45 protein-coding genes and 1 rRNA gene (1 of these 46 running past the window's edge) are annotated in these 57,671 nt (G+C 62.9%); 34 read left to right on the top strand and 12 right to left on the bottom strand.

All coding sequences use genetic code 11. The features are described from left to right. Positions 1-9 precede the first annotated feature (9 nt). A 5S ribosomal RNA gene (gene rrf, locus AB4Y44_RS33200) occupies positions 10-123 on the top strand. Between the two features lie 131 nt (positions 124-254). On the opposite strand, the gene AB4Y44_RS33205 is transcribed toward rrf, so the two are convergent. Next, complete coding sequence (locus tag AB4Y44_RS33205; protein ID WP_342924436.1) at positions 255-1,448, bottom strand: M20 aminoacylase family protein; 1,194 nt, start codon at positions 1,446-1,448, stop codon at positions 255-257. Between the two features lie 179 nt (positions 1,449-1,627). Between AB4Y44_RS33205 and AB4Y44_RS33210 the strand changes: the two genes are divergently transcribed. Beyond that, the gene (locus AB4Y44_RS33210) at positions 1,628-3,706 is read left to right on the top strand and encodes a molybdopterin-dependent oxidoreductase (RefSeq protein ID WP_368701914.1); all 2,079 of its coding nucleotides are present in this window, start codon (positions 1,628-1,630) and stop codon (positions 3,704-3,706) included. 148 nt (positions 3,707-3,854) lie between these two features. Continuing rightward, on the top strand, positions 3,855-5,528 hold the full coding sequence (locus AB4Y44_RS33215; protein WP_368701915.1) for a long-chain fatty acid--CoA ligase: 1,674 nt from the start codon (positions 3,855-3,857) through the stop codon (positions 5,526-5,528). 163 nt (positions 5,529-5,691) lie between these two features. Here AB4Y44_RS33215 and AB4Y44_RS33220 read toward each other — a convergent pair whose 3' ends face one another. Further along, a complete protein-coding gene (locus AB4Y44_RS33220) occupies positions 5,692-6,876 on the bottom strand; it encodes a porin (RefSeq protein WP_368701916.1) in 1,185 nt (394 codons plus the stop codon). Positions 6,877-7,185: 309 nt separating this feature from the next. Here AB4Y44_RS33220 and coq7 point away from each other — a divergent pair, with 309 nt between their 5' ends. The 18 genes from coq7 (at position 7,186) to lpxC (ending at position 27,661) form a co-directional block, all read left to right on the top strand. Then, on the top strand, positions 7,186-7,848 hold the full coding sequence (coq7, locus tag AB4Y44_RS33225) for a 2-polyprenyl-3-methyl-6-methoxy-1,4-benzoquinone monooxygenase (protein ID WP_133183005.1): 663 nt from the start codon (positions 7,186-7,188) through the stop codon (positions 7,846-7,848). Positions 7,849-8,245: 397 nt separating this feature from the next. Beyond that, positions 8,246-8,674: a division/cell wall cluster transcriptional repressor MraZ gene (gene mraZ / locus AB4Y44_RS33230; protein ID WP_028207782.1), complete on the top strand. Its 429-nt coding sequence runs from the start codon at positions 8,246-8,248 to the stop codon at positions 8,672-8,674. 17 nt (positions 8,675-8,691) lie between these two features. Further along, on the top strand, positions 8,692-9,645 hold the full coding sequence (gene rsmH / locus AB4Y44_RS33235; protein ID WP_342924440.1) for a 16S rRNA (cytosine(1402)-N(4))-methyltransferase RsmH: 954 nt from the start codon (positions 8,692-8,694) through the stop codon (positions 9,643-9,645). Next, on the top strand, positions 9,642-9,998 hold the full coding sequence (gene ftsL, locus AB4Y44_RS33240; RefSeq protein ID WP_342924441.1) for a cell division protein FtsL: 357 nt from the start codon (positions 9,642-9,644) through the stop codon (positions 9,996-9,998). Before rsmH ends, ftsL begins: the two co-directional genes overlap by 4 nt. Further along, entirely contained in the window at positions 9,995-11,887 is a 1,893-nt protein-coding gene (locus tag AB4Y44_RS33245) for a penicillin-binding protein 2 (protein ID WP_342924442.1), read from the top strand. The genes ftsL and AB4Y44_RS33245 overlap by 4 nt, the downstream gene beginning before the upstream one ends. Continuing rightward, on the top strand, positions 11,884-13,434 hold the full coding sequence (locus AB4Y44_RS33250; protein ID WP_368701917.1) for a UDP-N-acetylmuramoyl-L-alanyl-D-glutamate--2,6-diaminopimelate ligase: 1,551 nt from the start codon (positions 11,884-11,886) through the stop codon (positions 13,432-13,434). Before AB4Y44_RS33245 ends, AB4Y44_RS33250 begins: the two co-directional genes overlap by 4 nt. Continuing rightward, positions 13,431-14,855 (top strand): UDP-N-acetylmuramoyl-tripeptide--D-alanyl-D-alanine ligase, encoded by a 1,425-nt coding sequence (murF, locus tag AB4Y44_RS33255; protein WP_342948378.1) that lies wholly within the window; start codon positions 13,431-13,433, stop codon positions 14,853-14,855. Before AB4Y44_RS33250 ends, murF begins: the two co-directional genes overlap by 4 nt. Positions 14,856-14,875: 20 nt before the next feature. After that, positions 14,876-16,045, top strand: coding sequence for a phospho-N-acetylmuramoyl-pentapeptide-transferase (gene mraY, locus AB4Y44_RS33260; protein ID WP_028207787.1), 1,170 nt, complete (start codon positions 14,876-14,878; stop codon positions 16,043-16,045). 28 nt (positions 16,046-16,073) lie between these two features. After that, positions 16,074-17,591 carry a UDP-N-acetylmuramoyl-L-alanine--D-glutamate ligase gene (murD, locus tag AB4Y44_RS33265; protein ID WP_368701918.1) on the top strand — a complete coding sequence of 506 codons (1,518 nt, stop codon included), beginning with the start codon at positions 16,074-16,076 and terminating at the stop codon, positions 17,589-17,591. Then, on the top strand, positions 17,588-18,853 hold the full coding sequence (gene ftsW / locus AB4Y44_RS33270) for a putative lipid II flippase FtsW (protein ID WP_342924446.1): 1,266 nt from the start codon (positions 17,588-17,590) through the stop codon (positions 18,851-18,853). The genes murD and ftsW overlap by 4 nt, the downstream gene beginning before the upstream one ends. Next, positions 18,850-19,953 (top strand): undecaprenyldiphospho-muramoylpentapeptide beta-N-acetylglucosaminyltransferase, encoded by a 1,104-nt coding sequence (gene murG / locus AB4Y44_RS33275; RefSeq protein WP_368701919.1) that lies wholly within the window; start codon positions 18,850-18,852, stop codon positions 19,951-19,953. Before ftsW ends, murG begins: the two co-directional genes overlap by 4 nt. Next, positions 19,950-21,344, top strand: coding sequence for a UDP-N-acetylmuramate--L-alanine ligase (gene murC / locus AB4Y44_RS33280; RefSeq protein ID WP_133182997.1), 1,395 nt, complete (start codon positions 19,950-19,952; stop codon positions 21,342-21,344). The genes murG and murC overlap by 4 nt, the downstream gene beginning before the upstream one ends. Before the next feature lie 5 nt (positions 21,345-21,349). Further along, positions 21,350-22,291: a D-alanine--D-alanine ligase gene (locus AB4Y44_RS33285; protein WP_368701920.1), complete on the top strand. Its 942-nt coding sequence runs from the start codon at positions 21,350-21,352 to the stop codon at positions 22,289-22,291. A 60-nt stretch (positions 22,292-22,351) separates the two neighbouring features. Next, positions 22,352-23,107: a cell division protein FtsQ/DivIB gene (locus tag AB4Y44_RS33290; protein ID WP_368701921.1), complete on the top strand. Its 756-nt coding sequence runs from the start codon at positions 22,352-22,354 to the stop codon at positions 23,105-23,107. A 27-nt stretch (positions 23,108-23,134) separates the two neighbouring features. Next, on the top strand, positions 23,135-24,367 hold the full coding sequence (gene ftsA, locus AB4Y44_RS33295; protein WP_042270315.1) for a cell division protein FtsA: 1,233 nt from the start codon (positions 23,135-23,137) through the stop codon (positions 24,365-24,367). 141 nt (positions 24,368-24,508) lie between these two features. After that, positions 24,509-25,711, top strand: coding sequence for a cell division protein FtsZ (ftsZ, locus tag AB4Y44_RS33300; RefSeq protein WP_028207795.1), 1,203 nt, complete (start codon positions 24,509-24,511; stop codon positions 25,709-25,711). 263 nt (positions 25,712-25,974) lie between these two features. Further along, complete coding sequence (locus AB4Y44_RS33305) at positions 25,975-26,484, top strand: peroxiredoxin (RefSeq protein WP_028207796.1); 510 nt, start codon at positions 25,975-25,977, stop codon at positions 26,482-26,484. Positions 26,485-26,743: 259 nt separating this feature from the next. Next, positions 26,744-27,661 (top strand): UDP-3-O-acyl-N-acetylglucosamine deacetylase, encoded by a 918-nt coding sequence (lpxC, locus tag AB4Y44_RS33310; protein ID WP_133183019.1) that lies wholly within the window; start codon positions 26,744-26,746, stop codon positions 27,659-27,661. Between the two features lie 88 nt (positions 27,662-27,749). Here the strand turns inward: lpxC and AB4Y44_RS33315 are convergent, their stop codons facing one another. Beyond that, positions 27,750-28,223, bottom strand: a complete 474-nt coding sequence (locus tag AB4Y44_RS33315; protein WP_321930823.1) for a DciA family protein — start codon at positions 28,221-28,223, stop codon at positions 27,750-27,752. 342 nt (positions 28,224-28,565) lie between these two features. Between AB4Y44_RS33315 and secA the strand changes: the two genes are divergently transcribed. The 4 genes from secA to mutT all read left to right on the top strand — a co-directional run bounded on the left by secA (position 28,566) and on the right by mutT (position 34,052). Next, on the top strand, positions 28,566-31,370 hold the full coding sequence (gene secA / locus AB4Y44_RS33320; RefSeq protein ID WP_342924452.1) for a preprotein translocase subunit SecA: 2,805 nt from the start codon (positions 28,566-28,568) through the stop codon (positions 31,368-31,370). A 120-nt stretch (positions 31,371-31,490) separates the two neighbouring features. Then, the gene (gene argJ, locus AB4Y44_RS33325) at positions 31,491-32,732 is read left to right on the top strand and encodes a bifunctional glutamate N-acetyltransferase/amino-acid acetyltransferase ArgJ (RefSeq protein ID WP_368701922.1); all 1,242 of its coding nucleotides are present in this window, start codon (positions 31,491-31,493) and stop codon (positions 32,730-32,732) included. 19 nt (positions 32,733-32,751) lie between these two features. Beyond that, positions 32,752-33,624, top strand: coding sequence for an ATP-binding protein (locus AB4Y44_RS33330; protein WP_368701923.1), 873 nt, complete (start codon positions 32,752-32,754; stop codon positions 33,622-33,624). Continuing rightward, positions 33,621-34,052 carry an 8-oxo-dGTP diphosphatase MutT gene (gene mutT / locus AB4Y44_RS33335; RefSeq protein ID WP_342924455.1) on the top strand — a complete coding sequence of 144 codons (432 nt, stop codon included), beginning with the start codon at positions 33,621-33,623 and terminating at the stop codon, positions 34,050-34,052. The genes AB4Y44_RS33330 and mutT overlap by 4 nt, the downstream gene beginning before the upstream one ends. Positions 34,053-34,142: 90 nt before the next feature. Here mutT and AB4Y44_RS33340 read toward each other — a convergent pair whose 3' ends face one another. The 7 genes from AB4Y44_RS33340 to AB4Y44_RS33370 all read right to left on the bottom strand — a co-directional run bounded on the left by AB4Y44_RS33340 (position 34,143) and on the right by AB4Y44_RS33370 (position 40,749). Next, positions 34,143-34,337 carry a DNA gyrase inhibitor YacG gene (locus AB4Y44_RS33340; protein ID WP_028207803.1) on the bottom strand — a complete coding sequence of 65 codons (195 nt, stop codon included), beginning with the start codon at positions 34,335-34,337 and terminating at the stop codon, positions 34,143-34,145. Positions 34,338-34,386: 49 nt separating this feature from the next. Beyond that, positions 34,387-35,142 carry a cell division protein ZapD gene (zapD, locus tag AB4Y44_RS33345; RefSeq protein ID WP_254356868.1) on the bottom strand — a complete coding sequence of 252 codons (756 nt, stop codon included), beginning with the start codon at positions 35,140-35,142 and terminating at the stop codon, positions 34,387-34,389. 128 nt (positions 35,143-35,270) lie between these two features. Next, a complete protein-coding gene (gene coaE, locus AB4Y44_RS33350) occupies positions 35,271-35,891 on the bottom strand; it encodes a dephospho-CoA kinase (RefSeq protein ID WP_342924456.1) in 621 nt (206 codons plus the stop codon). Between the two features lie 4 nt (positions 35,892-35,895). After that, positions 35,896-36,813, bottom strand: coding sequence for an A24 family peptidase (locus tag AB4Y44_RS33355; RefSeq protein WP_368701924.1), 918 nt, complete (start codon positions 36,811-36,813; stop codon positions 35,896-35,898). A gap of 28 nt (positions 36,814-36,841) precedes the next feature. After that, positions 36,842-38,062, bottom strand: coding sequence for a type II secretion system F family protein (locus AB4Y44_RS33360; RefSeq protein ID WP_368701925.1), 1,221 nt, complete (start codon positions 38,060-38,062; stop codon positions 36,842-36,844). Beyond that, positions 38,059-39,273, bottom strand: a complete 1,215-nt coding sequence (locus tag AB4Y44_RS33365; RefSeq protein ID WP_368701926.1) for a GspE/PulE family protein — start codon at positions 39,271-39,273, stop codon at positions 38,059-38,061. The genes AB4Y44_RS33360 and AB4Y44_RS33365 overlap by 4 nt, the downstream gene beginning before the upstream one ends. 156 nt (positions 39,274-39,429) lie before the next feature. Then, on the bottom strand, positions 39,430-40,749 hold the full coding sequence (locus AB4Y44_RS33370) for an HlyC/CorC family transporter (protein WP_368701927.1): 1,320 nt from the start codon (positions 40,747-40,749) through the stop codon (positions 39,430-39,432). Between the two features lie 529 nt (positions 40,750-41,278). Here AB4Y44_RS33370 and AB4Y44_RS33375 point away from each other — a divergent pair. The 5 genes from AB4Y44_RS33375 (at position 41,279) to AB4Y44_RS33395 (ending at position 49,658) form a co-directional block, all read left to right on the top strand. Further along, positions 41,279-41,692: a helix-turn-helix transcriptional regulator gene (locus AB4Y44_RS33375; protein ID WP_368701928.1), complete on the top strand. Its 414-nt coding sequence runs from the start codon at positions 41,279-41,281 to the stop codon at positions 41,690-41,692. 231 nt (positions 41,693-41,923) lie between these two features. Further along, a complete protein-coding gene (locus AB4Y44_RS33380) occupies positions 41,924-42,226 on the top strand; it encodes a hypothetical protein (protein ID WP_368701929.1) in 303 nt (100 codons plus the stop codon). 24 nt (positions 42,227-42,250) lie between these two features. Next, entirely contained in the window at positions 42,251-44,044 is a 1,794-nt protein-coding gene (locus AB4Y44_RS33385) for an N-6 DNA methylase (protein ID WP_368701930.1), read from the top strand. 65 nt (positions 44,045-44,109) lie between these two features. Next, on the top strand, positions 44,110-46,269 hold the full coding sequence (locus AB4Y44_RS33390; protein WP_368701931.1) for an N-6 DNA methylase: 2,160 nt from the start codon (positions 44,110-44,112) through the stop codon (positions 46,267-46,269). After that, a complete protein-coding gene (locus AB4Y44_RS33395; RefSeq protein ID WP_368701932.1) occupies positions 46,269-49,658 on the top strand; it encodes a DEAD/DEAH box helicase family protein in 3,390 nt (1,129 codons plus the stop codon). The genes AB4Y44_RS33390 and AB4Y44_RS33395 overlap by 1 nt, the downstream gene beginning before the upstream one ends. A gap of 376 nt (positions 49,659-50,034) precedes the next feature. Here the strand turns inward: AB4Y44_RS33395 and AB4Y44_RS33400 are convergent, their stop codons facing one another. Together AB4Y44_RS33400 and AB4Y44_RS33405 are read right to left on the bottom strand one after the other, a co-directional pair. Continuing rightward, positions 50,035-50,211: a hypothetical protein gene (locus tag AB4Y44_RS33400; RefSeq protein ID WP_368701933.1), complete on the bottom strand. Its 177-nt coding sequence runs from the start codon at positions 50,209-50,211 to the stop codon at positions 50,035-50,037. 665 nt (positions 50,212-50,876) lie between these two features. Continuing rightward, complete coding sequence (locus AB4Y44_RS33405) at positions 50,877-53,654, bottom strand: P-loop NTPase fold protein (RefSeq protein WP_368701934.1); 2,778 nt, start codon at positions 53,652-53,654, stop codon at positions 50,877-50,879. Between the two features lie 229 nt (positions 53,655-53,883). Between AB4Y44_RS33405 and AB4Y44_RS33410 the strand changes: the two genes are divergently transcribed. From AB4Y44_RS33410 to AB4Y44_RS33425, 4 genes are all read left to right on the top strand, one after another. Further along, complete coding sequence (locus AB4Y44_RS33410) at positions 53,884-55,545, top strand: recombinase family protein (RefSeq protein WP_368701935.1); 1,662 nt, start codon at positions 53,884-53,886, stop codon at positions 55,543-55,545. Positions 55,546-55,975: 430 nt separating this feature from the next. Continuing rightward, on the top strand, positions 55,976-56,473 hold the full coding sequence (locus AB4Y44_RS33415; protein WP_368701936.1) for an HAD domain-containing protein: 498 nt from the start codon (positions 55,976-55,978) through the stop codon (positions 56,471-56,473). A 341-nt stretch (positions 56,474-56,814) separates the two neighbouring features. After that, positions 56,815-57,045: a BPSL0761 family protein gene (locus tag AB4Y44_RS33420; protein WP_368701939.1), complete on the top strand. Its 231-nt coding sequence runs from the start codon at positions 56,815-56,817 to the stop codon at positions 57,043-57,045. A gap of 625 nt (positions 57,046-57,670) precedes the next feature. Continuing rightward, position 57,671, top strand: a 1-nt sliver of a protein-coding gene (locus AB4Y44_RS33425) for a hypothetical protein (RefSeq protein ID WP_368701937.1). The gene runs 359 nt beyond the window's last position; just 1 of its 360 coding nucleotides falls inside the window; only part of the start codon is in view: it crosses the right edge, with 1 base visible at position 57,671; its stop codon lies beyond the right edge, outside the window.

Below are 57,671 nucleotides of genomic sequence, written 5' to 3' on the forward strand. Positions count from 1 at the left end.
CCCGTCATGCCTGATGACCATAGCGAGCTGGTCCCACCCCTTCCCATCCCGAACAGGACCGTGAAACAGCTCCACGCCGATGATAGTGCGGATTGCCCGTGTGAAAGTAGGTAATCGTCAGGCTCCTTATGCTGTAACGTCCAGAACCCCGGTGTCTCCGAAAGAGCACCGGGGTTCTGGCGTTTACGCTTCTTCCGATGCAGGAAAACAAAAAAAGCCGTCCAATGGACGGCTTTTTGCATTGGTGCCTCGAATTACTGCTGCGCCAGAAATTTCGTCGCCAGATGCACCCAAAACGACGATCCGACCGGCAGCAGTTGATCGTTGAAGTCATAGCTCGCGTTGTGCAGCATGCAAGGGCCCGCACCGTGTCCTGCATCCCGGTGACCACCTTCGCCGTTGCCGAGAAACGCGTAGCAACCGGGCTTCTCCAGCAGCATGAACGAGAAGTCTTCGGCGCCCATGGTCGGCTCGACGTTCGCATCGACGTGATCGGCGCCGACCACCTCACGCATGACCTCCGCGGCGAACTGCGCCTCCGCGCTGCTGTTCACCGTCGGCGGATAGTTGCGATGGAAGGTGATGTCGACCGAGCAGTCGTACGCTTCAGCCGTGCTCTCGGCGATCTTGCGCAGTCGCGATTCGATCAGATCCAGCGTTTCCGTCGTGAAGGTACGCACCGTTCCCGCGATCCAGGCCGTATTCGGCACCACGTTGACCGCATCGCCCGCATGGATCTGTGTGATCGAGAGCACCGCCGTATCGAGCGGCTTTTTGTTGCGCGTGATGATGCTCTGCAGCCCGTTCGCGATCTGCACCGCCGTGAAGACCGGATCGCGGCCATTGTGCGGCAACGCCGCGTGCGAACCTACGCCCTTGATTTCAATGCGGAATTCGTTGCTCGAGGCCATAATCGGCCCCTCGGTCACGCCGAAGTGGCCAGCCGGCATGCCCGGCCAGTTGTGAATGCCGAATACGGCGTCCACCGGAAACTGCTTGAAGAGGCCATCTTCGATCATGGCTTTCGCGCCGGCGCCGCCTTCTTCGGCAGGCTGGAAAATGAAGACGATCGTGCCGTCGAACTGACCGTGTCGCGCGAGATATTGCGCAGCGCCAAGCAGCATCGCCGTATGGCCGTCGTGGCCGCACGCGTGCATCTTGCCTTCGTTGCGCGAGCGATGGTCGAACGTGTTGAGTTCCTGGATCGGCAACGCGTCCATATCGGCGCGCAATCCGACCATCCGCTTGCCGGTGCCACGTTTGAGCACGCCGACGACGCCGGTCTGCCCCATGCCGCGATGCACTTCGATGCCCCATTCTGTGAGTTTTGCCGCGACAAGGTCGGAGGTCTGGGTTTCTTCGTAGCGCAGTTCAGGATGCGCGTGGATCGTTCGTCGGAGGCCCTGAATTTCGCCTTGGGCGGCCTGGATTTCCGGAATCAGTTTCATGGCGGATGGTGCTCAAAAAGTGGGCGCCCGGCTTTTGTCTCCAAAATAAGCCGGGTCTAGACGGACCATTCTACGCCGAACCTTTTTTTTCGCGCCAACCCACAGGGTGCGTACAGGGCGCGCACCCCGAACATAATAAAATCGCTCTTACGACAAAACGCCTCACCCACGGATTTCCGATGAACGCCCCAGCCGAGTTTGCCCGTGCAGTTTGCCCGCACGATTGTCCCGATACTTGCGCGATGCGCGTGACCGTCGAAAACGGCCGGGCGATCAAGGTGAGCGGCGACCCCGACCACCCGCCCACGCAAGGCGTGCTGTGCACGAAGGTGACCCGCTATGCCGAGCGTGTCCATCATCCGAAGCGTTTGACGCAGCCGATGAAGCGTGTGGGGCGCAAGGGCGAAGGGCGTTTCGAGCCGATCAGCTGGGACGAAGCCTGTCGCCTTGCCGCCGCCCGCCTCGGCGAAATCGCGCGGCGCACGCCCGAAGCGATCCTGCCGTACAGCTATGCCGGCACGATGGGACTCGTCCAGGGCGATAGCATCGCGCAGCGCTTCTTTCACAAGCTTGGCGCGTCACGTCTCGATCGCGCTATCTGCGCGGCGGCGGGCGCCGCCGGCCTGCGTTATACGTTCGGCTCGAGCCTCGGCATGCTCACCGAATATTTCGCGGAAAGCGAGGTGATCCTGATCTGGGGCGCCAACCCGATCGCGTCGAACCTGCATTTCTGGACCCGCGCGCAGGAAGCGAAACGCAACGGCGCGAAGCTGATCGCGATCGACCCCTATCGCTCGCTGACGGCCGAGAAATGCCATCAGCACATTGCACTCAAGCCAGGCACGGACGGCGCACTCGCGCTCGGCATGATGCACGTGCTGATCACCGAGGACCGCCTCGATCACGATTACATTGCGGCGCACACGCACGGCTTCGACGCGCTGAAGGCGCGTGCGCTGACCTACACGCCCGCACGTGTCGCCGCGATCTGCGGCATCGAGGAACAGGTCGTCGTCGATCTCGCGCGCCTCTACGCCTCGACGCGCAAGGCGGCAATTCGCATGAACTATGGCCTGCAGCGCGTGCGCGGCGGCGGCAACGCCGTGCGTGCCATCGCCTGCCTGCCCGCATTGACCGGTGCATGGCGCGAGCGCGCGGGCGGCGTGCTGCTTTCGTCGTCGGGCTGGGCCCCTGTCGATGCGAACGCGCTCCAGCGTCCGGATCTGATCCCGGGCTGGCCGCAGCATCAGCCGCGTATCGTCAACATGAACCAGATCGGCGACGCGCTCACGCACGCAGGCGACGCCGCATTCGGGCCGAAAGTCGAAGCGCTCGTCGTCTACAACTCGAATCCGGTTGCGGTTGCGCCCGAGTCGGCGAAGGTCGCGGCCGGCTTCGCACGCGAAGACCTCTTTACGATCGTCCTCGAGCAGTTCCAGACCGACACCGCCGATTACGCCGACCTGCTGCTGCCGGCCACAACCCAGCTCGAACATCTCGACGTCCACAAGTCCTACGGCCACACGCACGTCATGGCGAACTTGCCCGCCATCGCACCCGTTGGCGAGGCGCGGCCGAATACCGAGATCTTCCGCTCCATTGCGCGCGCGATGGGCCTGACCGAGCCGGCGCTGTTCGAAAGCGACGAAGACGTGGCGGCCCACGCATTCGACTGGAGCGATCCCGCACTGGGCGGCGCCGACTGGGCGGCGCTCAAGCGCGAAGGCTGGCTGAAGCTGAACATCGCCGAAGCGCCGTTCGCGCACGGCGGTTTTCGCACGCCCACGGGCAAGTGCGAGTTCCATAGCGAAGCGCTTGCGAAGGCCGGCCTCGATCCGCTGCCCGACTACCTGCCGCCGCACGAGTCGGCGGACGGCGCGCCCGAACTCGCCGCGCGCTATCCGCTCGCGATGATCTCGCCGCCCGCCCGTAACTTCCTGAACAGCACCTTCGTGAACGTGGAAAGCCTGCGCGCGACCGAAGGGGAGCCGCACGTCGACCTCCATCCGGCCGACGCCGCCCGCCGCGAGATTGCCGACGGCGACGAGGTTCGCGTGTTCAACGACCGCGGCTCGATGCGCGCGCGGGCGCGTGTGACCGATCGGGCGCGCAGCGGTCTCGTGGTGGGCCTGTCGATCTGGTGGAAGAAGCTTGCGCCGGACGGCCGCAATGCCAACGAGGTGACGAGCCAGGCGCTCACCGATCTTGGCGGCTCAGCGACCTTCTACGATTGCCTCGTCGAGGTCGAGCGCGCCTGAAAGCGCCTCAAGCTACCGCTAGCCGCCCCGCAACGCGCGTTCGAGGGGCCTTTCTAACTGGCTGATTTGCTGACATAAAAGCTGGATCGCCATGCTACGATCCAATTTTTTAGCACGATCATTCGAAAAATCAAGGAGGAGACGCTGCATGGAAAAAGTCTGGCTGAAATCGTACCCGCCCGGCGTTCCCGCTGAAATCGACGCAAGCCGTTACGCGTCCATCACTGCGCTGCTCGAGGAGAGCTTCAGCGAATTCCGTGCAAAGCCCGCTTTCGCCTGCATGGGCAAGACGATCACCTACGGCGAGCTGGACCAGCTCTCCCAGTGTCTGGCCGCCTGGTTCCAGTCGCGCGGCATCGCACGTGGCGCACGCATCGCGCTCATGATGCCCAACGTGCTCCAGTATCCGGTCGCGCTCGCCGCAGTGCTGCGCGCGGGATACGTCGTCGTGAACGTGAACCCGCTCTACACGCCGCGCGAACTCGAACACCAGTTGAAGGACAGCGGCGCCGAGGCGATCGTCGTCCTCGAGAATTTCGCCGGAACCGTGAGCGCGGTCGTCGCCAATACGCGCGTGAAGCACGTGCTGGTCGCGGCGATGGGCGACCTCCTTGGTGCAAAGGGCTTCATCGTCAACTTCGTCGTGCGAAGCGTGAAGAAGATGGTGCCCGCCTGGGACCTGCCCGGCCACGTGCGCTTCAACGACGCGCTCGCCGAAGGTGGGCGCACGGGCTTCAAGCGCGTCGAGCAGACGCCGGAGGACGTCGCCTTCCTGCAGTACACGGGCGGCACGACCGGCGTTGCCAAGGGGGCGACGCTGCTGCATCGCAACCTGATCGCCAACGTGCTGCAGTCGGCGGCATGGACCGAGCCCGCGCTTGCGAAATTGCCGTCTGGTACGCAACCGGTGACGGTCGCGGCGCTGCCGCTGTACCACGTGTTCGCGTTGACCGTTTGCGGGCTGCTGACGCTGCGCACCGGCGGTCTCGCGATCCTGATTCCGAATCCTCGCGATATCGCCGGCATGATCAAGGAGCTGCGCGGCTACTCGATCACGTGTTTCCCTGCGGTGAACACGCTCTACAACGCGATGCTCAACCATCCGGAATTCGGCAACCTGGACTTTTCGCATCTGCTCGTTGCAAACGGCGGCGGCATGGCGGTGCAGGAAGCGGTGGCCAAGCGCTGGTACGAGCGCACGCATACGCCGATCGTCGAAGGCTATGGCCTCTCGGAAACCTCGCCCAGCGTGACCTGCAATCCGGTCACGGCGACGGAATACACCGGCACGATCGGCTTGCCCCTGCCTTCCACCGATATCTCGATTCGCGACGACGCCGGCAACGAACTGCCGATCGGTGAGGCGGGCGAGATCTGCATCCGCGGGCCGCAAGTGATGGCGGGCTACTGGCAGCGGCCGGAAGAAACGGCGAAGGTCATGACGCCGGACGGGTACTTCAAGTCGGGCGACATCGGTCTTATCAACGCGCGCGGCTACATCAAGCTCGTCGACCGCAAGAAGGACATGATTCTGGTCTCGGGCTTCAATGTGTATCCGAACGAAGTCGAGGACGTCGTGGCCAAGCTGCCGGGCGTGTTCGAAGTGGCGGCGGTGGGCGTGCCGGACCAGAATTCGGGCGAGGCGGTGAAGCTCTATATCGTCAAGAAGGACCCGGCGCTCACCGACAAGGACGTGTTCGAGTACTGCAAGACGCAGCTCACCGGCTACAAGCGGCCGAAGATCATCGAGTTCCGCAACGATCTGCCCAAGAGCAACGTCGGCAAGATCCTGCGCCGCGAGTTGCGCGACGGTCGCGCCTGAAAACGCAAGAGCGAAGCGAAAGGCCAGCGAGTCAAAGGCGAAGAGCGGCCTGCCCGTTGAGGGCAGGCCGCTTTTTTGTCGTGCGCACTGTGGCGAAACGACAAAACGCACCAAAGAAAAAAGGCGCCCGGAGGCGCCTTCGAGATTACAGCGACTGTTCTTCTTAGAACTTGTGGCGGATACCAACGCGAGCCGTGAACACGTTGTTCGTGCTCGACGGCGTCAGGCCGTTGATCGACGCGACAGCGGTGTTGCCCGTCGAGTCGGAGCCCGTAGCGTGCTGGTACACGCCGATCAGGTAGACGTCCGTGCGCTTCGACAGGAAGTAGTCCGTGCCCAGTGCGTACTGGAAGTACTTCGCGCCGCTTTCGCTCGTGCCGTTCGCACGCGTGACGCTGCTGCCGTCCGTGAAGTCGAACGCGAAGCCTGCCAGCAGGGCCGGCGTGAACTGGTACTTGATGTTCGCTTCGACGTTGTTGAAGTTGGCATTCGTGCCGCGTTCGAACAGCGAGGTCGACGTCTGGCCGAGGTTGCGGAAGCTGACGTTCGAGTACGTCAGGCCGAACGTTGCTGCGCCGAACGTGTATGCGCCGCCTGCGCCGATGACCTGGTACGTGTTAGCCGATGCGAAGCCGCCGTACACCGGGTTGCCAGCAGCCGTCAGCGCTGCCGAAGCGCCAGCCGAGCCGCCGTTGTTGAACAGGCCGCCGGTAGCGTTCGGCGTGCGTGCGTTCAGGTAACCCACGCCGAGGACGAGGGGACCGTTGTTGTAGCCAGCGCCCAACGACCAGATCTGGTTCGCCGTGAAGTTGCCTGCCTGGCCGCCGAAGCTGTACGTGCCGCCGAAGGTCAGGCCAGCGTAGTTGGCGCTGGTGAACTTGACCGTGTTGTTCGTACGGTAGGCGTTGTTGAAGTTGTCCAGATCCTGCGGGTGAGCAGCGATGTAGCCGCCCCACTGGTCGCCTGCTTCGAGCGGGCCGACGTAGTCGACGACGGAGTCGTACTGGCGACCCAGCGTGACCGTGCCGAACTGTGCGCTCGAGAGGCCGACATAAGCCTGACGACCGAACATCAGGCCGCCCTGGCCGAGCTTGCCGGTGTTCACGTCAAAACCATTTTCCAACACGAAAACTGCCTTCAGGCCGCCGCCGAGGTCTTCAGCGCCGCGCAGGCCGAAACGGCTGCCTTGCATCACGCCGCTCGACAGGTTGTACAGGTGCTTGCCACCCGAATTCGTGTTGATGTTGAAACCTTCGTCGATGATGCCGTACAGCGTGACGCTGCTCTGAGCGTGAGCAACGCCCGCGAACGCGCCCAGCGCAGCCAGCGCGAGAAGCGACTTCTTCATTGAATGATCTCCAGTGTTTGCGAATCTTTTGCGTCTTTTAACGGGACCAGTTTTTTATCTTGCGTAGGGTCCTGTCCTTCCAACTTCGCGAGAAGTTGCCACGTAATGTAACAAAAGGGTTAATAGTCACAAAGGAAAAGCCAGGGCCTCGCTAAGTACCTGTTTCGTTTACACAACATGGTCTAGAATATGCAGCTATCTATCGGCTCTGCCCCGGATTGACGGATGTCCGTGAGTTTGTGTAGTGGTGAAAGGGCAGTCCGGGCGAGCGACCAATCTGGCTCGCCAACGAAATGAAAGGGAGGCTGGATGACGCTAGATGACTTGATTACCGAATTCGACCGGGGCCTGCGCTCGCTCACCGGCGTGTCGCGCATGACGCGTCCGATGCCGCAGCCTTCCCCCGTTACCATCGAAGTGACGCCCGAGGGCGATGCCGTGCCAGCTGGCAGTGAACTCACGCCTGCCGAGCGCACGCACGCCGCCGGCCTCATGCGCGTCAATCACGTCGGCGAAGTGTGCGCACAGGCGCTGTATCAGGCGCAGAAAATCTCGGCGCGCTCACCCTCGCTCAGGGCAGCCTTCGAGCAGGCCGCGCGCGAGGAAGAGGATCACCTTGCGTGGACCTCGCGCCGGCTGCAGGCGCTCGACTCGCGTCCGAGCCTGCTCAATCCGCTGTGGTACGCCGGCGCGCTCGCGATCGGCTTCGCCGCCGGCCGCCTCGGCGACAAGGTGAGCCTCGGCTTCATGGCCGAAACCGAGCGCCAGGTCGAGCATCATCTCGACAGCCACCTCGACAGCCTGCCGCCCGCCGATCTCGAGTCGCGCGCGGTCGTCGAGCAAATGCGCGCCGACGAAATCTCGCACGCAAAATCGGCCACCGATCTGGGCGGCGTCGAATTGCCTTTGCCGGTGCGTTCGCTAATGCGAGTAGCATCGAAAGTCATGACGCGAACCGCCTACTACATCTGATTAATGGCGTGGGCCGGCAATCGCCGTCGGCCCAAACCCGGATTAATCTTTCAGAGCTTTCAGCCCCCGGTTTTAATCCCCGCAGCCCCCCGCTCGATCCCGCCGTAGGCCGTTTATCGCCGCACTTTTCACGTATCACCTTCACAACCTGCGTTAGCTCATTCATTCATAACGGTTTTTGGCTTTTGTCCCGACTTCAACAAGTGCCGCTAAGTCCTTGTTCTAGCGGATAAATTTCGTCAAAAAACGTCCGGTCTCCCTTGACCCTCGTTGGGCGTTCCTCTAAAGTGGGAGACAGTGTGAGAAAGTGTATTTTTGTGTGATTTCAGGCGCGTATTCAGGTAGATTTTCCGGGATTTAGGCGGGCGGCGAAAAGCGCCGCATTAGGGGGAGCAAATTGTTCCAGGGGGCGTCGGCGCTGACACTCGATGCGAAAGGACGGATGTCGATTCCGTCGCGCTATCGGGAAGCGCTGCAACAACAGGCAGAAGGACGGGTGACGATCACCAAGCACCCGGACGGCTGCCTGTTGCTATTTCCGCGCCCCGAATGGGAAGTGTTCCGCTCGAAGGTCGCCGCCTTGCCGATGGACGCGCACTGGTGGCGCCGTATTTTTCTGGGCAATGCGTCCGACGTCGATGTCGACAGTGCGGGCCGCGTGCTCGTCTCACCTGAATTGCGTCTGGCGGCAGGAATGGAAAAGGAAGTCATGCTGCTCGGCATGGGTAGTCATTTTGAGTTGTGGGATGCGCAGACCTACGCCGCCAAGGAACAGGCGGCGATGGCACAGGGCATGCCCGACGCCTTGAAAAATTTCACGTTCTGATCGCGGTTCAAAAAGCTATGGCATCTGCGATGGGACAGGGACTGCAGCATCGCACGGTGCTGCTAGACGAAGCGGTGAACGCGCTGGTCACGCGCGCGGACGGCGTCTATGTGGACGGCACGTTCGGTCGCGGCGGGCACAGTCGCGCGATCCTCGGGCGTCTCGGCGAGGCCGGGCGCCTGATCGCGTTCGACAAGGACCCGCTGGCGATCGCGACGGCGCAAACCGTGAACGACGCGCGGTTTTCGATCGTGCATGAGAGTTTTGCTTCGCTGCGCGACGAGCTCGCGTCGCGCGGGGTAGGGCGTGTGTCGGGAATATTGCTGGACCTTGGCGTGTCGTCGCCGCAGTTCGACGATCCGCAGCGCGGTTTCAGTTTCCGCGCGGATGGCCCGCTCGACATGCGGATGGACCCGACGCGCGGCGAGTCCGCCGCTGACTGGCTCGCTCGGGCCACGTTGCAGGAACTGACGGAGGTAATTCGGGATTATGGGGAAGAACGGTTTGCTTTTCAGATTGCAAAGGCGCTTGTTGCTCGCCGGGCAGAGTCCGACCGTCTCGGGCCTCTCGACAGCACGGGCGAGCTTGCCCAAATCGTGGCTAACGTCGTCAAAACCCGTGAGAAGGGTAAGGACCCGGCAACCCGCACCTTTCAAGCTATACGGATTCACGTCAATCAAGAGCTTGCGGAGCTGCAGATCGTTCTAGAAGCAGCACTGTCGTTGCTGGAACAGGGGGGGCGGCTGGTGGTCATCAGCTTTCATTCGCTCGAAGACCGGATCGTCAAGCGGTTCATGCAGGCGCACGCGAGCGCGCCGGCGGTTGATCGCCGCCTGCCGATCCGCGCCGTCGACCTGCCGAGCCCGCCGCTCAAGCTGCTCGGCCGCGTATTCGCGAGCGACGAAGAAGTCGCCGCGAATCCGCGTGCCCGCTCGGCCGTGATGCGCACCGCGGAGCGCGTCACGCCATGAATCGTCTGAACATCTTCCTGCTGATCGTCGTCATGGGGTGCGCGCTTTCCGTCGTGAACGCCACCAATCAGCAGCGCCAGATCTTCATCCAGTTGCAACGTGCGCAGTCGCAGGAGCATCAGCTCCAGCAGGACTACGCACAGCTTCAATATCAGCAGAGCGCGCTGTCGAGAACGTCGCGCATCGAACAGATCGCCACCGACTCGCTCAAGATGCAGCCTGTCACGACCGGACGCACGCAATATCTGACGCTCGCGCCCGGCAGCGCCACCGCCGTCGACGCCCCCGTGCCGACCTCGGCGCCCCTGCAGGGCGCCGCGCCCACGCCTGCCCGTCGCGGAGGCACGCGATGAAAAAGGACAATCGCCGCAAGAGCGTCGCCTTCAGCGCCAACCCCATTCTCTCCGTGCGCCTGCCGATGTGGCGCTCGAAGCTCGTCGTGTTCCTGCTCTTCATGGCGTTCGTCGCGCTCGCTGCGCGCGCGTTCTGGATTCAGGGGCCCGGCAACGCGTTCTATCAGAAGCAGGGCGAAAGCCGCTACCAGCGCACGATCGAGCTGCCGGCCACGCGCGGCAAGATTCTCGACCGTAACGGCCTCGTGCTCGCCACGAGTCTGCCCGTGCGCGCGATCTGGGCGATTCCCGAAGCTGTGCCCGACGATCTCGGCGCCGACAAGCTCAACCAGCTCGGCGCGCTGCTCGGCATGAACACGAAAGAGCTGCGTGCGAAGCTCTCCGAAGACAAGACGTTCGTCTACGTGAAGCGTCAGGTGCCGCTCGACGTCGCACAGAAAGTGACGGCGCTCGACATTCCGGGCGTTTACCAGCGCAACGAATACAAGCGGTTCTATCCGGAAGGCGACGTCACCGCACACCTGATCGGCTTCACCAACGTCGAGGACGAGGGGCAGGAAGGCGTCGAGCTGTCGGACCAGAAAGTGCTCGCGGGCGTGCCGGGCATTCGCCACGTCATCAAGGACCGCATGGGCCACATCGTCGAGGACGTCGACGAAACGGTCGTGCCCCACGATGGCAAGGACGTCGAACTGTCGATCGACAGCAAGATTCAGTACATCGCCTATTCGAACCTGAAAGCCGCCGTCGAGAAGTTCAAGGCCAAGGCCGGCGCCGCGATGGTGGTGGACGTGCGCACGGGCGAAGTGCTCGCGCTCGTGAACTATCCGACCTACAACCCGAACGACCGCTCGCACCTCACGGGCGAGCAGCTGCGCAACCGCATTCTCACCGACGTGTTCGAGCCGGGCTCGATCATGAAGCCGTTCACGGTGTCGCTCGCGCTGGATCTGCACCGCGTCTCGCCGAGTACACTGGTGGATACGGGCCCGGGGCACTTCACGCTCGACGGCGCGACCATCACCGACGACGCGGCGTTCGGCGTCCTGACGGTCGGTGGCGTGATCCAGAAGTCGAGCAACATCGGCGCGACCAAGATCGCGATGACGCTCAAGCCCGAAGAAATGTGGGACATGTACACCAGCATCGGTCTCGGTCAGGCGCCGAAGGTCGGGTTCCCCGGCGCGGCGGCGGGCCGTTTGCGTCCGTGGAAAAGCTGGCGCCGCATCGAGCAGGCGACGATGTCCTACGGCTACGGCCTCTCCGTTTCGCTGTTCCAGCTCGCGCGCGCGTACACGGCGATCGCGCACGACGGCCAGATTCTGCCGGTTACGATCTTCCGCCACTCCGGCGACACGCAGCCGGTGCAGGGCACCCAGGTTTTCGCGCCGACCACGGCGCGTGAAGTGCGCACGATGCTGGAGAGCGTGGTGTCGAAGGACGGCACCTCGCCCGACGCCGCCGTACCCGGCTACCGCGTGGGCGGCAAGTCCGGTACGGCGTACAAGCACGGCCCGCACGGCTACGATCATTCGAAGTACCGCGCGTCGTTCGTCGGCATGGCGCCGATGCCGAATCCGCGCATCGTCGTCGCCGTTACGGTCGACGAACCGACGGCCGGCAGCCACTTCGGCGGCGCGGTGTCGGGTCCGGTGTTCTCGGGCATCGTCGGCGATACGCTGCGCTCGCTCAATGTGCCGCCGGACATGCCGGTGAAGCAGCTCGTCGTCGAGGACAACAGCGCCGGCGCCTCGGCCCCGGCCGTCGCGAACGCGCCCGCTGCGCCGGTGAAGCGCGTGTCGAACACGGCTACCGCGAAAAGCGCCGCCGCCGCGCATCACATGACCGTCGCGGACAACGCGAAAAATCGACCCGGAGTCGTCCGATGAGCGCCACGCGCACCCAGCATCCCGCGCACCGGCAGATCGCGGACGCGCTCGCATGGCTGCGCGCGCACGTCGCGCCAGAAGCGGGCCTGCACGCCGACACGCGCTCGCTCCAGCCGGGCGATGTGTTTCTCGCCTACGCCGTCGAGGGCGCGGACAACCGTCCGCACATCGCCAATGCGATCGAGCGGGGCGCCGCAGCCTTGCTGTATCAGCCGGAAGGGTTTGCGGGCGAGGAGCTCGACGCGTCGATTGCGCTCGCTGTGCCGCAACTCGACGTGCTCGCGGGCGAAATCGCCAGCGGCTGGTATGGCGACCCGAGCGATGCCATGCTCGTGGTCGGCGTGACGGGCACGAACGGCAAGACGTCGTGCAGCCAGTGGATCGCCTCGGCGTTCACGGCCATCGGCCAGAAGTGCGCGATCGTCGGCACGCTGGGCACGGGCTTTCCGGGCCAGCTCGTGCATACGGGCTTCACCACGCCCGACGCGCCGCAGCTGCAGCGCAGCCTCGCGCAATTGCGCGGTGCCGGCGCACAGGCGATTGCGATGGAAGTTTCCTCGCACGCGCTGCATCAGGGCCGCGTGAACGGCACATCGTTCGACATCGCCGTCTTCACGAATCTCACGCAAGACCATCTCGACTATCACCACACGTTCGAGGCCTACGAGGCCGCCAAGGCGCGTCTGTTTGCATGGCCGGGCCTGCGCGCCGCGATCATCAACGCCGACGACGCAGCGGGCCGCCGCCTGATCGCCGCGACGCGCGGCAAAGCTCGCACGATTGCGTATGGCGTGGCGACGCCCGCCGCCGACGCACCCGTCGCCGACGCGTGGCTGCGCGCGAACGACGTGCGCGCGACCGCCACCGGCACGGCGTTTCATCTGGAAACGTCGGATTGGGGCGAGGCGCAAGTCGAGGCGCATGTTCTCGGCCTCTTCAACGTAAGCAATCTGCTCGGCGTGCTCGGCGCGCTGCTTGCGGCGAACGTGCCGCTCGTCGCGGCGCTCAACGAGATCTCGAAGCTGCAGCCGGTGAACGGCCGCATGGAGCGTCTTGGCGGCCGCGCCGATCACGACGAGCCGCTCATCGTGATCGATTACGCGCATACGCCGGACGCGCTCGAAAAAACGCTCGAAGCGCTGCGCCCGATGGCGGCCGCACGCGGCGGCCAGCTCGTCTGCATGTTCGGCTGCGGCGGCGATCGCGACGCGACCAAGCGCCCGCTCATGGGCGCGATCGCGGAACGCCTCGCCGACCAGGTCGTCGTGACGAGCGACAACCCGCGCAGCGAGTCGCCGGCCGCGATCATCGAGCAGATCGCGCAAGGCATGCGCGACGCCGCGAAGGCGCGCCGCATCGAGGATCGCGCGAGTGCGATCCTGCAGGCGGTGCGCGGCGCGGCGCGCGAAGACGTCGTCGTGCTGGCCGGCAAAGGCCACGAGGCGACCCAGGAAATCATGGGCAAGAAGCGCGCGTTCTCCGATCAGGACCACGCGCGGCTTGCACTCGCCGCCCGTGCCACGCACGGGCGCGGAGGTGGTGAATGACGATGCTTTCCCTGCGGGAAGCCGCGGCGCTGATTCCCGGCGCGAGCGTACTCGGCGACGAGAACGCCACGTTCGAGCGCATTTCGACCGACAGCCGCACCACGGGCCCCGGCGATCTCTTCGTCGCGCTCAAGGGCGACCGCTTCGACGCGCACGACTTTCTCGGCGAGGTCGCGAACCGCCAGGTGAGCGCGGCGCTCGTTTCGCGCAGCCCCGGCGACTGGCGCATCCCCGCGCTGCGCGTGGACGACACGCGCAAGGCGCTCGGCGCGCTCGCGCTCGGCTGGCGCCGCCGCTTTTCGATGCCGCTCGTCGCCGTGACGGGCAGTAACGGCAAAACGACGGTCAAGGAAATGATCGCGTCGATCTTCGCGGCGGCCGTTGGAGAAAATTTGCGTCTCGCGACCACCGGAAACCTCAATAACGACATCGGCGTGCCGTTAACGTTGCTGCGTTTGAGCGGCGCTCATCGGCTGGCGGTGGTCGAACTCGGCATGAATCACCCGGGCGAGACCGAGTTGCTGGCGAAATTCGCCGAGCCGACGGTCGCGGTGGTGAACAACGCGCAGCGCGAACATCAGGAATTCATGGCGACGGTGGAAGCCGTCGCGCTCGAGCATGCGAGCGTGATTCACACGCTCAAGCCCACGGGCGTCGCGGTGTTTCCCGCCGACGATGCCTACGCGAGCATCTGGCGCGTGGCGGCGACGGGTTCGCGCATCCTCGACTTCGCGCTGCATACGGATACGCGTGCGGTTGAAGCGGCAGTCACCGGCAAGCTCGTCGACAAGCTCGCGGGCAGCCGTCTCGCGATCGCGACGCCGGAAGGCCATCTCGAAGTGGAGTTGAAGGTGCTGGGCGCACACAACGCGCACAACGCGCTCGCGGCCACGGCGGCGGCGATTGCGTCGGGCGTCTCGCTCGAAGCGATCGGCCGCGGGCTCGAGGCGTTCGAGCCGGTGAAGGGCCGCTTGCAGGTGAAGCGCGCGGCGCTTGGCGAGCTGACGGGCGCGACGGTGATCGACGACACCTACAACGCGAATCCCGACTCGGTGCGCGCGGCGATCGACGTGCTGGCTTCGCGCACGTCGCCGCGTGTGCTCGTGCTCGGAGACATGGGCGAAGTCGGCGACGACGGTCCCGCCTTTCACCGCGAGGTGGGCGCTTACGCGAAGGAACGCGGCATCGACGCGCTCTACACGCTCGGCGACGCAGCGCGTGACAGCGCGACGGCGTTCGGCGCGCAGGCGCTGCATGCCGCCGACGTGAGCGAACTCGTGCGCGCACTGGCTGGTGCCGGTTACGGCGCGGGCGCAACGATTCTCGTGAAAGGCTCGCGCTTCATGCAGATGGAGCGCGTAGTAGCGGCACTCACGAATCCGCAAAACCCTGCGCCGGACGCGAAGTCCGGTGCGCACTGAAATACGAAGGAATACAAGGCATGCTACTGGCGCTGGCGCAATGGCTGCAGAATGACGCAAGCTTCTTGCGCGTGTTCAGTTATCTGACGTTCCGTGCGGTGATGGCCACCATCACCGCGATGGCGATCGGGCTTTTCCTCGGCCCGTGGGTGATCCGCAAGCTCACCGCAATGAAGGTCGGCCAGGCCGTGCGCACGGACGGCCCGCAAACTCACCTCGTGAAGTCCGGCACGCCCACCATGGGCGGCGTGCTCATTCTGCTGGGCATCGCGGTTTCCACCTTGCTGTGGGGCGATCTTACGAACCGCTTCATCTGGATCGTGATGCTCGTCACGTTCGGCTTCGGCGCGATCGGCTGGGTCGACGACTATCGCAAGGTCGTCTACAAGGACCCGCGCGGCATGTCTTCGCGCGAGAAGTACTTCTGGCAGTCGGTGATCGGTCTCTTCGCTGCGGTGTACCTCGCGTTCAGCGTCTCCGAGGCGAGCAACGTGCGCGTGTTCGATCTCTTCATGGCGTGGGTGCGTAGCGGCCTGTCGATGGGCCTGCCCGCGCGCGCCGACTTGCTGCTGCCGTTCCTCAAATCGATCAGCTATCCGCTCGGCGTGTGGGGCTTCATCGCGCTCACGTATTTCGTGATCGTCGGCGCGAGCAACGCCGTGAACCTCACCGATGGCCTCGACGGTCTCGTGATCATGCCGGTCGTGCTGGTCGGCGCATCGCTTGGCGTATTCGCCTATGTGATGGGCAGCTCGGTCTACTCGAAATATCTGCTCTTTCCGCACATTGCCGGCGCCGGCGAACTGCTCATCTTCTGTTCGGCGATGGGCGGGGCAGGGCTCGCGTTCCTCTGGTTCAACACGTATCCGGCCCAGGTGTTCATGGGCGACGTGGGCGCGCTCGCGCTCGGCGGCGCGCTGGGAACCATCGCGGTGATCGTGCGTCAGGAAATCGTGCTCTTCATCATGGGCGGCATCTTCGTGGCGGAGACGCTCTCCGTGATGCTGCAGGTGACCTGGTTCAAGTACACGAAAAAGCGTTACGGCGAAGGGCGCCGCATCTTCAAGATGGCGCCGCTGCATCACCATTTCGAGCTGTCCGGCTGGAAGGAAACGCAGGTTGTCGTGCGTTTCTGGGTCATCACGCTGATGCTGTGTCTGATCGGTCTGTCCACGCTCAAGCTGCGTTGAGCCTCTAAGTAAGCAAGGAAAGCAAGCGATGTTCGGCGAGAAGTTTCGGGATCGGCAAAAGCCGATGGTGCTCGTGCTGGGACTCGGGGAATCGGGTCTCGCGATGGCGCGTTGGTGCGCGCGGCAGGGTTGCCGCCTGCGCATTGCCGACACGCGCGAAGCGCCGCCCAATCTTCCCGAACTCGCCGCACGCGGCATCGACGCCGATTTCGTCGGCGGTGCGTTCACGACGGCGCTGCTCGACGGCGTGGAACTCGTCGCGATCAGCCCGGGCCTCTCGCCGCTCGCCGAAGATCTCGTGCCGCTGATCGCGGCGGCGCGCGAGCGCGGCATCGAAGTGTGGGGCGAGCTCGAACTCTTCGCGCAGGCGCTGCGCCATCTCGGCGAGAGCGGCTACGCGCCGAAGGTGCTCGCCATCACCGGCACGAACGGCAAGACCACCACGACGAGCTTGACCGGCATGCTCTGCGAGCGCGCGGGCAAGCGCGTGGCGGTGGCGGGCAACATCAGCCCGGCCATGCTCGACAAGCTCGCCGAAGCCATCGACAACACCGCGTTGCCCGACGTCTGGGTGCTCGAACTGTCGAGCTTCCAGCTGGAGATGGCGCACACGTTCGAGCCGGACGCCGCGGCGGTCCTCAACATCACGCAGGACCATCTCGACTGGCACGGCGGCCTCGACGCCTACGCGGCCGCGAAGGGCCGCATCTTCGGGCCGCGCACGACGCGCGTGCTCAACCGCGACGACGCGCGCGTCATGTCGCTCGCGAGCGTGAAGGCGAGTGGCGACGCGAAGATCGTGACCTTCGGCCTGAACGAGCCGGAGAACGACGGCGACCTGGGTCTGTCGCGCGAGAACGGCATGCAGTGGCTCGTGCAGGCGCACGATCTCGACGCGGCCGACGTGCCGGTGTCCCCGCGTCGCCGCAAGCAGCAGGAAGCGGCGCCCGTGAACCTCGGCATGAAGCGCCTGATGCCCGCCGACGCCCTGCGCATTCGCGGTCTGCACAATGCGGCCAACGCGCTCGCGGCGTTCGCGCTCACGCGCGCGATCGAGCTGGCACCCGCGCCGCTTCTGCACGGCCTGCGCGAGTATCGCGGCGAGCCGCATCGCGTGGAACTGATCGCCTCGATCGACGGCATCGACTACGTGGACGACAGCAAGGGCACGAACGTCGGCGCGACGGTGGCGGCGCTCGACGGCCTCGCGCAGCGCACGGTGCTGATCGCCGGCGGCGACGGCAAGGGCCAGGACTTCGATCCGCTCGCCGCGCCGGTTGCGCGCTGGTGCCGTGCCGTGATGCTGATCGGCCGCGACGCGTCGAAGATCCGCGCGGCGCTCGAAGAAACCGGCATCGCGATGAGCGACCACGCGACGCTCGAAGAAGCCACGCGCGCGGCGACGGCGCTCGCGCAACCCGGCGACGTCGTGCTGCTGTCGCCCGCTTGCGCGAGCCTCGACATGTTCCGCAACTACGCTCATCGCGCAGCCGTATTCCACGACACCGTAGAAGAAATCGCTGCAGAACGGGGGACGATGATATGAGCTGGTCCGAGCGATTCGGTGCGCGGCTCTCGCGCGAAAACGGCCAGGCCGGCGGCTCGTCGGGCGGCGGCGCGCGCTCGGGCGGTCTCGCGAGCGTCGTCAACGGCGTGCGTCCCGGCCGCTCGCGCATGCTCGACTACGACCACTCGCTGCTGTGGGCCGTCATCGCGCTTCTGGGCCTTGGCGTGGTGATGGTGTACTCCGCCTCGATCGCCATGCCCGATTCGCCCAAGTACGCCTCGTACCGCGATTGGGCGTTCCTCGTGCGCCACCTCGTTTCCCTCGTGATCGCCACGGTTGCGGCGCTCGTTGCGTTCCGTATTCCCGTTTCCACGTGGGAGCGTTACGCGCCCAAGCTCTTTCTCATCTCGCTCGCCATGCTGGTGGTCGTGCTGATTCCGCACATCGGCAAGGGCGTGAACGGCGCGCGTCGCTGGATTCCGCTCGGCGTCACGAACATGCAGCCGTCGGAAATCATGAAGCTCGCCGTGACGATTTACGCGGCGAACTACACGGTGCGCAAACAGGAATACATGCACAGCTTCGCGAAAGGCTTCCTGCCGATGGCATTCGCCGTGGGCGTGGTCGGCGCGCTGCTGCTGCTCGAGCCCGACATGGGCGCATTCATGGTGATCGCCGCGATCGCCATGGGCGTGCTGTTCCTCGGCGGCGTGAACGGCAAGCTGTTCGGCGGTCTCGTGGCCACGGCCGTAGGCACCTTCACGCTGCTCGTGTGGGCGTCGCCGTGGCGCCGCGAGCGGATCTTCGCGTACCTCGATCCGTGGGACGACCGCTACGCGCAGGGCAAGGCATACCAGCTCACGCACTCGCTCATCGCGTTCGGTCGCGGCGAGTGGTTCGGCGTGGGGCTTGGCGGCAGCGTCGAGAAGCTCAACTATCTGCCGGAAGCACACACCGACTTCATTCTCGCCGTGATCGGCGAGGAGCTTGGTTTCGTCGGCGTGCTCGTCGTGATCCTGCTGTTCTACTGGATCGTGCGCCGCTCGTTCGAGATCGGCCGCCAGGCGCTCGCGCTCGACCGCACGTTCGCGGGCCTCGTCGCCAAGGGCCTCGGCGTGTGGTTCGGCGCGCAGGCCTTCATCAACATGGGCGTGAACCTCGGTCTCTTGCCGACCAAGGGTCTCACGCTGCCGCTCGTGAGCTATGGCGGCTCGGGCATCCTGCTCAACTGCGTCGCCGTGGCGTTGCTGCTGCGCGTGGATTACGAAAACCGGGTCCTGATGCGCGGAGGCAAGGTATGAGCGCAGCAACGCGCACCCTCATGGTGATGGCCGGCGGCACCGGGGGACACGTGTTCCCGGGGCTCGCCGTCGCGCATCGCATGGAGCAGTGGGGCTGGCGCGTGGTGTGGCTCGGCAATCCCGCGGGCATGGAAGCGACGCTCGTTCCGAAGCACGGCATCACGATGGAACACGTGCGCTTTGGCGGCGTGCGCGGCAAGGGCATCAAGACCAAGCTGATGCTGCCGCTGAACCTGCTGCGCGCCTGCACGCAGAGCCTCGCGGCGCTGCGCCGCGTGAAGCCCGACGTCGTGCTCGGCATGGGCGGCTACATCACGTTCCCGGCGGGCGTGATGAGCGCGCTGTCGGGCTGTCCGCTCGTGCTGCACGAACAGAATTCGATTGCGGGTCTCGCGAACAAGGTGCTTGCGAAGCTGGCGAAGCGCGTGCTCGTGGCGTTTCCGGGCGCCTTGCCGAACGCCGAGTGGACCGGCAATCCGATCCGCGAAGCGCTCGAACACGTCGACGCGCCCGCGGCGCGCTACGCCGCGCGCAGCGGTCCGTTGCGCTTGCTCGTAGTGGGCGGCAGTCTCGGCGCCACGGCGCTCAACGAAGTCGTGCCGCGCGCGCTGTCGCTGCTTGCGCCGCAAGAGCGTCCGCACATCGTGCATCAGGCGGGCGCGAAGCACATCGACGCCCTGCGTCAAAACTATCTCGACGCCGGACTCGAACTGAATGACACGGTGCAGCTCGTGCCGTTCATCGACGACATGGCGAGCGCCTACCGGAACGCGGATCTCGTGGTCTGCCGTTCGGGCGCAATGACGGTGGCCGAGATCGCGGCCGTGGGCGTGGCGGCATGCTTCGTGCCGTTCCCCTACGCCGTGGACGACCACCAGACCACCAACGCCGCGTTCCTTGCCGACAAGGACGCAGCGCTCGTGGTGCAGCAACGCGACCTGACGGCGCAAGGACTCGCCGACTGGTTGCGGCATCAGACCAGAACATCGCTGGCGGAAATGGCCGGGCGCGCTCGCGCGCTCGCGAAACCCGACGCCGCCGATCAGGTCGCGCGCATCTGCGCGGCTGTGGCGGGCGTAAGTGCGGGAGGAAAGCAATGAAACACATCGTCAAACATATCCATTTCGTCGGCATCGGCGGCGCGGGCATGAGCGGCATCGCCGAAGTGCTCGTCAATCTCGGCTACCAGGTAAGCGGCTCGGACCTCGCGAAGAACGCGGTCACCGATCGACTCGCCGCGCTCGGCGCGCGCATCGCGATCGGCCATGCCGAAGAGAACATCGAAGGCGCGAATGCCGTGGTCGTTTCGACCGCGGTGCGCAGCGACAACCCCGAAGTGCTCGCGGCACGCCATCGCCGCATTCCCATCGTGCCGCGTGCCGTGATGCTCGCGGAACTGATGCGTCTGAAGCAGGGCATCGCGATCGCAGGCACGCACGGCAAGACCACCACGACCTCGCTCGTCGCGAGCGTGCTGGCCGCGGGCGGGCTCGATCCGACCTTCGTGATCGGCGGGCGCCTGATCAGTGCGGGCGCGAACGCGCGTCTCGGTACGGGCGACTTCATCGTGGCGGAAGCCGACGAATCCGACGCATCGTTCCTGAACCTGTTCCCCGTGATCGAAGTCATTACGAACATCGACGCCGATCACATGGACACCTACGGGCACGACTTCGCGCGCCTGAAGCAGGCGTTCATCGAGTTCACACATCGCCTGCCGTTCTATGGCATCGCCGTGCTGTGCGTGGACGATCCGAACGTGAAGGAGATTCTGCCGTTCGTCTCGAAGCCGATCATCCGTTACGGCTTCGCGTCCGACGCGCAGGTGCGCGCGGTCAACGTGGTCGCGCGCGAAGGCAAGATGTACTTCACGGTGATGCGCGAAGACGCGCCGTCGCTCGACATCGTGCTGAATCTGCCGGGCACGCACAACGTGCAGAACGCGCTCGCTGCGATTGCGATCGCGACCGAACTCGAAGTCAAGGACGCCGATATTCAGCGCGCGCTCGCGGAATTCAACGGCGTGGGCCGTCGTTTTCAGCGCTATGGCGAGATTCCCGTCAACGGCGGCGGCGCCTGGACGTTGATCGACGACTATGGCCATCACCCGGTGGAAATGGCCGCGACGATCGCAGCGGCGCGCGGCGCGTTTCCCGAGCGCCGTCTCGTGCTGGCGTTCCAGCCGCACCGCTACACGCGGACGCGCGACTGTTTCGAAGACTTCGTGCGCGTGCTGTCGACCGTCGATGCGCTCGTGCTGACCGATGTCTATGCGGCCGGCGAAGCGCCGATCGTCGCAGCCGATGGCCGCGCGCTCGCACGCGCGATTCGCGTGGCGGGCAAGGTCGAGCCGGTGTTCGTCGAGACCGTGGATGAAGTGCCGGAGGCGCTCGCAGCGGTCGTGCGCGACGGCGATGTGGTGATTACGATGGGCGCGGGTTCGATCGGCGGCGTGCCGGGTCGAATCGCCCAACAGGAACAGAAGGCGTGAGTGACATGAGCAGTATCGATCCGAAACAATTTGGCAAGGTCGCGGTGCTGTACGGCGGCGTGTCCGCTGAGCGGGAGGTATCGCTCAAGTCGGGCACGCTGGTGCTGCAGGCGCTGCAGAGCGCCGGCATCGACGCGCATCCGTTCGACCCGTCCGAGCGTCCGCTTTCGGCGCTCAGGGACGAAGGTTTCGTGCGCGCGTTCAACGCGCTGCACGGCGGCTACGGCGAGAACGGCCAGATCCAGGGCGCGCTCGACTTCTACGGCATTCGCTATACGGGCACGGGCGTGCTCGGCTCCGCGCTTGGGCTCGACAAGTTCCGCAGCAAGCTCGTGTGGCAGCAGCTGGGCATTCCCACGCCGCCGTTCGAGGCGGTGCTGCGCGGCGACGACTACGCGGCGCGCGCGCCGCAGATCGTCGCGAAGCTCGGCCTGCCGCTCTTCGTGAAGCCCGCGAGCGAAGGCTCGAGCGTGGCCGTGATCAAGGTGAAGGCGGAAAGCGAACTCGTGCCGGCGCTCGAAGAAGCCGCAAAGTTCGACAAGATCGTGCTGGTGGAAAAGAGCATCGAAGGCGGCGGCGAGTACACCGCGTGCATCGCGGGCGACCTCGATCTGCCGATCATCAAGATCGTGCCGGCGGGTGAGTTCTACGACTACGACGCGAAGTACATCCTCGACACGACGCAGTATCTGATTCCGTGCGGCGTCGCGCCCGAGAAGGAAGCGGAACTGAAGAAGCTCGCGCGCCGCGCGTTCGACGTGCTCGGCTGCACCGATTGGGGCCGCGCCGATTTCATGATGGACGGCGCAGGCAACGCGTACTTCCTCGAAGTGAACACGGCGCCGGGCATGACCGATCACTCGCTGCCGCCGAAGGCCGCGCGCTCGGTAGGCATCGAGTATCGCGATCTGGTGGTGCGCGTGCTGGCACAAACGCTAAAAGATTGAACCCCTGATTAATCTCTGACCGACGAATTGCCGAACCGGTATTGAACCGACAATCTCGAAATGTGGAATAACGTACGCCAGCTCAACCTTGCCGCCAACGCGTTGCACGCGCTGCTCGCGCTCGCGTTGCTGGCGGCCGGCTGCTACTGGCTCGTGCAGCGCCCGAACTTCGCGCTGCGAGAGATCCGCATCGAGGGCGACACCGAGCACATCAACTCGCCCACCGTGCGAGCGGGCGTGGTCGGCCGGCTGAAGGGCAACTTCTTCACGGTCGATCTCGATACGGCGCGCGCCGCGTTCGAGCAGATGCCGTGGGTGCGTCACGCGAGCGTGCGCCGCGTGTGGCCCAACGCACTGGCTGTCACGCTCGAAGAGTACAAACCGCTGGGCACGTGGGGCAGCGATCAGCTCGTGAGCACGGATGGCGAGCTGTTCACGGCGAACCAGGGCGAACTTGACGAAGAGTTGCCCGCGTTCGACGGCCCCGACGGCACGGCGCCCGAAGTCGTCGCGCGCTACCGCGACCTGGAGAAGTGGTTCGCGCCGCTCGGGCTCACGCCCGAGGAAGTGACGCTCTCGCCGCGTTACGCATGGACGGTGAAGCTCTCGAACGGCATGCAGGTGGAGCTGGGCCGCGAGCGCAACGCCGACACACTGAGTGAGCGTTCGCACCGCCTCATCGCGGCATGGTCGGCGGTGACGCAACGTTGGGGCAAAGAGATCGAATACGCGGACTTGCGTTATCCAAACGGGTTTGCGATAAGGGCGGCCGGCATGCGCTTCATCAGTGACACGCCCGCTCCGGGCAAGAAGTAACAGGACATCACACGCAACGAGCACGATATGAGTAAAGACTATAAGGATCTGCTGGTCAGCCTCGACATCGGGACGTCGAAGGTGGTGGCCGTCGTCGCCGAATTGAAGGGCGAAGGCCACTACGAAGTGATCGGTCTCGGCCAGAGCGAATCGAAAGGTCTCAAGAAAGGCGTGGTGGTGAACATCGAGGCCACGGTGCAGTCTATCCAGAGAGCGCTCGAAGAAGCGGAACTCATGGCCGACTGCAAGATCACTAACGTATTCACCGGCATTGCGGGCAGCCATATTCGCAGCTTCAACTCGAGCGGCATGGTCGCCATCAAGGAGAAGGAAGTCACGCAGGCAGACGTCGCGCGCGTGATCGAAACGGCGAAGGCGATCAACATCCCGACCGACCAGCAGGTGCTGCATATCCTCACGCAGGAATTCATCATCGACGGCCAGGAAGATGTGCGCGAGCCGATCGGCATGAGCGGCATCCGTCTGGAAGTGAAGGTGCATATCGTGACGGGCGCGGTGAGTGCGGCGCAGAACATCGTGAAGTGCGTGCGCCGCTGCGGCCTCGAAGTGAACGACCTCATCCTGCAGCCGCTCGCTTCGTCGCTGGCGGTGCTGACCGAGGACGAGAAGGAACTGGGCGTGGTGCTCGTCGATGTCGGCGGCGGCACGACCGACATCGCGATCTTCAGCGAAGGCGCGATTCGCCATACCGCGGTGATTCCGATCGCGGGCGACCAGGTGACGAGCGACATCGCCATGGCGCTGCGCACGCCCACGCCCGACGCGGAAGACATCAAGGTGAGCTACGGCATCGCGAAGCAGGCCCTCGCCGATCCGGACGAGATGATCGAAGTGCCGGGGCTGGGCGAGCGCGGTCCGCGCACGCTGTCGCGCCAGGCGCTCGCGGCCGTGATCGAGCCGCGCGTGGAAGAGCTTTTCTCGCTCGTGCAGCAGGTGGTGCGCGAGTCGGGCTACGAAGAATTGCTGAGCTCGGGCGTCGTGCTCACGGGCGGCGCCGCGATGATGCCGGGCATGGTGGAGCTGGGCGAGGACATTTTCCTGAAGCCGGTGCGCATCGGCGTGCCGGAATATGCAGGCGGTCTGGCCGACGTGGTGCGCAATCCGCGCTACTCGACCGCGATGGGCCTGCTCGTCGAAGGCCGCTCGCAGCGTATGCGCGGGCGCAAGGTTGCAGTGCAGTCGGGGTCGATGGGCCAGGTCTTTTCACGCATGAAGGACTGGTTCCTCGGCAACTTCTAACGACAGAAGTCGCAGGACAGAAGGCGAAGTACAAGCTTCGAAAATCGCGCTGGTGACGGCGGCTAGCGCGCAGTGGAAGGTTGCCCGATCTTCCACTGGATAACGGCCGAGGAGCGGAATCTTTTTCTTGACGGAGGCAACATGGAATTCCAGATGCTGGAAACCGAAACCAACGGCACCATCATCAAGGTGGTAGGCGTTGGTGGTGCGGGCGGCAATGCCGTGCAGCACATGATCAACCGCGGCGTGCAAGGCGTCGACTTCATCGTGATGAACACGGACGCACAGGCGCTCTCGCGCTCGCGTGCATCGGCCGTGATTCAGCTCGGCAACACGGGCCTTGGCGCCGGTGCGAAGCCGGAGATGGGCCGCGCGGCAGCAGAAGAAGCCCGTGAGCGCATCGCCGACGCACTGCGCGGCGCGCACATGGTGTTCATCACCGCCGGCATGGGCGGCGGCACCGGCACGGGCGCAGCCCCGGTCGTCGCGCAGATCGCCAAGGAGATGGGCATTCTCACCGTTGGCGTGGTGAGCAAGCCGTTCGAGTTCGAAGGCGGCAAGCGTATGCGCGTGGCCGAAGCCGGCTCGCAGCAACTGGAGGATCACGTCGACTCGCTGATCGTCGTCCTGAACGACAAGCTGTTCGACGTGATGGGCGATGACGCCGAGATGGACAAGTGCTTCCAGTGCGCGGACGACGTTCTGAACAACGCGGTTGCAGGCATCGCCGAAATCATCAACGTCGACGGTCTCGTGAACGTCGACTTCGAAGACGTGAAGACGGTGATGGGCGAGCAGGGCAAGGCGATGATGGGCACGGCGACGGTTGCCGGCGTCGATCGCGCGCGCCTCGCGGCGGAACAGGCCGTGGCGAGCCCGCTGCTCGAAGGCGTCGATCTGTCGGGTGCGCGCGGCGTGCTGGTCAACATCACGTCGAGCCGTTCGCTGCGTTTGTCCGAAACGCGCGAAGTGATGAACACCATCAAGAGCTATGCTGCAGAAGACGCGACGGTGATCTTCGGTGCGGTGTACGACGACGCGATGGGCGACGCGCTGCGCGTGACGGTGGTGGCAACGGGCCTCGGCCGTGCTGCGAAGAAGCAGCAAGCCGCGCCGATGCAACTGCTGCGCACGGGCACGGACAACCAGCCGATCCCGGCTCCGGCGGGTTCGTACGCACCGCAGCACAGCGGCCACGGCAACACGGCCGACTACGGCGCGCTCGACACGCCGGCAGTGTGGCGCACGTCGCGCGACACCGCGGCTTCGCACGTGCAGGCGCTGCAGGAAAAGGGCGTCGACACGTACGATATCCCGGCGTTCCTGCGCAAGCAGGCGGACTGACACGCGAGCCGATCTGACTGCGGCAGGGCACGCGTTGCCCTCGCCCGCAGACAGACAGCGCGCTGCGTAGCAATGAAGGCGAGCAAGGCCAGCAAGGCCGCATCCGCGAGGATGCGCGGCAGGGACGGTTGCCCGCCACGCGTTGAGCGTGGGCGACAGGCGCGGTGTCGCCAGGCGTTCCTGTGTAACCTTGGAGTACATCGTTGCCCAACATTGCACGACGCCAGCGCGACACGCTTGCGCATCGTTGCGAAGGACGAGTCATGATCAAACAGGGTGAAACGCTGCCCGAAGCGACCCTCTTCGAGTTCGTCGAAGACGCGCGCGAGGGTTGCACGCTGGGGCCGAACAGCTTCGACGTGCAAAAGGAAGCCGCGGGCAAGCGCGTGGTGATCTTCGGATTGCCGGGCGCATTCACGCCAACGTGCTCCGCGAAGCACGTGCCGGGTTACGTTGAACACTTCGACGCGCTGCGCGCGGCCGGTGTCGACGAGGTCTGGTGCGTGTCCGTCAACGACGCGTTCGTCATGGGCGCGTGGGGACGCGATCAGCGTACCTCGGGCAAGGTACGCATGATGGCCGACGGCAGTGCAGCGTTGACTCGTGCACTCGGACTGGAGCAGGATTTGTCGGCGCGTGGCATGGGAATCCGCTCCCAGCGCTATGCGATGGTGGTCGACGACGGCGTGGTCAAGACGCTGCACGTCGAAGCACCCGGCAAGTTCGAAGTGAGCGATGCTGCGAGCATACTTGCCACGTTGACCCGCGCATGAGCGCGTTCGCGGGCGCGGCGTTGCCCTGAAGCAACGTGCACCTGCGGCGCAAATGTGACAGGCCATTACGTGAGCCCAGCGGGCCGATTACCCCGGGAACGCCTCCGTTCCGGGCATCGGCCCGCGCTCCATCCCCATTGGGTAACACGGGGAAACAGTTTGTCACGCCGGTGAAAACGACGGACTCGGCGCAACTGGAGTATAATTCGTGCTATGAATTAAAAAGTCCCGATTGGGATTTTCAATGAGTAAGAAGACCATGTTGAAGCAGCGAACCATCAAATCAATCGTGAAGACAGTCGGCATCGGCCTGCATTCGGGGCGCAAGGTCGACCTGACGCTCCGTCCGGCGGCGCCGAACACGGGCATCGTGTTTTCGCGCGTGGATTTGCCGACGCCGGTGGACATCCCCGCATCGGCGATGGCGATTGGCGACACCCGCCTCGCTTCGGTGCTGCAGAAGGACGGCGCACGTGTCTCGACGATCGAGCACCTCATGTCCGCCTGCGCAGGCCTTGGCATCGACAACCTCTACGTGGATGTGACCGCCGAGGAAATTCCGATCATGGACGGCAGCGCGGCTTCGTTCGTGTTCCTGATCCAGTCGGCGGGTATCGAGGAGCAGAACGCTCCGAAGAAGTTCATCAAGGTCAAGAAGCCCGTGGAGATCCGCGACGGCGACAAGTTCGCACGCCTCGACCCTTACTTCGGCTTCAAGCTCAAGTTCACGATCGACTTCCGCCACCCGGCCGTCGACAAGACGGGCCAGGCGCTCGAAGTGGACTTCGCGAATACCTCGTACGTGCGTGAAATCGCGCGCGCCCGCACGTTCGGCTTCGCGCATGAAGTCGAGATGATGCGCGAGTTGGGCCTCGCACGCGGCGGCAGCATGGACAACGCCATCGTGCTGGACGAGTACCGCATTCTGAACAACGACGGCCTGCGCTACGACGACGAGTTCGTGAAGCACAAGATGCTCGACGCGATCGGCGACCTGTATGTGGTCGGCCATCCGCTGCTGGCGGCGTACGACGCGTACAAGTCGGGCCACGGCCTGAACAACGCGCTGCTGCGCGAGCTGCTCGCGAACGAGGACGCCTACGAGATCGTCACGTTCGACGATCCGCAGAAGGCGCCGCGCGGCTTCGGCTATGAGGCACAGACCGCATTCGCCTGAGTTTCGCGCGCGATCTGGCAGTAAAAAGGGCAGCCATATGCTGCCCTTTTTCTTTCTGCGCCGTTTCGTGAGACTTGGGCGCTCGGGATCAGCGCTTTTTCATGTGGCGCGCCGCCATCTTCGCGAGGGCTGCCTGCAGCGGCGAAGCCTCGAGCGATTCGCTCAGCGCCTGAAGCGCTGCCGCGCCAACCGGCGTCATGCGCGCCTGCTTGGGCGGCGCGGGATCTTTCACGGCCTGCGGACGCACGCGGATGCGCACACTGTTCAACGCCCAGCCGCGCGCCTGCAGGTCGGCCACGAGCCGCGGCTCCAGATGCCGCAACCGCGCGGCGAGCGCATTGTGCGCGGTGAAAAGGGCCAGCGTGCCGTCCTTGATGAAGCCGGGCTCGACGCTCGCCGCGAGATAGTCGGGCAGCAGCGCGTTCAAGTCGCGCTGGATCGCCGCGATCTGCTCGACGCCGGCGCGCAGCGGCGCGAACGCGTCCGTGCGGCTCAGCACTTCAGCGAGCGGCTGGGGGGCGCGTGGTCCCCTGGACCTTGAAAACGGCGAGAAACGGCTCATGTGGCGTAAGGATGGGCGAGCGCGCGGGCGGGACTCTGATGCCGTCATTGTAGCCTGCGCACCGCTCATCCAAGCGCCTTCGGGCCATTCGGCCAGGGCCGCATCGCGGCCCTTCGCCGCACGGCGGGAAGGCCGTCCGTGCGGGCACCGCGCGCCAGAGCCGACTTCGCGCTGACACAGGCGGGTGAGAGGGCGCGTGCTAAAATGCCCGATTCGAATCCACCATTTTTGGGCTAAAGCCGCCGAGGTCCCTCCGGTCCGGATGCGTAGTGCACACATGCACAACCCGCTGAACCCGCCCTCAGGAATCACGGCCGAAGCCGCGACGCAGACACCGATCCGATGACCACCGGTTTCTTACAGAAAATCTTTGGCAGCCGCAATCAGCGCCTGATCAAGCAATATCAGAAGACGGTCGCGGCGATCAACGCGCTCGAACCGAAGATCGAGCAGTACACCGACGAGCAGCTGCGCGCGAAGACGGCCGAGTTCCGCGAGCGCGTGGCCAAAGGCACGTCGCTCGACGAACTGCTGCCCGAGGCGTTCGCCGTTTGCCGCGAGGCGAGCAAGCGTGTGCTGAAGATGCGCCACTTCGACGTGCAGCTGATCGGCGGCATGGTGCTGCATTACGGCAAGATCGCTGAAATGCGCACCGGCGAAGGCAAGACGCTCGTCGCCACGCTGCCCGTCTACCTGAATGCGCTGTCGGGCCGCGGCGTCCACGTCGTGACGGTGAACGACTACCTCGCGCAGCGCGACGCCGAATGGATGGCGCGCCTCTACAATTTCCTCGGTCTGTCCGTCGGCATCAACCTGTCGCAGATGGACCACGCGACGAAGCAGGAAGCGTACGCCGCGGACATCACCTACGGTACGAACAACGAGTTCGGCTTCGACTACCTGCGCGACAACATGGTCTACGAGACCGAGGCGCGCGTGCAGCGTGCGCTGAACTTCGCCGTGGTCGACGAGGTGGACTCGATCCTGATCGACGAAGCGCGTACGCCGCTCATCATCTCGGGCCAGGCCGAAGACCACACCGAACTCTACGTGCGCATGAACGCACTGCCGCCGCTGCTCGAGCAGCAGATCGGCGAAGAGAAGGCCGACGGCACGGGCGTGGAAAAGCCGGGCGACTACACGCTCGACGAAAAGGCGCGCCAGGTGTTCCTCACCGAGTCGGGCCACGAGAAGGCCGAGCGCATGCTCTCCGAGTGGGGCCTGATCGGCCAGGGCGAAAGCCTCTACGCGCCGCAGAACATCACGCTGATGCACCACGTGTACGCCGCACTGCGCGCCCACACGCTGTTCCACAAGGACCAGCACTACGTGGTGCAGAACGGCGAAGTCATCATCGTCGACGAATTCACCGGCCGTCTGATGGCCGGCCGCCGCTGGTCGGACGGCCTGCACCAGGCCGTGGAAGCGAAGGAGCACGTGAAGATCCAGAGCGAGAACCAGACGCTCGCCTCGATCACGTTCCAGAACTATTTCCGCATGTACGCGAAGCTCTCGGGCATGACGGGCACGGCCGACACCGAAGCGTACGAATTCAACGAGATCTACGGCCTCGAAACGGTGGTGGTCCCGACGAACCGCACACCCAAGCGGATCGACAAGCAGGATCAGATCTACAAGACGGCGAGCGAACGCTACGACGCCGTGATCCGCGATATCCGCGAATGCTACGAGCGTGGTCAGCCGGTGCTGGTCGGCACGACGTCGATTGAAAACTCGGAGCTGCTTTCGAACCTGCTCACGAAGGCCGGTCTGCCGCACGAAGTGCTCAACGCGAAGCAGCACGCGCGTGAGGCCGCGATCGTCGCTGAAGCGGGCCGTCCGCAGCGCGTTACCATCGCCACCAACATGGCGGGCCGCGGTACCGACATCGTGCTGGGAGGCAATGCGGAGAAGCAGGCAGCGTTTATCGAAGCCGACGAAGCGATTCCCGCCGACGAAAAGGCGCGCCGCATCCAGCAACTGCACGACGAGTGGCAAACGCTGCACGATCAGGTGAAGGCCGCGGGCGGTCTGCACATCATCGGCACCGAGCGTCACGAGTCGCGCCGGATCGACAACCAGCTGCGCGGCCGTGCGGGCCGTCAGGGCGACCCGGGCTCGTCGCGTTTCTATCTCTCGCTCGAAGACCCGCTGCTGCGCATTTTCGCGGGCGACCGCGTGCGCGCGATCATGGATCGCCTGAAGATGCCGGAAGGCGAGGCGATCGAGGCGGGCATCGTCACGCGTTCGATCGAATCGGCGCAGCGCAAGGTCGAAGCGCGCAACTTCGACATCCGCAAGCAACTGCTCGAATACGACGACGTCTCGAACGATCAGCGCAAGGTGATCTACCAGCAGCGCAACGAACTGCTCGAAGCGCATGACATCACCGAAACGATCGGCGCGATGCGTCATGGCGTGATCACCGACATCGTGCGCCAGTTCGTGGCGCACGGCAGCATCGAAGAGCAATGGGACGTGCCCGAGCTCGAAGAAGTGCTGCGCAACGAGTGGCAGCTCGACCTCGCGATCCAGGAGATGATCAACGAGTCGTCGTCGATCGACGCCGATGAAATTCTCGAAGCCGTGCTGGCCGCCGCCGACGAAGCGTACGAGCAGAAGGTCGCGCTCGTGGGCCGCGAATCGTTCAGCGCATTCGAGCGCTCGGTCATGCTGCAAACGCTCGATCGCAGCTGGCGCGAACACCTCGCGGCGCTCGACCACCTGCGTCAGGGCATCCATCTGCGCGGTTATGCGCAGAAGAACCCGAAGCAGGAGTACAAGCGCGAGGCGTTCGAACTGTTCGCCGCGATGCTCGAAGCCGTGAAGCTCGAAGTCACGCGTATCGTGATGAACGTGCAGATCCAGTCGCCGGAGCAGCTCGAACAGGCGGCCGAGCAGATGGAAGAGCAGGGCCATCACGTCGAGAACGTCGAGTTCCGCCATGCCGAATTCGCCGAAGCCGACGCGGCGCCGGCTCCCGCGGCTGCCGCACCGGTGGCCGCCGACGCCGCCGCCGCAATGGTGGGCGCGGCCATGAGCCATACGCCGCCGGTGGGCAGCGAGATGCCGAAGGTGGGCCGCAACGATCCGTGCCCGTGCGGCAGCGGCAAGAAGTACAAGCAGTGTCACGGCAAGATCGCGTGACGCAGGCTTGAACGTAGATTCCGGTGGCCCGCTTTCCCTGGCGGGCCTTGCGTTTTGAATCCCGATGCCGGCCAGGCTCCAGCGCCCTGGCCGGCATTGCCTTTTCGACAGGTCGCCACCATGGCTGTCAATTTCCCCTCGATTGATCCCGCACAACTTCATCCGGTCGCCGGCGTGACGCTCGGCTGGGCGGAAGCCAACATCCGCAAGCCCAATCGCAAGGACGTTCTGGTGATTTCCGTCGACGAAGGTGCGAGCGTGGCCGGCGTGTTCACGCTGAACCGCTTCTGTGCCGCGCCGGTGACGGTGTGCCGCGAACATCTCGCGAAGGTGCGCGCGGGCGGCAAGGGCATTCGCGCGCTGGTGGTGAACACCGGCAACGCGAACGCGGGCACCGGCGAGCCGGGCATGAAGCACGCCCGCGAGACCTGCGATGAACTCGCGCGTCTTGCCGGCCTCGAGTCCTCGCAGGTGCTGCCGTTCTCGACCGGCGTGATCCTCGAGCCGCTGCCCATCGACCGTTTGAAGGCGGGACTGCCCGCCGCGCTGGCGAACCGCAAGGCCGCGAACTGGTACGACGCCGCGCAGGCCATCATGACGACCGACACGCTGCCGAAGGCCGTGTCGCGCCAGGTGACGGTCGACGGCCACACCATCACGTTCACGGGCATCAGCAAGGGCGCGGGCATGATCAAGCCGAACATGGCGACCATGCTCGGCTTCCTCGCTTTCGATGCGAACGTTGCGCAGCCCGTGCTCGACGAACTCGTGAAGTACGTGGCCGACCGCTCGTTCAACTGCGTCACCATCGACGGCGATACCTCGACCAACGACTCGTTCATCATGATCGCCTCGGGCAAGTCGAGCCTGCCCGCGATCACCTCGACGGACACGCCCGCCTACGCCGCGCTGCGCGACGCCGTGACGGCCGTCGCCCAGGAACTCTCGCAGCTGATCGTGCGCGACGGCGAAGGCGCGACCAAGTTCATGACCGTGCAGGTGGAAGGCGGCAAGGACGTCGCCGAGTGCCGCCAGATCGCCTATGCGATCGGCCATTCGCCGCTCGTGAAGACGGCGTTCTACGCATCGGACCCCAACCTTGGCCGTATCCTCGCGGCGATCGGCTATGCCGGCGTGACGGACCTCGACGTCGACAAGATCGACCTGTATCTCGACGAAGTGCTCGTGGCGAAAGCGGGCGGTCGCAACCCGGCCTATCGCGAAGAAGACGGCCAGCGCGTCATGAAGAAGAGCGAGATCCTGATTCGCGTGCTGCTCGGCCGCGGCGACGCGCAGGCCACGATCTGGACCTGCGATCTCTCGCACGACTACGTGAGCATCAACGCGGACTACCGCTCCTGATTTCAAGCGCCTTCACCACATGGACAAGCTCGAACAGTTTCTGACCCGCGCCGAAGCGCTGCTCGGCCGCCTCGAGGCCGTGCTGCCGCCGTCGGCACCCGATGTCGACTGGAACGCGGCCGTCGCGTTTCGCTGGCGCAAGCGCCAGGGGCGCGGCTTCCTGCAGCCGGTGGCCGCGATCTCGCAGATCTCGCTCGACGACCTGCAGAACATCGACCGGCAGAAAGATCTCATCGACCGCAACACGCGCCAGTTCGTGCAGAAGAAGCCCGCGAACAACGTGCTGCTGACCGGCGCGCGCGGCACCGGCAAGTCGTCGCTGATCAAGGCCTGCCTGAACGCGTACGCGCAACAGGGCCTGCGGCTGATCGAAGTCGACAAGGACGATCTGCATGACCTCGGCGATATCGTCGATCTCATCTCGACGCGCCCCGAGCGCTTCATCGTGTTCTGCGACGACCTCTCGTTCGAGGAAGGCGAATCGGGCTACAAGGCGCTGAAGGTGGCGCTGGACGGCTCTGTGGCCGCGCAGTCGGACAACGTGCTGATCTACGCGACCTCGAACCGCCGCCATCTGCTGCCCGAGTACATGAGCGACAACGAGACGTACAAGCACATGCCCGACGGCGAGATTCATCCGGGCGAAGTGGTGGAAGAGAAGATCTCGCTGTCCGAGCGCTTTGGCCTTTGGGTGAGCTTCTATCCGTTCAAGCAGGACGACTATCTGACGATCGTCGGGCACTGGCTGCGCCATTTCGGTTGCGACGACGCCGAAGTCGAATCGGCGCGCGGCGACGCACTCGTCTGGGCGCTGGAGCGCGGCTCGCGTTCGGGCCGCGTGGCGTGGCAATTCGCACGCGACTGGTCGGGCAAGAAGGCGCAAGAGGCATGAGCGCCGAGGCCAACACCGCAAACGACGCTTCCGGAAAGACACGCCCCGTGACGGAAGTCGCGGTGGGCGTGCTGGTGCAGCCCGATGGCCGCTACCTGCTCGCGCAGCGCCCCGCAGGCAAGCCGTATGCGGGCTACTGGGAGTTTCCGGGCGGCAAGCTGGAAGCGGGCGAGTCCGTCGAAGCGGCGCTCGCGCGCGAGCTGCACGAGGAGCTGGGCATCGACGTGAAGGCGTGCCACCTGTGGCACACGCTCGAACACGATTACCCGCACGCCTATGTGCGGCTCTACTTCTGCAAGGTGACCGAGTGGACCGGCGAGCCGCATGGCCGCGAAGGTCAGGCGTTCGTCTGGCAGTCGCTGCCAGCGAGCGTCGAGCCGCTCTTGCCCGCGACGATTCCCGTGCTGGAGTGGCTCGCCGCGGAGTAACACCCTGCGGGCCACGACGATGCAAAAGGCCGCTGTGCGTGATGCACAGCGGCCTTTTTTCGTCCGGCGCAAGCGCGTCGCGGCGCTCGCTTACTGGCGCGTATCCGTGGGCGGCGCGTCTTCCGGCGGCGTTTCATCGTCGGCGCCGCCAATGCGGTATTTTTCGGCCGCCCATGCGCCGAGATCCATCTGCTTGCAGCGCTCGGAGCAGAACGGTCGGAAGCGGTTTTCCGGCACCCAGCGGACTTCCTTGCCGCAGGTCGGACATTTGACGACAGTGGTCATGCGATAGAACTTTGGTTGCGTTGAGTCTGGCGTGGCGGCGCGTCCGGTTTTACAGGCTGCACAGCGTGAGCTGGAAAGGTACGTCCTGATCGACGGCCCGCGGACGCAGATCGCCATCCTGCACGGTGAAGCGCACCCACAGCATGTACTTGTTGGCGCTCGCCTCAGGAATCATGCGCAATTCCGGTGCCACGCGTACCTGCATGAGCTGATACGCACGGCCCGACAGCATCTGCTGATAGCTGCCCTGCATCGCCATCACCTTCGACGCCTGGCCCGACTCGCGCGCGAGGCGCAGCACGATGGCAGCGGCGTCGCGCAGCGGCAGCAGCGGCGTGACCCATTTCGCGATGTCCTGGCGGCGCTGATCGGCGTGCAGCTGCTGCCACGCGTAATACGACGGCAGATCGAACTTGCAGGTGCCGCCGGGAATGATCGCGCGGCTGCGGATGCTCGTGAGCCACTCGTTGTCCATCAGATGCTGGCCCGTCTTGCCTTGCATCTGCGTGAGGCCGGCGAGCGTCTGCTCGATTTCGCCCAGCACGGTTTCGAGCGCATTCTGCTCGATGCCGGGATTGCCGCGGAACGGCGCGAGCGTCTGGCGCTGCCGCTCGAGTTCCTTCATGAGATCCGACTTCAGGTCGGCGCGGCCTGCGACTTCGGCGATTTCGAAGAGCGTCGTGAGCGCGACGTGATGTTCCCTCGGATCCTCCTGGGTCAGGAAAAACGTGAAGCGCTCGAACAGGTCTTCGAGGCGCAGCAGCGTCCGGATTCGCTCGTTGAAGGGATACTCGTAAAGAATCAAGCGCGCTCGCCTCGGGCGTGGTGGGTGACGGATTGCAGGACATTCTAATGCCGTGGGACTATGGTCGCAATCGCGCCGGCCCGGCGCTATGCCGATGTGACCCGCTAATCGCGCGCGGATGGCGCGTTTTACGCTTTGCCGGCCTTTTCGGCAGCGAGCCTGAGATACGTCTGATGCAATGCGTCGACGTCCTGATCGAGCGTTTCGAGCGTCGCGCCGTTGTCGTTCACCACCACGTTGTCGGCGGCCGCGAGGCGTGCCTCGCGCGTGGCTTGCCGCGCGATGATGGCGAGCACTTGCTCACGTGTGAAGCCATTGCGGCGCATGACGCGCGCGATCTGCGTTTCCACGCTGCAATCGACGGTGAGCACGCGATCGACACGCGTCTTCCACGTGCCCGACTCTACGAGCAAGGGCACGACCACGATGACATAAGGCCCGCTGGCCTCCCGCGTTTCGCGTTCGGTCTCGGAGCGGATCAGCGGGTGCGTGATGGCCTCGAGCCGCTTGCGCGCGGACTCGTCGCCGAACACGAGCGTGCGCATGCGCGCGCGGTCCATCGAGCCGTCCGGTGCGACGAATTCAGGGCCGAATTTCGCGGCGATCTGCGCCATCGCGACGCCGTGCGGTGCGGTAATGCGATGCGCGATGAGATCGGTGTCGACGATCGTCACGCCGCGCGCGGCAAAGCCATCCGCGACCGTGGACTTGCCGCTGCCGATGCCACCCGTCAATCCGACCGCGAACATTTGATCAGTTCCCCCACGCAAATACGCCATACAGCGGTGTGCCCGCAAACAACGTGACGAGTGCGCCAGCGGCCAGATACGGGCCGAACGGCAGCGGCTCTTCGAAACGCATGCGTCCCGTCAACGTAGCGATGATGCCGACGAGCGCGCCGGCCACTGCGGCGATCACGACGATCTGCGGCAGCGCGCTCCAGCCGAGCCATGCGCCGAGCGCGGCGAGCAGCTTGAAGTCGCCGTGGCCCATGCCTTCTACGCCACGCAACAGCTTGAAGATCCAGTAGACGCACCAGAGCGCCAGATAGCCCGCGACCGCACCGATCACCGCTTCGCGCAGCGTGACGAAGGTGCCGGCAAAATTGACCAGCAACCCGGCCCACAGCAGCGGCTGCGTGATCTCGTCGTGCAGCATCTGGTGTTCGAGGTCGATGGCGCTGGCGGCGATGAGCGTGGCGCACAGCACGAAGGCGGCGAGCGCCTTGCCGGTGGGTCCGAAGGCGAGCAATGCGCCGGCCGCGCAAGCCGCGCCCGCGATCTCGATGAGCGGGTAGCGCACGCTCACGCGCGCATGACAGTGCGAGCAGCGCCCGCGCAGCGCGACCCAACTGAGCACCGGAATATTTTCCCGGGCGCGCAAGACATGGCCGCAGTGCGGGCACGCGCTGCGTGGGAGCCAGAGGTTGTAGCGCGCAGGCAGCCCGTCTTCTTCGAAGAGCGGACCGGGCGTGCCGGTCGCTTCGGCCACATCGGCGCGCCACGCGCGCTCCAGCATGATCGGCAGCCGGTGCACGACGACGTTGAGAAAGCTGCCGATGACGAGCCCGAACGCAATGGCGAAGACCATGAGCACGCCGAACGGCAGACCGGCGAGAGCGGCTGCGAGCGGCGTAGCGGTATCGGGCGCGGACAGGAGTTGGACGGGCATGAGAGGGAACCGGAATCTGGCTGCGATGCTACACCACGTTGCCCAGTTGAATGATGGGAAGATACATCGCCACGACGAGGCCGCCGACCAGCGCACCGAGCACGACGATCACGAGCGGCTCGCACAGGCTCGACACGAGCGCGATCTTTTCGTCGACCTGACGGTCGGCGAGCGAGGCCACATCGAGCAACATCGCATCGAGCGCGCCCGATTCTTCCGCGACCGCGACGGGCTGAACCACGTCGGCCGGAAAGCATCCCGCCGCGCGCATGGCTGCGGCGAGCCGCTCGCCGTGCCGCAGGCGCTCGCTGATGCCCGCGCTCGCGCGATCGAAGAATGCGTTGCCGCTTGCGTGTGCGAGCGAATCGAAGGCGTCGGCGAGCGGCGTGCCGGCGGCGAGCAGCGTGCCGAGCGCACGGCTCCAGCGGGCGGCGCACAGGGTGGTGAGCAGCGCGCCGCAAAGCGGGAGCTTCAGCAGCGTGCGTCCGAACGCGACGCGCGCGGCTTCCGAGCGGCGCAAGCCCGCTTGCAGGGCGAGCGTGACGGTGGCTGCGGTTACGGTGGCGGGCACGCTCCAGCGCGCGGCGCCCGCCGAGAGCGTCAGCACGAACTGCGTGGGCGCGGGCAGTGCGGCGCCGAAGCCGTCGAAGATCTGCTTGAACGTGGGCACGACCCAGACCAGCAACGCCGCGGTAATGACAAACGCGAGCAGCAGCACCGCGACGGGGTAGGTGAGCGCGGCGCGCGCTTTGGCGCGCTGCGCGGCAGCGCGCTCGCGGTCGTCGGCGAGGCGCGCGAGTACGGCGGCCAGCGCACCCGAGGCTTCGCCAACGGCAACGAGCTGGCAATACAGCGCGTTGAAACGCGCCGGATGTTGCGCGAGCGAGTCGGCGAAGCGCAGGCCGCCGGCGATGTCGCGCGCGAGCGCGGCGGCAATGCGCGGCATGCCGTTCGGCCCGGGCGAGAGCGCGAGCAGCTCGAGCGCGTTCGCTAGCGGCAGGCCGGCGCGCAGGAGGCTCGCGAGCTGGCGTGTAAAGCGCGTGACGTCCGCGTGGCTTGCTTTGGGCGCGCCTGCGTTCGATCTGCGCTCGATGGCGAGCACGGTGATGCGCTCGCGCTTGAGTGCGGCGCGCACAGCCGCTGCGTCGAGCGCGATCAGCGTGCCACGCTTCGTCGCGCCCGATGCGTCGAGACCGCGCCACGCGAAGCGCCACTCGGATGGGCCGCGATGGGCGCGCGCGGCGCTCATGGCGCTTCCGTTGCGGCAAGCGCTTCGGCGAGGCTCGTGGTGCCGTCGCGCACACGTGCGAGCGCCGCATCGCGCAAGGTTGCCACACCGCTTCTGCGTGCTTCGCGAGCGATTTCGTGCGCGCTGCGCCCTGTGGCGATCAGGTCGCGTATGGCCTCCGAGATCGGCAAGACCTCGTGAATTCCCACGCGGCCGCGATAGCCGATGCCGTGGCAAGCCTCGCAGCCGCGCGCAATATAAGGCTGCGTCATGTCCCCGTCGTACGTGTTCAGTCCCGCCGCGACGAGTGCCGCCGGCGAAGCTTCGCCGCGCACGCGGCATTGCGGGCATAGCCGCCGCACGAGACGTTGTGCCGTGACGAGCCGCAGCGAGCCCGCCAGGTTGTACGGCTCGACGCCGATGTCGACGAGCCGTGCGCAGGCCGCGCTGGCGTCGTTCGTGTGCACGGTCGAGAGGACGAGATGGCCGGTCTGCGCGGCCTTGACGGCCACGCTGGCGGTTTCTTCGTCGCGGATTTCGCCGATCATGATGACGTCCGGGTCCTGGCGCAGCAGCGCACGCAGTGCTACCGCAAAGGTGAGCCCGGCCTTCTCGCGCACGTTGACCTGATTGATGCCCGCGAGCTGGATTTCGGCGGGATCCTCCACCGAGCAGAGATTGCGCGTCGTGCCGTTGAGCCTTTGCAGGAAGCAGTAGAGCGAGAGCGTCTTGCCGCTGCCGGTGGGGCCCGTGACGAGGACGAGACCATGCGGCGCGCCGATCGCATCGGCTACGGTGCGCTGTTGCGCTTCATCGAGCCCGAGTTCGGCAAGCGACAGATCGGCGGGGAGCGCTTCGAGCCTGCGCAACACGAGCTTTTCGCCGTGCAGCGTGGGCAGCGAATTCACGCGATAGTCAGCGGCGGCTTGCGACGCCGCCGAGGGCGCGAGCCGCAGCCGGCCGTCCTGCGGAATGCGCCGCTCGGCGATGTCCATGCGCGCGAGCACCTTGATGCACGTGACGAACGCATCGCGCAGATGCGCAGGCGGCCGCGCCATTTCGTGCAGCACGCCATCGATGCGCAGACGCACGCGCCAGCCGTGTTCCATCGGCTCGATGTGCAGATCGGAGGCGTTGCGCCGGGCGGCTTCGCGCAGCGTTTCGGAGAGCAGGCGAACGGCGGGTGCGTCGTCGAGTTGCGATGCGGAGACAAGCGGAGGTGTGCGTGCCATTGCTCCGCTGCCCGCACCGCCTTCGGCAGCCGTGGCGGCGACGGGGTGCGCTCGATAAGGAGTAGAAAGCATCGGCATGCCGGCGCGAAGCCGCCTCGAACGGATGACGCCTTCATCATGGCGTGCGGCGCACCGCGCCGCCACCTGGCCGAACGGCTAACGTCCCGGCAGCAGCTTCTTCGCTTTTTGCAGCGTGCCCTGGCGAGGCTTGGCGCCGGGCTTGAAGAGCTTGACCGTGCGTACGGCCTGGTCGTCGCTGCGCAGCACTTCGAGCTTCACGTCGCCGATCTGCAGGCACACGTCGCCTTCGGGAATCTCTTGGAGCACTTCGAGGATCAGGCCGTTGAGCGTTTTGGGCCCATCCGTGGGCAGCTTGATATGCAGCCAGCGATTGAGTTCGCGCAAAGGCATGCTGCCCGGCACGATGCATTCGCCTTCGTCGTTCCAGCCGCCGCGTCCGGTGCCGCTGCGCGGCATCGACGTGGTGAATTCGCCGATCAGTTCCTCGATGATGTCTTCGGGTGTCACGAGTCCTTCCATCTCACCGTACTCGTTCACGACGAGCGCGATGCGATGGCGGCTTTCCTGGAAGTACTGAAGTTGCTGGAATCCAGGCGTGCCCGTGGGCACGAAGTACGGCTCGGCGAGCAGTTCGCGCAGCGTCTCGCGCTCGAATTCCTGGTTGTGCAGCGCGGCCAGCGTCTTGCGCACATGCAGCACGCCGAGCACGCGGTCGATGTCGCCTTGATAGACGATCAGCTTGTTGTGATAGCAGGTCTCGAGCTGATGGAGGATGTCTTCGAGCGGGGCGTCGTAATCGAGCGCCTCGATGCGCCGGCGCGGAATCATCACGTCGTCGACGGTGATGTTCTCCAGGTCGAACAGGTTGAGCAGGATGCTGCGGTGCTTGGTCGGCATGAAGCTGCCCGACTCGAGCACGATGGTGCGCAATTCCTCGGTGGAGAGCCGCTGGTCATGCGCCTTGTGCGTATTGATGTGCAGGATGCGCAGGATGGTGTTCGCAAACATGTTGACGAACCAGATGAGTGGCTTCGTCACACGCATGAGCGGCGCGATCAGGAGGCTCGCGGGCAGCGCGATTTTTTCCGGAAACGTTGCGCCCACAATCTTCGGTGTGATTTCCGCGAACACGATGATGAGGAACGCGACGATGCCCGTTGCAATCGAGAGTACGAGGTTATTGCGGCCGAAGGTATGGAGCGCGATCGAGGTCGTGAGGACCGGGATGATGGTGTTGAAGAGATTGTTGCCGATCAGGATCACCGAAAGCAGCAGGTCGGTGCGCGCAAGCAGCTTCTGGGTGGTCTTTGCGCCGAGCGTGCCGTGATTGGCGAGGTATTTGAGCCGATGGCGATTGAGCGCCATCATCGCCGTTTCGGAGATGGAGAAGAAGCTGGAGCAGATGAGCAGGACGAAGACGGCGCAAATCTGCGCCCATAAGGGAAGGTGGTCCACGCGTCGAGACAATGAGGGGGGCGGATGGGGAAACTATAACAGAGGGGTACCGCAGTTCCAGGGCGGTTGGCCGAACGGACAAGGCGGTTGCCGGGTACGCGACGCGTGGTGCGCCGCGAGTTGCCGGACAGGATGCAAGTGCGGGAGATACAGGCGAAAAAAAAAACCGCGCAATGCATGCGCGGTTTTTCTCGAATTCTGGTCGGGGTGAGAGGATTCGAACCTCCGGCCTCTACGTCCCGAACGCCGTCCACGGGGTCACGTGGTCAGCAAAGGGTATCCGAAGGTTCCTTTTTAATCAACGGGTTATGCCCCGATTCGCGCAACTGCGCGCAACCATGCGCAGCCTCGACCGGGGCCCAGGTGGCGCAGAAATGGCGCAGAAATTGGCGCGTTCAGGGCAAAGAGGTGTCGACGAAAAAGGGTGGCAAGAGGTATGTCACCCGGGGAATCGGTTTGGTTTGCCGGTCGCGTCGCGACGGATAAAAGCGGTCGCAACACGGTGGATTCCGTTTCTCACGAGCCACCCATGTCGACGACGCCGTTCACCCCCATCACGAAAGAAAGCGCTGCCCAAATCCTGTCGGTCTCCGTCCGCACGATTGACCACTACGTAGCCGATGGCCGCATGCCCGCCCCGGTCCACCTGGGCCGGCGCGCGTACTGGCACCCGGACGCGTTCTATGGCTGGCTTCATCGGGCGCTTGGGGCGCTGGGTGCCGATGAATCAAAAGAGGAGGCGCAACGGGGCGCGCCGCCGCCCGGCGAGTCCGTCATGCTGGCCGCGCCGCACCGGCCCACCGATGGTTCCCCGAAACGCACAAAATCGGGGCGAAACGCTCAGGGCGCGCGGTCACCGCTCGGGGCGCGGGTACAGAACCGGGATGCGGCGCTGCTTGCGGCGCTGAATGGCCGTGCGGACGACGAAGAAGCCGTGCACTGACTGCAATTGCCGTCAGGAGCGGCGCGTCCTGAGCCCGGCAGCATCCGCGTGTGCAGTCGCTCGTGATGCGCGCACCCGGGTGAGGCTGCTAACGGGCAGCCGCTTTTCACCATTTCACCACAGGGCCGGGCGACAGGCAGCTCGAATCCGCATCAGCAGTAGTTAAAAATAGTGCTTGCTGATTTTACGTAGCATGCTACGATTGTCATCATCTTGATGCGGGAGATTGTAATGACCTCCAGTAGTCGGTACTATGACCTGTCGTCAGTTCGGAAGAAAGAGATGTCCCGCCACGCGGCAAAGCGCGCCAGCCAGCGTGGCATTTCGGCCGTCTGCCTGCCCCTCGTGGTGGCGTTCGGCGAAAAGGAGTTCGATGGTCGTGGCGGGGTGCGTTACCTGATGACGGCGGAGTCAATTGCATCGCTTCGTCGTGCGGTGGGTTCTACGCAGCAGGTGGATGCCTTGGTCGGCGTGTATGCAGTGCTGAGCGCCGAGGACCAGACCGTCATCACCATCGGCCACCGGCACAGCTGAGCCCGAATAAAGAACAGAACATTTATGGTCCAACTAGAACTGCCAGTTCCCCGCGCCTATTTTCGACTGCTCGACGTCGCGCGAGGCAGCATGCATTTCAGCAGTGCGCGACTGTATGCCCTCACGTGGCTCGCGGCGGCACGCATGTTTGCCTTGGGCGCAGTGCCGGGGCTCAAATCGTTGAACGACCTCACGATTGAGGAGGGCTGGCGTGCACTCGAGGATGCGGGGCTGCCGGGCGAGGCGGTCGCCCACGGTTTTTCAAGCAGCGGAGTTCTCGGTCAGGGAGAGATGGCCCAGCGGGTCGCTGCAGTGGGCATCGTGACCGAGCTGCATGAAGAACTGGGCCGCCAAGTGTGGGACGTGCTCCCCTGCCTGGGCAGTGTGGTTCAACGTCCTAGCTATGAACCAGATGGGGGCATTCTCCCTGTCCTCGGCGAATTGCTGCTTGACCTCGTCGGCCCTCCTGATACGGGCACCTTGTGGATTCCGTTCGACTTAAGCGGTCAGTTCACTCTAGGAGCTTTTCGGCGAGGATGGTCGGTTTTAACCGCCTCGCCTCTTGGAGTCCCCTCGACGCTGCTGGAAGTTCTGCTGACCATCGAGACGGGAACACCTTCGCACCCAAGGATTCGCACCGGCGATGAGCGTGACGCCGCCGGGCGCCCGCTGACCCGGGCGGATTACATACTCGCACTGCCTCCCTTCGGGATGCCGATGCGCGGCAGTCGCCTCGTGCAGTGGGATTCGACCGGCGGCAGGGGCATCGAACAATTCGCCCGAAGTGAAACGTGGGCGGTGCAGGAGCTGGTGAATCGTGCCAGCCGGCGCGTCGTAATCGTTGTGCCACCGGGTGTGCTTTTCACGAAGGGCCAGGAACAGCGGCTACGCGAAGCCGTTCTGCAAAGGGGCGGTGAGCGCAATGAGCTGGAGGCGGTGATTGCACTACCTTCGGGCGTGTTTTCCTCGACCTCGCTCGCTGGTGCCGTGTTGGTCATCAATCCCGGTGGTCATGCCGACCATATCCGGATGGTCGACCTCGGGGGCGGCAAGCGCTCGGGCGTCGACGCGGAAGACATTCTTCTGGGGGGGCGGGACATTGCGCTGGGTATCCAACGGTCCAGCGAACGCTCTACGGAGGTGGCGCGCGAAGAAGTGCTGGTCAACGAATGCAGTTTTGCACCGTCGAGATACCTGCGTCGTTTCGCCAGGTCCGATGCCAACGTTGTTTCCCTGGGGGACCTGTGTGCCGCCATCCGGCCGCCATCGCCCAGCAAGGACATGACGGGCGCGCTTGTTGCCGAAGTCGGCATCCCTGAACTAGGGCCTTGGCGGGCGTTGAGCGGCCCCTTCGCGAAGACGGTAAGCGTGCGAAAGAAAGGTGATGAGGTCGCTGGCCTATTGCCAGGGGACCTCGTGATTTCTATTAAAGGCACCGTCGGCAAGGTGGGGCTGGTCGGCGCACTGCCAAAGGACCGTGCGACCGTCGTGTCCCAGAGCTGTATTGCCCTGAGGCCGAAGCCGGAACAGAGAGCCAATGGTTTAGTGGCCGAATATCTCTTGATGTACCTTCGCTCCCAGGAGGGCCAGGCCCAGCTCGCCAGTCTGCAGGTCGGCGCTGGCGTGCAGCATGTCAGCCCGTCGACGCTGCTAAGTTCCATGGTCGTCCCCGTGCCAGCCCCGGCGCAGCAGCACGCGGTCGCGGAAGATTATCGTCATCTTTGTGATATCGAGCAGCGGATTTCTGAACTGTCCGACGAGATGGCGACCATCGCCCGTCAACGCTGGACTATCGAACTGGACGAAGAAGGCAATTAATGAGCAGCAAGGCGCGTGATATAACGCAGCTTGTCCGATAACTAGACATCTATTCGCAGGAAAACATGATTACTGGCGAACTACGTAGCCAAGTCGATTCCATCTGGAATGCATTCTGGTCGGGTGGCATTTCAAATCCGCTGGAGGTGATGGAGCAGATTACCTATCTCCTTTTTCTGCGTCGCTTGGACGACCTGCACACCCTCGAAGAGAACAAGGCCAACCGCCTGGGCAAGCCGATGGAGCGCCGCATCTACCCGGCGGGCAAGGACGACAAGGGGCGCGACTACAACGACCTGCGCTGGTCGCGCTTCAAGAATTTCGCACCTGCCGAGATGTTTGCCGTGGTTGGCGAGCACGTGTTCCCCTTCCTGCGCACCATGCACGGCGACGACTCGACCTACGCACACCATATGCGGGACGCCCGTTTTACCGTCCCGACGCCAGCCCTGCTGGCCAAGGTCGTGGACCTGCTCGACCACGTGCCAATGGAGGACCGCGACACCAAGGGCGACCTCTACGAGTACATGCTCGGCAAGATTGCCAGTGCCGGCCAGAACGGTCAGTTCCGTACTCCGCGCCACATTATCAAGCTGATGGTGGCATTGACCGCGCCGAACGAGAAGGACATTATCTGCGACCCGGCCAGCGGTACGTGCGGCTTCCTGGTTGCTGCCGGCGAATATCTCCGGGAAAAGCACCCCGAGATATTCCGGGACGCCGCCGCGCGGAAGCATTTCCACCACGGCATGTTCCATGGCTATGACTTCGACAACACCATGCTGCGCATCGGCAGCATGAACATGGCGTTGCACGGCGTCGACAATCCGGATGTCCGCTACAAGGATTCCCTGGCCCAGGACCACGCAGGTGATGAGGAAAAGTATTCTCTGGTCCTCGCCAATCCACCGTTTTCCGGGTCTCTGGATTATGAAAACACCGCCAAGGACTTGCTCGCCATCGTCAAAACCAAAAAGACGGAACTCCTTTTCCTCGCCCTTTTTCTTCGATTGCTAAAACCGGGGGGGCGTGCGGCGGTCGTCGTGCCGGACGGGGTGTTGTTCGGGTCGACGAAAGCGCACAAAGAATTACGTCGAATGATTGTCGAGGAACAGAAACTGGATGCGGTCATCTCGCTACCGGCAGGCGTCTTCAAGCCTTACGCGAATGTGTCTACCGCCATCCTGTTGTTTACCAAAACGGCTTCTGGCGGTACGGACCAAGTATGGTTCTATGATACGCAGGCAGATGGATGGAGTCTCGACGATAAGCGCCAACCTTTACTGCCGGAGGACAAGCTTGGGATTTCGCCGCCTCGAAGTCTTAGTGACGCAGAGCATAAGAAAAACAATCTTCCGGATATAGTTTCTCGTTGGTCAACGCGTGACTCTTCGGAACGCGAGCGTCCACGGACCGCGCAGAGCTTTTGCGTGCCGAAAGCGGAAATTTCGGCAAACGCATACGACCTTTCTATCAATCGGTATAAGCGTTCGACGGTCGATGTCACCGAACATCTGCCGCCTGAACAGATTTTTGCGAACCTAGCAGAGCTTGAGATTCAGGTTCAGACGTCCGTCAGGGACCTTCAGAAGCGGGAACTGTTTGCCGAACTGGGAACTAATCAGGCAGCGTGGAGCGTCCATCCTATTGGCGATTTCATCCTTGGAGTTTCCAACGGGATGACTAGACGTAGAAGCGAAGCTGAAGATGGTGAGGACATCGTTCTTCGTCTTCGTGATATTCGGTCAGGTTGGATTGATTTTTCTGATGTGAATCGAATCACTTTGAATTCGAAAGAGCGAGACCGATATCGCATTGCACATGGCGACCTTCTTTTCATACGCGTGAATGGAAATCCAGACTATGTTGGAAGATGCGCCGTATTTGATGAATATTCAGAACCTGTCTATTTTAATGACCACATCATGCGCGTGAAAGTGGACCAGTCAAAGATAGACGGCCGATTCCTCGCGTTTATCTTGAATGGGCCACATGGAAAAAGGGAAATTGCCCTACATAGAAAGACATCAGCTGGTCAGCACACAATTAACCAAGACGGCTTAAGCAAGATTAGAGTTCCAATCCCGCCGCTTTCCGTGCAGACAGAGTTTGTACGTTGTCTTGATACTCTGGAAAAGTTAAGGGCGGCCCATCGTGCATCTCTTCTTGAGCTCGACGCCCTCGATGCTAACCTCCAGAAAAACGCCTTCCGTGGAGAACTCTAGTGAGTAACTTTGCCTTCCTGCAAAACGAATGGTCATTGCTCTTCGACTCTGCCGTGAAGGCGGAAGGCATGGTGAATACAGATGCTCGAACGTCGTGCTTTTACGCGCGGCGTACTTTGGAGTTGACAGTCTCGTGGCTTTACAAGCATGACAAGTCCTTCCGACTTCCTTACCAGGACAACCTCAGCGCTCTGATACACGAGCCGAGCTTTCGACAGGTCGTGGGCGACGCGTTGTTCACCAAAACGAGGCTCATCAAGGACCTGGGCAATATGGCAGTGCACAGTACCAAGAAGGTCAGCACGTCCGACGCCCAGAATGCCGTCCGTGAACTCTTCCACGTTTGCTACTGGGTGGCCCGCACCTATGGCCGCGCAGACCGTCCAGCCCCTGGGCTGACCTTTTCGCTTGCGCTTCTGCCGACACCTTCTGGAATCCCCTCGCAGACGCAAGCCCAACTCCAGAAGATGGAGACCGACCTTCGGGAGAAGGACGAAAGGCTTTCTACCTTGTTGGCCGACCATGCGGCCGTCAACAAGGAACTGAAAGCACTTCAGGCCGAAGTTGCGGCTGCCAAGCAAGCCAATGCGGCAGAGCCGGACACACACGACTATTCTGAAGCCGAAACCCGCAAGGCCTTCATCGACCTGTTGCTGAAGGAGGCGGGCTGGGAGCTTAACCCGGCCAAGAACTTCGAGGTCGAGGTGACCGGCATGCCGAACGGCGAGGGTATCGGTTTCGCGGATTACGTACTATGGGCGGATGACGGCAAGCCACTCGCGGTGATTGAAGCCAAGCGCACCACCAAGAGCCCGAAGGTCGGCCAGCAGCAGGCCAAACTCTATGCTGATTGTCTCGAGCAGATGCATGGCCAACGTCCCGTCATCTTCTACACCAACGGCTATGAGCACTGGATTTGGGACGATGCCTCATATCCGCCGCGTCCGGTCCAAGGTTTTTACAAGAAGCCGGAACTTGAACTGCTGATTCAGCGCCGGAGCAGTCGGAAGGCCCTGGCCGGAGCGCCTATCAACGGCAGCATTATTGAGCGCTATTACCAGACTCGAGCGGTGCGGCGGGTCGGCGCCACGTTTGAACAGGACAACCAGCGCAAAGCACTCCTGGTGATGGCGACCGGCGCGGGTAAGACCCGCACTGTCATCGCGCTCGCTGATGTACTGATGCGCTGCAACTGGGTCAAGCGCGTGCTATTTCTCGCTGACCGGGTGGCCCTGGTGAATCAAGCAGTCAACGCCTTCAAGGCGCACCTGCCTGAAGCCGCACCAGTCAATCTGGTGACAGAGAAGAATACTGAAGGGCGAGTGTACGTCTCGACATACCCAACGATGATGGGACTGATTGACGAGGCGTTTGATGGTCAGCGTCGCTTCGGCGTCGGGCATTTCGACCTAATCGTGGTTGACGAGGCGCACCGCTCCATCTATCGGAAGTACAGAGCCATCTTCGAATACTTCGATGCCTTCCTGGTTGGACTCACCGCGACGCCGAAGGACGAAATCGACCATAACACCTATGGGCTCTTCGGACTTGAGAACGGTGTCCCCACGGATGCCTACGGACTGGACGAGGCAGTGGCGGATGGACACCTCGTTCCCCCCGTTCCGATTTCCGTGCCGCTCAAGTTCATGCGACAAGGCGTCAAATACAACGACCTGACCGAAGAGGAAAAGGAACGATGGGACGAGCTCGAATGGGATGAAGACGGCAATGTCCCGACCGAAGTGGATTCAGCCGCCCTCAATAAGTGGCTGTTCAACGAGGATACGGTCGACAAGGTGCTGGAGCAACTGATGACGCACGGCCAGACGGTGGCCGGCGGCGACCGACTGGGCAAGACCATCATCTTCGCGAAGAACAACGACCACGCCGACTTCGTCGCCAAGCGCTTCGACGTCAATTACCCGCAGTACAAGGGGCACTTTGCCCGGGTGGTGACCTACGAGACGAAATATGCGCAGAGCCTCATTGACGACTTCTCCAAGAAGGACAAGCTGCCCCACATTGCCATTTCGGTGGATATGCTGGACACCGGCATTGATGTTCCAGAGGTGGTGAACCTGGTGTTCTTCAAGGTGGTCCGCTCCAAGACCAAGTTCTGGCAGATGGTCGGTCGTGGCACGCGTCTTTGCCAGAATCTCTTTGGGCCCGACGAGCACAAGAAGAACTTCTATATCTTTGACTACTGCCAGAATCTCGAGTTTTTCAGTCAGAACCCGAACTTCAGCGAGGGCAGCACCATCGAACCGCTCGGCACGCGCCTCTTCAAGGCGCGCCTGGAGGTCATCGCGGAACTGGACAAGAAACTGGCGGAAGACATGCCTCCCGCCGAGGATGCAGGACAGGCGGGCGACATTCAGTTGCGCGGGGAGGTAGCCGGGCTTCTTCATCAAACCGTTGCGGCGATGAACGTCGACAACTTCGTTGTTCGACCCAGGCGGCAGTGGGTCGATAAATATGCAAAGGTCGATGCTTGGGCGGAATTGGGCCCCGAGGAGTTTCACGAGCTGGGTACACAGGTGGCCGGGTTGCCCACGGAACTGAGCGACGACGACGAGGAGGCAAAGCGCTTCGATATGCTGGTACTGCGTATCCAGCTTGCCATCCTTCAGGCCAAGCCCGATTTCTGCACGCTCAAGGAGCGGATTCAGGTAATTGCCAGCGCGCTGGAAGAGCAAATCGCCATTCCGGCCATCCAGGCCGAATTCGTGCTGATTCAGGCGCTCTCCAGTGAAGAGTGGTGGGAGGGCGTGACCGTGTCCATGCTGGAAACGGTTCGCAAGAAGCTGCGTGCGCTGGTCAAGCTGATTCCAAAGGGACAGAAGAAGGTCGTATATACAAACTTCGAGGACGAGCTCGGGGACCATGTCGTCATCGACTTGCCCCAAGTAACGGCTGGCCTGAATATGGCCAAGTTCAAGGAAAAAGCGCGGCAGTTCCTCAAGGCTCATGAGAACCACGTCGCCTTGCAACGACTGCGTCGGAATCAGCCGCTGACCCCATCGGACCTCACTGAACTGGAGAATATGCTGCTGGCGGCGGGAGGGTCGCAGGACCTCATCAACGAAGCCAAGGAAAAGAGCCACGGCCTGGGGCTGTTTATCCGTTCTCTCGTCGGACTGGACCATGAGGCAGCGATGCAGGCGTTCAGCGATTTTGTCAGTGGCACGACGGCGACTGCCGACCAGATTGAGTTCGTTAACCTGATAGTCGAAGAACTGACGCAGAGCGGCGTGATGGACGCGAGCCGGCTCTATGAGTCACCATTCGTGGATGTCAGTCCGATGGGACCGGAGGCAATTTTCCCGTCAGCAAAGGTGGACCAGATGATTCAGGTGCTTTCGGAGATTCGGCTTCGAGCAGTCGCGTGATGCGTTGCCGGGTGCCTTGCTTTCGATGCGTGGGCGGGTGCGGAAACCGCAGCATGAAGCTGTACGCGGCCGAAGGGTTGTGGACAGGCAATTACCCCGACGGATTGAGAGTCAGCTTCGTTAATCCGGTGGGCCGGGGTGACAAGTTCGTCGTCAGCGATGTGCAGTCCCGCCGCCAACGATGTAGCCATCGGGAGCGATGCCAAAATAATCGCGGAAACGTGGTTCCCCGCAGGGCAAGGGTTGATATGGTATAGCTGCTCCAATCCAAAACGTCATCGTTGGTCCGGTCCACGTGCTGCTGCGCGCCGCATGTGCGCCACAGTGACCTTGCAGGTGCGGGGTGTCTCCGCACGCGGGACCGGGCTTTGAAGGCCTAAAGCATTGGCAGTTGGAGCTTCTCGAAGAACGCCCGATTGCGCTTCTTTGCATCGTCGAGCATCTTGTCGTACGACAGGATTTCGATATAGCAGTTGACCTGATTGTAAAACCTGAAGTACCCGGCGCCATCCGGTGTGGGCATGAAGTCCCAGTTGAGTGCAACCTCCTTCATTTTTGGTGTCAGGGTGCAAACGATGTACGCATAGAACGGTGACAGTGCATAAGCTGCCCGCTTTCCAGCTTTCGCTCGATAGATGCGGCTTACGACGTCCTCAAAGCGCACAGGCAGTTCTCGCTTTAGTCGAACTCGGATGGCACAGTATGCCGCGCCCGTGCGGCATGTTCAACGCCGAATCAGCGAGGCTAAACGCCCAAGAAATTTACGGCTAATCACCGCAAAGTGCGCCGTGCCGTGGCCGGCCTCGGCTCGCCGCGAACGCAAAAACTGCGGACATGCAAATAGAATTGCATGAGATGCCCGGTTTCATGCAATTCTATTTGCACGTGGTCGTAGCACTAGCTGCAACCTATATCAACCCGAGTACGGTTGAATTCTGGTAATCGCTACGGCGACGCGTCTCATCCGTTTTCAACAATCCCAAGGCGTGGCGTGTCCACGGCCCCCACGCCACGAGGAGAGGGGATACTGGCGTCCCGCCACCGTGCTTCAGCTTCTGGCCAACACCGTCTATCGTGGTCTATCTTCTATAACGGCAGCGCGTATGGCAAGGCAATGGCTAGGAAGGAGAAGCGGAAGCTTGAGCCGGTCGAATAGTCTCACGAAGATGAGCGCGTCATCTGCGCGTTCGTCTTCCCGACGTAACCACCTGCAGGGAACTATTTGTTTTCAGGAATTTGGGGCATGGCGGGAGCCGTGGAGACTTGCCTTTGCAAGAGTGCGTCGACAAACTGCTGGCGCAAGGACTCGCTATGTATGTATTTTCCCGCAAAGGCTATGGCTTCGGTCTTCACGTGCCCCTGCGCTGCGATATAACTGAAGAACCTTGTGCTGTGGCCGAGCGTGAATACGAGCGGGGCAGCGAGTCCCGATGCATTCTGCTGATTTGTCAGGGGCGTAAGCACATCGTAAAGCTCGAGGTCTATGAGCTTTTCGGCATAGGTCCTAATTTGGGACCCATTCAAGCCAACGGTACCTTGAATAGTTTTCTTTAATATATCTAGGCCATCGAGTGCCTTGGGCTTATCCGCCTCGGTACCAGACATGACCACCTTCGGATTGCCATTCGTCGCAAACAGTATCAGAAATGCGAGCGTCGCCAAGTTCTCATCCGAGTTTGACGCACCTGCGGCAAGCCCAAAATAATGTAGCAGTGTTCCGTCGTCAGCGAGTTCGAGGAGGTAAGGCTTCCAACGAAGTCGGTCGATGCGAAGTAGGGTAACAGCGACGTTGCAAACATAATCGACACTGTGGTTCATCGCCGTTGTCAACCGCTGACGCACAGCCTCTGCTACGGCTTCGAACCAGGTGATATCGCCGCTTCTTATCGCTTGTTCCAGTGCTGCAATGTGCGGGGCGCCAGGCTCAGTCGAGGTGAACTGCTCCTTTAGCCACTCTAGTCGGCTCGACGGACCGTCGCCGCATTCGCATCGGTCCAATATCCAGCTGCGCGCTTGAGCGCTGAAGTCGCGGCACAGATTAGCCCACAGCGCGGGACCGATTGGAAGCGTAATCGGTGTGAACCCGGTTGCTTCGATTGCCGACTTTACGTCTGGCATTGACAAAACGTCACCCAGTGTCGACGCCCACGCGTCCCAATCTTGTGCGATTTGCTTGTCGAAATGCGAGGTGTCGGCCTTGTTTAGACTATGAATGTTTCGAACCATTTCGATAATCAGGCGCGCACCCGCAGACCGGTCAGCGACAATATCCAGGAAGGCGGATAGACCCGGAACGAGCTTGGCATTCAGAAGTCGCAGACTGCCACCGGCCGACATTGTCGAGAAGGCAACCGCTTGCAAGTGAGCCACGGTCCCGGCGGGGAGGGGGCGCTGGTCGCCGTTACTGACCATCGGTAAAACGAGGGGGCCCAAGGCTCTTAGCGCCTGGAGCAGTCGCTCTTGTTGCGCGTCGAGGCTTCTGAGGTCCTCTCGAATAAAACGGTCGAGAACATATTCAAATGCGGGACTTTCATGGGAAAGTTGCCCCAGCGCTTGTGTGTCAGCGCTATCTAACGCCTGCTCTAGCTTGGGCCGTAACGAAAGATAGGACGCTTCTTTTCGGGTGCTCGCACGAAGGTGAAGCATGGAGAACGTGTCCACGAGATTCGGTTCCTTCAGTATTCGAGTCACTGCCGCAGGCGGATTGCAGCTGATGTCTGAAAGCTTCGGTCTGGAGAGCAAATAGGCTGCGAGACAGGATAAAGATACCTCGTCTTGCCATTCGAGCCGAAGGACGACCAACTCGTTGATGAAGGACACCATCCCGCGTGGCGTCAATGGGCCGCCCGGGCGCAACTCCTCGTCTTCGTAGAGGCGCAGGATTTCGTCATAGTCGCCCGTTAAGTCGGGGCCGAACGTGCTGTTTAGTTTTGCGCTGAAGAAATTCTTCCATGAATGCAGCATGGGGGGCGGCACGGAGAATCGTACCTGGAAGACTTTCTCAAGGAATGATGGCATCGACGAGCGATTGTTACCGGTCATGCTGGCTTCAAAAGACGAAGTCTGTACGAGGACGTTCCTTTCTTCTGCAACCGGAACGATTACCCATAGTCCGCGAAACCATGGCTGGCTAGTGAAACTGGGATTGTCGAGAAACGAACGCAACAACGACCAGACCGCCTGCGTTTCGGACTGGTCAATGCGGTCAAGGTTATCTATCACTATGAGCAGCCGCCTCGCTGGCGTTGAAAGGACCGATTCCATGAGTTCGCCAAACGCTTCCTGAAACTCGATAGAAGTCGGCTCCGGTTCGTCGCGAGTCTCTACCGTTTCCTCATCGGAAGCTCGGCGGACGACGAATCCCATGGTTTCATCAGTCAGCCAATGAATTAATCCGAAAGCGACAACGCCTACTGTCAAGACAAGCGTGGAAAGCGCCAGACTACCAAGCTTCTCTGTGAGCTTGTGCTCGAGTTCAGCGGCCATCGGCGCAACCACGCCCAGCGCCATCAGGCCTGAGAGGACAACCTTGGCCATAGTCGAGAAGACGGGCGTTGTTTTTCGTGAGGTCGTCTTGAGCTTGCGGCTTAGTTTCTCAAGTCGCTTCGACCAAAATGCGTAACCGGCTGGACCATCCGACTGCTTTAGCCAACCCTTCTTGAATGTGGTTGTCACGAGCGCAGAAAGGAACGCGCGACGCAAGGGGTCGCCCGAGTGAACCCAGGCGTCGTACTGAAAAACGGCGAAATCGCTCGCGACCGTTCTGCTGTCTTCGCTATCGCCGGTCAAGGTGTTCTCGAGTCGGTGGGCAATCATCCTGATTACAGTCGACTTACCCGAACCCCATGTACCGTCGAGTCGAATGGTTCTGCCCCCGGGCGATGTTCGGACAAGGGTCGCTATGGTTTCCGCGATTTTTGTGTGCGCTCCTCCGAGGTCGTCCACTAACGACGGCTCATCGGGAAGTAGCGTTGGCGTCGAACCCATCGAGTGCATCCGTTTTCGTTTTTAGGGCGCCAGTGTAACCGGTCTATGAGGTGCGGAAGCCGGTTCCATGCCGTTCACGCTCGAGGATACGCGATTCTATGAAGGTTCACTTTCCCGTTCGCTATACATTGGGCTGAGGCAAATAAAGGACATGTTCAATGTATATACCAGGCCCAATTTCTGAGTTGCTTGACCTCTTGGTCGAGCTCGCCGCAGCGACCAACTCACAGGGAGCCACATGCGGCCAGCATCAATTTATGCAAGATACTCAGACCAAGAGCAACGCCCGACATCTATCGACGACCAGTTGCGTCGTGCCAAACAGAAAGCGGAGGAGCTAGGATTTACCGTTGCGGACGAGCACATTTACGTCGACGCAGCAATAACAGGGCAAGCGAAAGGACTGGCGAAGCGAACAGCATACAACCGGTTTATCGCAGCATGGGAGAGGGGCGAATTTGAGGCAATCATCGTCGACGAGCTGGCTCGTCTTGCTCGTGCGAGCCTGGAGTTCGCCTATCTTGAGCAGCGCATTGAACGCACGCACGTGCGCCTAATCGCGTGCGACGGGCTCGACACTTCGATTCCCGGCTGGCAACTTCAATTCGGCATCTCCGGACTGATGGCCGCCCATTTCGTCCGGGAGACGAGTCACCGGGTCGTGCGCGGCATGCAAGGTCAACTCGAACGCGGCTTCATGATTGGAAAGGCGCCGTTTGGCTATCGCGCGGTAAAGCTGGGTGACAAAAACAACGAGGGTGGCACGATTTGGGAGGCCGAACCGGAAACGGCGAAGTGGGTGAAAGAAATTTTTCAGATGCGTTTCCAGGGAGACTCACTGAACGCCATCGCGGAACGCCTGAATCGGGAAGGCGTGGCGTGTCCACGGCCCCCACGCCTCGAGGAGAGGGGATACTGGCGTCCCGCTACCGTGCTTCAACTTCTGGCTAACACCATATATCGGGGCCTATTCGTCTATAACGGTAGCGCTTATAGCAAGGCAAAAGCCAGTAAGGAGAAGAGGAAGCTTGAGCCGGTTGAATATCAGCGGCCGGCACTGCGGATTGTCGAGGACAGGGTATGGCACGCATGCAACGCGAAATCGAGTTCGCGGCCATTTCGTGGTGGTGGCAGGCATGTGCTTGCCGGTCTTGTCAGCTGTGGCATGTGTCTTGGGACGATGAGTGTTAGGACCGGCGGCTCTTCTCCAGCCCTGCATTGCGCCAAGTGCGCACAGCAGCGGCGGGTTGCCAAGGCGGACGCACCCGCACATGTCAGTTACGTCGCCTCGGAGGGACTGCAACGGGCACTTTTGCACCTGCTCAACTTCCTGTTCGACGATGAGCGTGTGCAGGAATTCAGGCGGCGGCTCGAGGCGAAACTGCACGGTGGGCATGAAAGCCGGATTGCCGAGTTGAAGCTGGCAGTGGCGCGCGCGGAAAGGCAGCTTGACAGTCTTGCGCAGAGAATGCGGCGACTCGAGGCTGACGACGATGATTTTCTCGAGAAGGCCTACAGGCAGCAGCGGGACGAGCGCAATCAGCTTGCCGATGAGCTGGCGCAACTGACTGCGTATTCGGCGTCGCTCGATATGGAAAGCATCAGGAAGCAACTAGAAGCCAGTCCTCTCGACCTTATCCCGATGCTTTTTTCTGCTGACGCACCAGTGGAACTGACGCGGGCCGTACTGTCGCGGGTGTTCCCGAGCATTACTCTCGTTGACCGGCCAGCACGATTTGTGTCCGTATGGAAAATAGTCGTCTGTGCCGGAGCTGTCGTGGCCCAGGTCTCGCAAACAGCGCCGGTGTTTGAGGAGGAAACGGTGTTCGTCATCAGGGTAGAAACCGGTGCCGCACGGCCCACGCAATGGCACGTCACAGTGCTTGAGGTAAGCGGATAGTAGTACATGATTTGCGGGGCGATAAGCCCCGCTTTCTTCGTGCGTCTTGCAATTAGTAGTTTGTATCTTTGGGGGACCCGAATACGACACTTTGCTAATCGCGAACTTCGGCGGGCGCGTGTACGATTTTCATCGTATTCGCTACGAAAAACACGGCCCTTACGCTCACGCAACAGGTGGATGTCAAACCGTGAGGCGGTGCGCTGCGCACTGGGCTTTCGCCGTCTGCACGTTGGTAATGGGTGATGTGAGTGACCTCAGCATCCGGCTACAGGATACGTGCCTGCGGAGCCAGCCATGGCGACGCGCTTGAGCGCGAGTGGGCTTGGTGGCGGGATAGGACGAACACCGCAGCATCGATGCTGAATCAGTGTACGGACTCGACCTTGAGTTGCTCGACGTCAGCTTGCGGACAGGCAAGGGTTGCTGAATGATGAATGCGCGCCAAATCGTCTTCTTGGATATCGACGGGGTACTACACCGAGGCCAGTCGTACGTCACGCGAGAAGGTATCGTCAGCAGCGCGCCCGGCAACATCATATTGTTCGAGTACGCCTCTGTGCTTGAGGACCTGCTCTGTCCGTATCCACGAGCTGAAATCGTGCTTTCGAGCGACTGGGCATATCGATTTGGCGCGGACTACACCCAAGGAATGTTGCCATCGCAGTCCTTACGCGACAGAGTCGCAGGCGCGACTTATCAGGGGTGCCTGTTCGACGAACAGTTTTGGCCGATGCTGTCGCGCGGTGAGCAAGTTCTCGACTACGTTCGCCGTCATACGCCTCTCACATGGATTGCGATTGATGACCGAAAAGATGGATTCGAAAACTACAGGGAAAGGCTGGTGCATTGTCAGTCCGATTGTGGGCTAGGAGACCGCGCGGTTGTCGAACTGCTGCGGCGCCGACTGGACCGATTCTTTTCATAGTTGACAGCGACCGGTGCCGCTTTGTCGATGCGCCGTGACGCAGCACGAATTGGAGGTTACGAATGCTGACCACGACTGGTCGTGCAGACAATGCCCGCAGATTCCATAAACGTCTGGAGCGGGAGCTCGCCGTCGCAATCGACAAAGGCCTGCGAGGGAGTGTCGGGGCCCTGTCTCCTCGTGCATACGTTGACTTGAGGACAATGTCTCCGTTCGAGCTTGGCCTGCGGCTTAAACGCGCCTTGCGGGATGAGCTCTACGAACGACGTCGCGGTGAGAGACAGAAGACGGCTGCCCGTCTACCCAGACGATGACCATAAGGGAATTGCGCAATCGTGACGATGCCCGATGAACGAACGCGTGCGCTGCTATATGCGCGCAAACTACTGTTTGACACGTCGCAGATGACGTCAACAGCGGACGTCAATGCGCTCCGAGAAAGAGCCGTATCTGTACTGCGTCACTACCCTGACGATGGGATGATTGCGCTGATTGCACGGCAATCTTCCTGGCTCGAGTGGCCGAGCCGAGCATCAAGCGTCTTACGGAACAGCAAATCATCGGATTCCTGAAGGGAAGCGGAGACCGACACCCGGCGAAGCTGTCGGGCTCGCTGAGGTCGTGTATGACTCTATGGAGGACAGGAGATGCTGAGAGTATCGGTGGAACTATGGCCAGGCGGGCGGGAAGCCGGCAAACGCGTGATTGCAACGGCCGACATCGGCCGAGTCAGGGACGGCGCACACGCCGATTACGAAGTCGACCTGCGAGAAAGCCGGCTTGGGGAAGTTGGCGACACGGCTATTGTGCACAGCTATCCCCGCTGGTCGAGTTCGGTGTGGGACCTAGTCGCGCGGTGCATAGCTGCGGCACTAAATGGCGGCAGAGAGGAACTGCCTCGGCGCCCTACGCTACCGGACGTCCCAGTAAATGTGCGAGCCGATGGCGTTCGTTACCTGCGGGTCGACGAAATCCCGGAGCCCGCGCGAACTTTTTTTAGGCACAACCTCGATGGCTCGGGTATTCCCGCTCACGGCTGTGCATATGCTCACGATTGGGACGATTTCATGAATGGCTAGTGCGAGTCTCATCCACTAAAGCCCCGGGACACGGCGCCGATAACCTGATTGCGCGGACTCGAAATCCCGACGTCGTCTGCGCATGGGCACCTATCAAGAGCTAAGAGTACAAGAATTCA

The sequence above is a fragment of the Paraburkholderia sp. BR10937 genome, assembly GCF_040965695.1.
In the GTDB taxonomy this organism is placed as follows: Bacteria; Pseudomonadota; Gammaproteobacteria; order Burkholderiales; family Burkholderiaceae; genus Paraburkholderia.

Coding starts and splice junctions, on each gene's coding strand:
- AB4Y44_RS33205 (WP_342924436.1), bottom strand. CDS start 1,448: ATGAAACTGATTCCGGAAATCCAGGCCGCCCAAGGCGAAATTCAGGGC.
- AB4Y44_RS33210 (WP_368701914.1), top strand. CDS start 1,628: ATGAACGCCCCAGCCGAGTTTGCCCGTGCAGTTTGCCCGCACGATTGT.
- AB4Y44_RS33215 (WP_368701915.1), top strand. CDS start 3,855: ATGGAAAAAGTCTGGCTGAAATCGTACCCGCCCGGCGTTCCCGCTGAA.
- AB4Y44_RS33220 (WP_368701916.1), bottom strand. CDS start 6,876: ATGAAGAAGTCGCTTCTCGCGCTGGCTGCGCTGGGCGCGTTCGCGGGC.
- coq7 (WP_133183005.1), top strand. CDS start 7,186: ATGACGCTAGATGACTTGATTACCGAATTCGACCGGGGCCTGCGCTCG.
- rsmH (WP_342924440.1), top strand. CDS start 8,692: ATGGCATCTGCGATGGGACAGGGACTGCAGCATCGCACGGTGCTGCTA.
- ftsL (WP_342924441.1), top strand. CDS start 9,642: ATGAATCGTCTGAACATCTTCCTGCTGATCGTCGTCATGGGGTGCGCG.
- AB4Y44_RS33245 (WP_342924442.1), top strand. CDS start 9,995: ATGAAAAAGGACAATCGCCGCAAGAGCGTCGCCTTCAGCGCCAACCCC.
- AB4Y44_RS33250 (WP_368701917.1), top strand. CDS start 11,884: ATGAGCGCCACGCGCACCCAGCATCCCGCGCACCGGCAGATCGCGGAC.
- murF (WP_342948378.1), top strand. CDS start 13,431: ATGACGATGCTTTCCCTGCGGGAAGCCGCGGCGCTGATTCCCGGCGCG.
- mraY (WP_028207787.1), top strand. CDS start 14,876: ATGCTACTGGCGCTGGCGCAATGGCTGCAGAATGACGCAAGCTTCTTG.
- murD (WP_368701918.1), top strand. CDS start 16,074: ATGTTCGGCGAGAAGTTTCGGGATCGGCAAAAGCCGATGGTGCTCGTG.
- ftsW (WP_342924446.1), top strand. CDS start 17,588: ATGAGCTGGTCCGAGCGATTCGGTGCGCGGCTCTCGCGCGAAAACGGC.
- murG (WP_368701919.1), top strand. CDS start 18,850: ATGAGCGCAGCAACGCGCACCCTCATGGTGATGGCCGGCGGCACCGGG.
- murC (WP_133182997.1), top strand. CDS start 19,950: ATGAAACACATCGTCAAACATATCCATTTCGTCGGCATCGGCGGCGCG.
- AB4Y44_RS33285 (WP_368701920.1), top strand. CDS start 21,350: ATGAGCAGTATCGATCCGAAACAATTTGGCAAGGTCGCGGTGCTGTAC.
- AB4Y44_RS33290 (WP_368701921.1), top strand. CDS start 22,352: ATGTGGAATAACGTACGCCAGCTCAACCTTGCCGCCAACGCGTTGCAC.
- ftsA (WP_042270315.1), top strand. CDS start 23,135: ATGAGTAAAGACTATAAGGATCTGCTGGTCAGCCTCGACATCGGGACG.
- ftsZ (WP_028207795.1), top strand. CDS start 24,509: ATGGAATTCCAGATGCTGGAAACCGAAACCAACGGCACCATCATCAAG.
- AB4Y44_RS33305 (WP_028207796.1), top strand. CDS start 25,975: ATGATCAAACAGGGTGAAACGCTGCCCGAAGCGACCCTCTTCGAGTTC.
- lpxC (WP_133183019.1), top strand. CDS start 26,744: ATGTTGAAGCAGCGAACCATCAAATCAATCGTGAAGACAGTCGGCATC.
- AB4Y44_RS33315 (WP_321930823.1), bottom strand. CDS start 28,223: ATGAGCCGTTTCTCGCCGTTTTCAAGGTCCAGGGGACCACGCGCCCCC.
- secA (WP_342924452.1), top strand. CDS start 28,566: ATGACCACCGGTTTCTTACAGAAAATCTTTGGCAGCCGCAATCAGCGC.
- argJ (WP_368701922.1), top strand. CDS start 31,491: ATGGCTGTCAATTTCCCCTCGATTGATCCCGCACAACTTCATCCGGTC.
- AB4Y44_RS33330 (WP_368701923.1), top strand. CDS start 32,752: ATGGACAAGCTCGAACAGTTTCTGACCCGCGCCGAAGCGCTGCTCGGC.
- mutT (WP_342924455.1), top strand. CDS start 33,621: ATGAGCGCCGAGGCCAACACCGCAAACGACGCTTCCGGAAAGACACGC.
- AB4Y44_RS33340 (WP_028207803.1), bottom strand. CDS start 34,337: ATGACCACTGTCGTCAAATGTCCGACCTGCGGCAAGGAAGTCCGCTGG.
- coaE (WP_342924456.1), bottom strand. CDS start 35,891: ATGTTCGCGGTCGGATTGACGGGTGGCATCGGCAGCGGCAAGTCCACG.
- AB4Y44_RS33355 (WP_368701924.1), bottom strand. CDS start 36,813: ATGCCCGTCCAACTCCTGTCCGCGCCCGATACCGCTACGCCGCTCGCA.
- AB4Y44_RS33360 (WP_368701925.1), bottom strand. CDS start 38,062: ATGAGCGCCGCGCGCGCCCATCGCGGCCCATCCGAGTGGCGCTTCGCG.
- AB4Y44_RS33365 (WP_368701926.1), bottom strand. CDS start 39,273: ATGGCACGCACACCTCCGCTTGTCTCCGCATCGCAACTCGACGACGCA.
- AB4Y44_RS33375 (WP_368701928.1), top strand. CDS start 41,279: ATGTCGACGACGCCGTTCACCCCCATCACGAAAGAAAGCGCTGCCCAA.
- AB4Y44_RS33380 (WP_368701929.1), top strand. CDS start 41,924: ATGACCTCCAGTAGTCGGTACTATGACCTGTCGTCAGTTCGGAAGAAA.
- AB4Y44_RS33385 (WP_368701930.1), top strand. CDS start 42,251: ATGGTCCAACTAGAACTGCCAGTTCCCCGCGCCTATTTTCGACTGCTC.
- AB4Y44_RS33390 (WP_368701931.1), top strand. CDS start 44,110: ATGATTACTGGCGAACTACGTAGCCAAGTCGATTCCATCTGGAATGCA.
- AB4Y44_RS33400 (WP_368701933.1), bottom strand. CDS start 50,211: ATGAAGGAGGTTGCACTCAACTGGGACTTCATGCCCACACCGGATGGC.
- AB4Y44_RS33405 (WP_368701934.1), bottom strand. CDS start 53,654: ATGCACTCGATGGGTTCGACGCCAACGCTACTTCCCGATGAGCCGTCG.
- AB4Y44_RS33410 (WP_368701935.1), top strand. CDS start 53,884: ATGCGGCCAGCATCAATTTATGCAAGATACTCAGACCAAGAGCAACGC.
- AB4Y44_RS33415 (WP_368701936.1), top strand. CDS start 55,976: ATGATGAATGCGCGCCAAATCGTCTTCTTGGATATCGACGGGGTACTA.
- AB4Y44_RS33420 (WP_368701939.1), top strand. CDS start 56,815: ATGCCCGATGAACGAACGCGTGCGCTGCTATATGCGCGCAAACTACTG.